We start from the raw sequence: 55,628 nt of genomic DNA, 5'->3' as shown, positions 1-55,628 counted from the left end.
CAGAAGCTGACCCGCATCGACCGCGAGTTCACGATGGCACGTTGAGGTTCACCGCTTCTCGAAGTGCTGGTAGTCGATCGGCGACCGCCACAAGCCGCCCCATTGCCACCCTCGGTCGGTGAACGCGAGCACGGCCGGGTCTCCGGGGTGCAGGAGCCCGGGGTCGATTCGGGAGCGATCCACGTACGGCCCGGCGTTGGCGGGCTCCACCCCACCGCTGCCGATGTATGGATTGAGCAAGGGGTTCACGTCGATCGCACGGCCGTACGCGTGCAGTGACCAACTGCGCGAACCGGGGATGCCACGGCAATTGAACGCCGAGGTGTTGTTGTCACGCATCGACAGTTCGTCGTCGGCGCGGGGATAGTGGTCGACGGTGCGCATCTTCTCGATCGGATAGCGCTGCTGGAGCAATTCCGCGAAGATCGTGATGACTTCGGGCACAAGGTCTTTGTGCACGACGAGCGCCCCGCGATGCGTTCGGCCGTCGAATCTGAGGTAGTCGAGTTCGACCCGCCGCAGCACCTCGGGCCCGGCCGGGCAGCCCGGTCGCCACGTCGTGCCGAGCTCGGCCACGGTGACGGGATGGACGGTTGCCGGCACCGGTTGGCGCGTCGTCGTGGTTGCCGTTGTCGTCGTTGTTGTCGTCGTAGTCGGGGATGGTGGTGGCGACACCGCTGTCGGGGGCGGTTGCGGCGGCGCGCTCGAGCACTGGACGAGCGGAAGGCACGCGACGGCGATCAGCGCCGCAGCACACCGGCGCCGCGCGGTCGGCCGGTCAGTGGTCACCCTTCCGTTGTAACCGCCACGGCCGGTCAGCTCGCGGTGAGTGTTCGCATCTCTTCGAGGGCTGCCCTGATCACCGTGCGCAGATCTGCCTCGCGGCTGCCGGCGATCCAACGTTCGAATGCCACCTTGAACACCGCGATACCGGCTTCGGCCGCGAGGTCGGCGGCGATGTCGGACACTCCTCGGTTCCGCAGCGCGTCGCCGACCCCGGCCGCCAATGAGGCGAGCTTGATGAGTTCGCGCTCCTGCAGCGCGGTGTTGGCGGCGATGACGGCTTGCCGCCGACGCGCATGGTCGTAGCGTCCCGCGAACATCTCCCCTGCCGCGTCGAGCCCGGCGGCGACCGCATCGATGGGCGAAAGCGCTTCGTCGGCACCCGCGACGGCGGTGACGAACACGTCGTGCAACACGCCCTCACCCCAGAAGAGCACCTCGCGCTTGTCGGCGAAGTACCGGAAAAAGGTGCGCTCGGTCAGCCCGGCCCGCTGCGCGATCTCGGCCACCGTCGTCTGGTCGAAGCCGCGTTCGCTGTAGAGCTCCAGCGCGGCCTGTGCGAGCCGACCCTGCGCGTCGGGTTCCCAGCGACTCATGCACTGATCCTAGGGGAATGACAGTGACTGTCATCGACGTTATGGTGATGACAGCAACTGACATCGCAATGCGATGCCAGACCGTTCAACAGGAGGTATCCATGCGAATCTTCGTCACCGGCGCGTCGGGTTTCATCGGCTCGGCCGTCGTTCCCGAGCTCGTCAACGCCGGCCATGAGGTGGTCGGCCTGGCTCGTTCGGACGCATCGGCCGATGCACTGGCCGCCCTCGGCGCCGGGGTTCATCGCGGCGACCTGACGGATCCGGACAGCCTGCGAGCCGGCGCGGCCGACGCCGACGGCGTCATCCACCTGGCGTTCGTACACGACTTCACCGACTACGAACAGGCCGGCGAAACCGATCGGGTCGCGATCGAAGCGCTCGGCGCGGCGTTGGCCGGTTCGGGCCGCCCGCTCGTCGTCACGTCCGGTCTCGCCGGATTCCCGGACGCCACCGAGGACGACGCACCGCCGCCCGGTGCACTTCGCCGATCGGAGGCCGCAGCCCAGGCACTCGTCCCCCACGGCGTGCGGGTGTCGGTGGTGAGGCTCCCACCTTCGGTGCACGGCGAAGGCGATCACGGTTTCGTGCCCCGCCTGATCTCGATCGCGCACGAGAAAGGTGTGGCGGGCTACCCCGGTGACGGATCGAACCGCTGGTCGGCGGTGCACCGACTCGACGCCGCCCGGTTGTTCCGGCTCGCCCTCGAACACGCACCCGCCGGAGCGCGACTGCAGGCGATCGCCGACGACGGGATTCCGGTTCGCGAGATCGCCGAGGCAATCGGGCGTGGCTTGAACCTTCCGGTGGCATCGATACCCGGCGACGAGGCACTCGACCACTTCGGCTGGCTCGGCGCGTTCTTCTCCCTCGATGCCGGGGCGTCGAGTGTGTTGACCCGTCAGCGGTTCGACTGGAAACCAACCCGGCCCGGTCTGCTTGCCGATCTCGCCGAGGGGCACTATTTCAGCTCGGTCACAGCCTGACGGCTGACCCCTGCACGTCCGGTCGATTCAGGGTTGACTGGAAGCCTCATCCGGGCGCGTGCACGGGGAAGGAGCGATGACCATGGTCGCTGAATCAGGTCCGGGCACATCGCCGACACCGAACCGGCATATCCGGCTGACATCGCACAGCGGTGCCGTCGACGCACTCACGATCCGGTGGGGGGCCGCGACCGCGAAGGAGCGCGGCCCCGTGATCGGCACGACGACCACCCGCGCCCACCGCAATGTGATCGGCACCCACAGCGGCTCCTACAGCGTCTACCGGGCGCTCGCGGTCGCGGCTGGCGCCCTCTCACCGGCCCATCGGGCCGACCTGACGAATACCGCGCCGACCGATGTCATCGGCCCGTATCCGCAGTGGAGCGAACCCGGCGCGATCGTGAGCCTGGATCCATGGGGCGCGATGGTGGCCGACGCCTTCACCGCCGAGTTGGCGGCGGGCTACGACATCCGTCCGACGATCGCCGTCACCAAGGCGCACGTGATGCTTCCCGAGATCACCGATGCGATCGCCCGGGGCCGACTGAACCCGGACGGACGGACCCTGCTGTCCAACGGTGCGGCGTTGGTGACCAAGGCGGCGATCGAGCCGGTCTGGTATCTGCCGGGCGTCGCCGCGAGGTTCGGCTGCAGCGAAAACGCTTTGCGCCGTGTGCTGTTCGAAGAGACCGGTGGCATGTACCCGGAGCTGGTCACGCGTGGTGATCTGGAGGTGTTCCTACCGCCCATCGGCGGGCAGACCCTCTACATCTTCGGCGACGCACGCGATCTGGCCGATCCGGCCGTCGAGCTGACCGCTCGTGTGCACGACGAATGCAACGGTTCGGACGTCTTCGGATCCGACATCTGCACCTGTCGGCCCTACCTGACCCACGCGATCGAAGAGTGCATTCAGGGCGCGCAGCGCGGCGGCGTCGGCCTGGTCGCCTACTACCGCAAGGAAGGCCGCGCACTCGGTGAGGTCACGAAATTCCTTGTGTACAACGCCCGTAAGCGTCAGGCCGGCGGCGACACCGCCGACCAGTATTTCGCCCGCACCGAATGCGTCGCCGGCGTCCAGGACATGCGCTTCCAAGAACTCATGCCCGACGTGCTGCACTGGCTCGGCATCCGCAAGATCCATCGCCTGGTGTCGATGAGCAACATGAAGTACGACGCCATCGTCGGTGCCGGAATCGAGGTCGGCGAACGGGTCAACATCCCCGACGAGTTGATCCCGGCCGACGCCCGGGTCGAGATCGACGCCAAGATGGCCGCCGGTTACTTCACCCCGGGACCGGTGCCGGATGCCGACGAGTTGAAGATCGCCAAGGGCCGCGGACTCATTTGATGACCACCATCGACACCGAGGCCGCGGCGGCGGTAGAGACCCTGCACACCACCGCCGCCATCCGCGAACGGGCACAGTTCCTCCTGCAGCGCGCCCGCGCCGGCGAATCCACGTGGTTCCACGTCGACGACGATGCGCTGCCCGTCGCGGCGGGCGAGGTGGCGACGCTGACCCGAGACCGCTATCCCGATCTCGATGTCCCCTACCACAGCCGGTGGCGGCATCTCGAAGCGGGCGGGGTCGACTGCAAGGCCGAAATCGACTGGGCATCAACCGGTTCGGACGCTGCGTCGCGCGCCCGCTCGATGATCGATCTGACCGTCGTGAGCGTGCTCCTCGACGCAGGCGCCGGGCCGGACTGGCAGTACGCCGAACCGGGCACCGGTTTACGTTTCGGGCGGTCCGAGGGTCTGGGCGTGGCAAGCTGGCACGCCTTCTGCGGTGGACTGTTCTCCAGCGACCCGGCCCAGCCGTTGCAGGTGGACGCGACGGGACTGCGCGCCCTCGACGCGGGCCGGCTTGCCGACGCGTTTCAGGTGAGGGCCGACAATCCGGTGGTCGGGCTCGACGGCCGGCTGCACCTGCTGCACCGACTCGCCGATGCGCTGGTGGCACAGCCGGAGGTGTTCGGCGTGCCGGGGCGTCCCGGTGGGCTGTTCGACGTCCTTGCCGGGCCTTCGGTCGCCGCCCACGACATCCTGACGCGCCTGTTGACGTCGCTGTCCGGGATCTGGCCTGCCGACAACACCATTGACGGCAGGCCGCTCGGGGACTGCTGGCGCCATCCGGCTGTTCCCGGCCCCGGCCTTTCCGAGGGCTGGATGCCCTTTCACAAACTCTCCCAATGGCTGACCTATTCACTGCTGGAACCGTTCGAATGGGCCGGCGTAACCGTGACCGACCTCGGCGCGTTGACCGGACTGCCCGAGTACCGCAACGGCGGGCTGCTGCTCGACAGCGGCGTGTTGCAGCTTCGGGACCCCACACTGGCCTCTCAGACGTGGGCCGTGGGCGACGAACTCGTCGTCGAGTGGCGTGCCTTGACGGTGGCGCTGCTGGACGAACTGGCAGACCTGGTCCGCGAGCGGCTCGGCGCACCGGAACTGCCGTTGGCGTGCGTGCTGGAGGGCGGCACCTGGGCGACAGGCCGTGCACTGGCACAGCGGTTGCGGGCCGGCCGCCCGCCACTGTCCATCGTCAGCGACGGCACCGTCTTCTAGGAGGACAGGATGGGCAACCTGCATCTCATCGACCACCCGTTGATCCAGCACAAGCTCACCTTGATGCGGCAGAAAGACGTGTCCACCAACGGCTTTCGCCAACTTCTTGCGGAGATCTCGATGTTGATGACCTACGAGGTGCTTCGCGACATCCCGCTGCACGAGATCGAGATCGATACGCCGCTGGAATCCACGACGGGAGCCGTCATCGACGGCAAGAAGCTGGTGTTCGTCTCCATCCTGCGGGCCGGAAGCGGGATCCTCGAGGGAATGCTCAGCGTGGTCCCGAGCGCCCGGGTCGGCCATATCGGCCTCTACCGTGATCCGAAAACACTTGTCGCGGTGGAGTATTACTTCAAGCTGCCGAGCGATCTCGCCGAACGCGATGTGGTGGTGGTCGACCCGATGCTGGCGACCGGGAACTCCGCGGTGGCCGCGATCGACCGCATCAAGGAGTACCAACCGCGTTCCATCAAGTTCGTCTGCCTGCTCACGTGCCCGGAGGGGGTCGCGGCCATGCAGGCTGCGCACCCCGAGGTGCCGATCTACACCGCGGCGCTGGACCGCCGGCTCGACGAGCACGGCTACATCGTGCCGGGCCTCGGCGACGCCGGCGATCGCATCTTCGGCACAAAGTGATGCGGCGCGCCGCCGACAAGTAGCCTCGCGGCATGAGCGCCGAGCAGGACAAGCTGAACATCGTCGCCGGCCCGCCGGTTCCGGACGAGTTCGAACCGCATGCCGCTGCGGCGTATCCGCGCCACAAGTGGGGCCTGGGCGCGTTCCTGCTCGTCGAAGCGGTCTACCTGGGCGTCTCGGCCGCATTCGCACTGCTGGCCGCCGACCGCGGCGGTGCTCCCCCGGCCTGGATGATGGCCGTCGCGATCGCCGTCCCCACCGTCGCCGCCGCCGCGCTGGCCCTGCTGATCGCCCGTGTCCGGGGCAACGGGCCGCGCATCGACTTCCAGCTGTACTGGTCGTGGCGCGGATTCGGGCTGGGCCTGGCGTTCGGGCTCGGCGGCTTGTTCGTGACGTTGCCCGCGGCGGCGATCTACCTGTCGATCGTGGGCCCGGAGGCCAACTCGGCGGTGGGACGGGTCTTTGATGGTGTCCAGGCCACCTGGCCGCTGGCGATCGCGGTGTTTCTCCTGGTCGCGTTCATCGCCCCGTTCTGCGAGGAGGTCGTTTACCGCGGGCTGTTGTGGGGAGCGCTTGAGCAGCGCTGGGGCAGATGGGTCGCCCTGGTGGTGTCGACCGTGGTGTTCGCGCTCGCGCATTTCGAGCCGACGCGGGCCCCGCTGCTGCTGATCGTCGCCATCCCAATCGCGTTGGCCCGCTTGTACTCCGGCAGTCTCATCGCCGGCGTCGTCGCCCATCAGGTGACGAACCTGCTGCCCGGCATCGTGATGATGTTCGGGCTCGTGGGCATGGTGCCCGCGGGCTGAGGCGCCCTCAGCGCTTGCGGTCGCGGACCTTGTAGGTCGAGGGCCACGACATGCGGCTCTCGTCGCCCAGCAGTGGCGTTCCGGATCCGCCGACACGAACGTCGTACGCCTCCTGGCCCGCGCCGACCTCGCGGTTGGCGTGTTCCTGAGCGAGGTAGTAGAGCTCGTCGATCGCCGCTTCGCTGTAGGCGACGAACGTCGTCTTGCGCACGATGTCGTTCATCCCGGCAGTCATCCGGTCCGGCAGGATGCGTGACGCCAGCGCGGCCAGTCCCAGCAGGGTGAACGGGATGACCCAGTAGCAGATGAATGACAGCGGCGTCTTGGTGTCGAGGATCGTCGCGTCGCCCTGCACGAGCGGCGGGATCGCCGATGAGATCGTCATCCCGGCGAACGCGGCCACCCAGATCCAGGTCAGGATCGTCACGATCCGCTTGAACAAGTCACTTTCCACGACCCCGGGTGGCTGCCCCGCCGCGGCGAACTCCTGCACGAAGGGCTTGCCGATCAAGGCTCCGACGAGGGCGACCAGGAAGATCCCGGCATTGCTCAGTGGTTGCATCCAGCGTTCCATGACGTCCTGGCTGAGCACGAGCGTCAGGACCGTCAGCACGACGAACGTCGCAAGCGCACCGATCTCGAGGGTCCGCCCCGGGTTCCCGGATATCCGGCTGATGACGAACGTCGCGATGGCCGCCACGAGCGCAACCAGCACCGCGACGAGGAACGGCACGTTCCCGACGAGTACCCAGTAGATGATCCACGGCGCGAAGCCAAACAGTATGCCCACGAGAGCACAGTCTAGGGGCTTACCGTTGGCTATACGGCAAGTCCTGCGACGGGCCGCGTGTTGTCGGGCGCGTTATCCGTCGTCGTCGCTCTTGGCGTTGCGTCGCCACTCGGAAATCTTGCGGCCCATCGAGTCTGCCGCATTCGTCGCGGCCTGACCCACGCCGTCGACGATGCCGCCGAGCCCGTCGCGGATGCCGCGGATGAGCGGATCGTTCGACTGGTCGAACCCGTCCTTGTAGTGCCGGGCGGCCGCGCCCAGGTCTTCGCTCCAACCGACTTTGTCATCGTCGGAGCGACGCGGATAGTCGCCGGCCAGGATGGCGCCGTAGCCTCCGGTATCGACCCACTGCGTGAGCGCCGCGGCGCGCAGCACCGAGAAGGGATGGGTCTGCAGCTCGAGGTTGAGCAGCTTGAGCAGCCCGTCGCGCATGTCGCCCGTGCGCTCGTACTCCCGTGCCTGTGCGAGAAACGCCTGTGAGTCGAGCTTGTCGAGCCGGCTGCCGCCCGCCAACTTGAGCTCGACCCGGATGGCCGCGTCGACGTCCTGGCCGCACAACAGCCCCGCGCGGTCACCCGAAAGCTCGGATTTCCGTTGCCATTCCATCAACGCGGCGACGATCGCACGCAACGCCCAGCCACCGATCGGGATGAAGCCGAACGTCGACGCGACCCGCAGCAGGTGCATCAGCATGGTGCGGTACACCGCGTGACCGCTCAGCGCGTGCCCGAGTTCGTGGCCGACGACGAAGCGCATCTCCTCGTGCGACATCAGGTCGTACATGCCCGAGGTGATGACGATGAACGGCTCGTCCATGCCGATCGCGTAGGCGTTGGCGATCGGCGACTGCATGACGAACATCTCGGGCCGGGCCGGGGCGTCGAGCACCTGGACACACTCGTCGAGCAGTGCGTCGAGATCGGCGAACTGACGGGGCCCGACGCGTGCCGAGTTGGCCAGGTACAACAGCCGGTGCTGGCGTTCGCGCAGCATGCCCGACAGCAGTTTGAGGATCTGGTCGAAGCCCTTGAGCCGGCGCAGGGCTGACAAGGCGGTCCGGTCGGCCGGATGTTCCCACGCGCGGGAACTGATGCCGGGGAATACGGCTCGCGACGTAGCGGGTGGCTGGTTCATCGGTGGACGCCCTTCGTTGCCTGCAGCTCAACCCTACGGAGTGCGGCGGCGGCGCGGTGACACCAGATTCGGCCACCGGCCGGGCGTCAGGCGATGATGCGTACCAGGTAGGGCGTCATGCCTTCGGTGCGGACGGGCGAGACGGTGACCGCGGGCTCGGTGCCCTGGATCATCTGCCCGTTGCCGAGGAACAGCGCGACGCTCTGGGTGCCCTCGGGCCCGTAGAAGATCAGGTCACCCGGCAGCGCCTGCGACGGCAGCACCTTCTGCCCCACTTTGTACTGCTCGCCCGACGACCGCGGCATCTTGACCCCGGCGCCGGCGAACGCGTACACGATGAGGCCGGATGCATCGAATCCAACGACGTTCGACGACGGGTCGGCCACCGTGGTGACCGCCGGGGCACCAACCGCGGGCATGGACAGACCCGGGGTGACCGGAGTGAGCCCGGGAGCGGCAACCGGCGCACCGAAGCCGGGAACGATTGCCGGGGCGGGGATTTCGCGTGCGACGCCGCGGGTGGGCCCGTTGATGTCGCCGCCGCCGTAGGCGAACGGCACGCCCCGCTGCGAAAGCGCCCGCGCGATAACGCGTTCGACGAACTGCTGATTGCCGGCCGGCCGGTCGAACGGCGCGGCATTGGCAAGTCCGGGAGCCGCCGCCACCAACAGGGCCAAGCTCACCACGAGGGCATACGTGCGTCTCATCCGAACATCAACTTCCCCGACCTCGGCGTGAAACCTGCGCATACTGGTGGTCGACGTCAGTAGCGTCAATTATTTGTACCGGGCGTTTCGCGGATTGCCCAATTTCTATGGGGCACAACGCCAATCAGATGCGATACCGTGACCGAACGGTAATCCCGGCGCGGTTGGCGCGACGGCTCGCGAATGTGCGATCCCATACCCGCGAAGCGGCGAGCCGCGGATGGGACGGCACGGTCACCGGCGGCGGCGCGGCAGCTGACAGGATGGTGGCCATGCACCCTGACGCGAATCAGCAATCCTGGTCGGCACGCCTGTGGCAGGAGACCGAGGCCACGTACGCAGCGATCGTGGCGCACCCGTTCCTGACCGGGCTCACCGACGGCACCTTGGACGAAAAGGTGTTCGCCCACTACGTCGCCCAGGATGCGCACTACCTACGCGACTACGCCCGCGCGCTGGCAATCGTGGCGGCCAAGGCACCCACGTTGGCCGACACCGCGATGTTCGCGCGCCACGCGGCTGAGGTGTTCGACGTCGAACTGGGGCTGCACAATGAGCTGCTGCCGGAGCTGGGACTCGATCCCGCGGAACTGGATTCGACGCCCGTCGCGCCCACAACCCGCGCGTACACCAGCTATCTGCTGGCGACGGCGTACGGCGGCAGTTTCGCCGACGGATTGGCCGCGGTGTTGCCCTGCTATTGGATCTACGCCCGCGTGGGGGCGGAACTGCTCGGGCGCGGCTCGACGGATCGCCGCTATCAGCGTTGGATCGACAGCTACGGCGGCGAGGAGTTCGCGGCGACGGTCGCCGAGGTTCTGGCCCTGACCGATCGGGTCGGACCGACGCTGAGCCCGTCGGAGGAAGCCGGGGCGCGCGCGCATTTCGCCGTGACGGCGCGCTACGAGTGGATGTTCTTCGATGCCGCCTACCGACTCGAAGAATGGCCGGTCTAGCCGGCCAACCCTCACCCGCGCGGCGCGCGGGTGAGGGCCGGGCAGGATTTATTTGATGGCGGCCAGCGCTGCGTCGTAGTCGGGCTCGGTGCCGATCTCGGGCACCAGCTCGGTGTAGGCGACGTTGCCGTCGGCGCCGATCACCACGACCGCACGGCCGAGCAGCCCGGCCATCGGGCCGTCGCTGATGGTGATGCCGTAGTCGTCGCCGAAGCTGTCGCGGAACGCCGACGCCGTCGTGACGTTCTCGATGCCCTCGGCGCCACAGAACCGCTTCTGCGCGAACGGCAGATCCTTCGACACGCACAGCACCGTGGCACCGCTGGCCGCGGCCCGCTCGTTGAACGTCCGCACGCTCGCGGCGCAGACCGGAGTGTCGACCGACGGGAAGATGTTCAGCAGGACGGCCTTGTCGCGGAACTGGTCGCTGGTGACCGCGCCGAGATCAGTGCCGGTCAGGGCGAAGCTGGGGGCCGGGCTTCCGACGGCGGGCAGCTCGCCGACCGTGTTGATGGGATTTCCACGCAAGGTTATCTGTGCCATGGGCACAGTCTGTCAAAACCGGCCGCGGCGCGGGCAGTCCGGGGGTGCGACGATGGGGTCGATGATCGAACTGCCCGACGCGGTGCGCGCGATGTCCGCGCGCGGGCCCCGGTGGCAGGCATGGGTCGACGGCCTCCCCAAGCTCGTGCGCGCCCAGATCGGCGAGTGGGAGCTCACCCCGGACGGCCCTCCGACACACGGCTACTGCTCGATCGTGGTGCCGGCCCGCACGCGCGACGGTGACACCGCAGTACTCAAGGTCGGGTTCCCGGACGAGGAGTCCGAGCACGAGCATCTCGCGCTGCGCAGATGGGCGGGACAGGGCGCGGTTCGGCTGTTGCGCGCCGAGCCGCACCGCCGCGCCATCCTGCTCGAACGGTTGCATTCGCGAAACCTCAACGAGCTGTGGGATATCGAGGCGTGCGAGGTCGTTGCCTCGGTCTACGCGCTAATCCACGTGCCCGCGCTGCCCCAGTTGCGCTCGCTCACCGAGTACGTCCACCGCTGGACCACTCAGTTGCAGGCGCTCCCCCGCAACGCGCCCGTGCCGCGCAGGCTCGTGGAGCAGGCGATCGGACTCGGTACGGACCTGGCTTCAGAACCGGCGAGCGCCGCGACACTCATCCATGGCGATCTGCATTACGAGAACGTGCTGGCCGCCGACCGCGCGCCTTGGCTGGCGATCGACCCGAAGCCGCTCAACGGCGATCCGCATTACGAGCTCGCGCCGATGTTGTGGAACCGGTGGGACGAGCTGACCGGATACGTCCGCGACGGGGTGCGGCGGCGGTTCTATGCGCTGGCCGAGGCTGCCGGCCTCGACGCCGACCGGGCCCGTGCGTGGGTGATCGTGCGCGTCATGCACAACGCGATGTGGGAACTGACCGAGAATGTCGAGCCCGATGCGGACTGGCTGACGACCTGCGTTGCGATCGCCAAAGCCGTCCAGGATTGATCCGTGGTTCAGATGACTTTGTAGGTGATGTCGTAGAGCGCCCCCGCACCGCGGAACTGCTGTGTCACGTCGCCGCGGCCGAGTTCGTCGGAGCGGATGAACACCGAGCCGAGATTCTGCTCCTCATCGGTTTGCGAGTCGATTTCTTTCAACACGATTTCGAGCTCGCCGTCGAACGGAAGGAGCCTGTCCAGATCCACGACGTCGCCTTGGCGCATCGACATCGACTCGAACTGAAAGCCATCAGCCCTGCTGATACTCAGTTCGTCGGTGCCATCGGCGTCTTGGGTCTTGACGGCGCGAAGCTCCGCCAGTTTGGCGAACAACGACATGTCATCCTCCGTTGGATCATGAAGTTCGAGGTTGCTGACACCGTCGATGATCGAGTTGCCCGCCGCACCGGCGCATGCGTAGTGGGCTACTCGAAACGATCAGCCCGCGGCGGCGGCCGCGCGCAACCGGTCGCGCCACCTGGCCGCCCGCGGTGGATCGCTCAACGCGTACCGCCCGAGAAGATCCGGTTGCGGAGCAGGCGGCATCGGCGCGACGGGCAGATATCCGTCGACCGCGACCAGTGAGCGCGATGCGGCGACGAGATCACCGCCGAGCAGCGGGCGGGTGCCGAGTTCGCAGGCGAACGGCAATTCCGGCAGGGCGCCGGCCAGCGCGAGCCCGGCCGCGAGCCCGATGCTGGTTTCCAGCGCCGAACTCACCACGCACGGCAGTTCCGTGGCTTCGGCCACCCGTAACGAGCGTCGAGCCCCACCGAGTGGCCCGCACGTCAGAACCACGATGTCGGCCGCGTCGCCCAGCCGCAGGCGCACCGGATCGTCGGCGTCCCGAACCGACTCGTCGACCGCGATCCGGACGTCGACCCGGCGCCTGAGGGCTTCGAGCTCGGGAAGCGTGCGACAGGGTTGTTCGACGAACTCGAGCCCGGCGGCCGCCGCGTCGAGCGCCGGGATCGCCACCGCGGCGGCATCGGGATCCCAGCGTCCTCTCGCGTCGCAGCGCAGCGTGCCCGACGCCCCGAGCGCGTCACGTACGGCCTCGACCCGCGCGATGTCCGCGGCGAGCACACCGGCGCCGACCTCCACCGAAGCCGTCCGGCAGTGCGCCTGCGTGACGATCCGATGCGCAGCCTCCGGGTCGACGGCCGGTACCGTCACGGCGATCGGAATCCGCCCGCGCATCGGATCGGGCCAGCCGACGGTGCCGGGCTCGAGCGCGGCGGTCAGCCACCGAACGGTTGCGTGATCGTCCGGATGCGGGCTGAACTCTCCCCATCCTTGTGGGCCTTCGATCAACATGCCTTCCCGCACTCCCGCGGTCCCAGCACCGTCGGCGAGCGGGATGGCGAAGATCGGCGCGTTGTCGAAGTCGATCAGGGTCTGCACAACAACGTGACGCTAGTGCACGCCGGCCGGGTCGCCGAGCGCCTACACTGCGGCTACCGAACACGGCAGGTGACATGGGCAGGAGTCGGTATGGCGAACGCGCTGCGGCGGGGCATGCTCACGATGGTGTCGGTCGCGGTTCTCGCGGCCGCTCCGATGGGTGTGGCCACGATCGCCACACCGGCGGTGAGTGCGGCCTGCCTGCCGGGCGAGACCGGCGTCACCAACGGGTGCGCTCCGTTCTGTCTACCCGGAAAACAGCTCGACACCGCGACCGGACTGTGCCTTCCGGTGCCGCCACCACCGCCCGCGCCGAACGGTAACGCGACACCGCTGTTGTAGCGGTCACGCCCAGGTCGAGGCATCCCGTCCGGCCCACTACGCTTGGCTGATGTCCACCGTCTTGACCGTCAATGTCGCTCAACCGCGCCCGAATCCGGCCAACGAGCGGATTCTCACCGGCATCGACAAGCGACCGGTCGAAGGTCCGGTCGGCGTACGTGCGCCCGGGCCGATGCACGGCGGACTCGGCAGTGGCCTCATCGGCGACACGATCGGCAATCAGCAGTTCCACGGCGGCGACGACCAGGCCGTCTACGCGTATGCGCGCGAGGATCTCGACGGGTGGCAGACGGAACTCGACCGGGAGATCGCCAACGGCGTGTTCGGCGAGAACCTCACTACTGCCGGTGTCGACGTCACCAACGCGCGGATCGGTGAACGGTGGCGGATCGGATCCGACGGGCTGGAATTGGAGGTCTCGCGGCCACGTATCCCCTGCCGAACGTTCGCGGCCTGGCTCCAGATCAACGGCTGGATGAAAACCTTTACCAGGAGCGCGATTCCGGGCGCCTACCTCCGGCTGGTGCATCCGGGAACGGTTCGCGCCGGGGACGCGATCGTCGTCACCGAGCGGCCCGACCATGACATCACGGTCGGATTCGTGTTCCGTGCGCTCACCCTGGAGTCGCACCTGTTGCCGGAGATCCTGCGCGCCGATGCGCTGCCCGACGAGCTCAAGGAACTCGCCGGCCGGCGCGTCAGTATGTGAACCGGCTATTCGGGCCAGCTGTTCTGCCGGATCACCTCGACGAAATCCTCACGCACGAACGAACTGTCGAAATGCGCGAGCACGTCGTCGTTCACCGTGCCGAAGGTCGAGTGCGGGCGTTGTCTGACCCCGTCGTTGAACGCGCGCAGGATGCGGTTCTTGAAATCGGGCCGCGGGTGCACTGCGGTCACCGCGGCCAACGCATCGGGCGTCAGATCGTCGCGGCCGATTCCCAACACGTCGGTCTCGACACCTGCGGTGACCAGTGCGATCTCCGGATCGAGGAACTCCGGCACGCCCGGGGTCGTGTGCAACGCGATGCCGAGCCACACTTTGCGCGCCGCGGCCTCGTCGACCCCACGCTGCAGGAGGAAATCACGGGCGGCGTTCGCCCCGTCCACCTCGAATCGCAGTGTCGACGACGAACGGTAGGGCTCAGTCAGTCCAAGGTCGTGAAACATCGCGCCGACGTAGAGGAGTTCGAGGTCGGGCTGTAGACCGCGGCGCATCCCCTGCAGGGCGCCGAAGAAGAACACCCGGCGGGAGTGGTGGAACAAGAGGTCGTCTTCGGCGTCACGGATGTACTCCGTGACCTCGCGGACGAGGGCGGTATCGGGTACTTCGATGCCGGCGATCGAATCGGTCATCGGAACTGTCATCATGAATCTCCTTGTCGCTCTTGATGAACGACGCCGGCGCGGAAATCGGTCACACTCCGTTTCGGCATCTGCAGACAAGTCTGCGGCGGCCGGGCTCGGATCGGATATGGCCGATGTGCCACGTATCCCACAAGAAGCGACACAATGGGCGGATGGTCGAAGGTAGCCGCCCGCGCGTCACGGTGATCGTCGTGTTCGACGGGGTGAAGCTTCTGGATGCGGCCGGTCCGGCTGAGGTGTTCGCCGAGGCCAATCAGTTCGGCGCCGACTACCTGCTCAAGATCGCCTCGGTCGACGGCCGCGATGTGACCACGTCGATCGGAACGACTTTCCCTGCGACCGAGAAGATCTCGTCCATCGATCACGCCGACACGGTTATGGTTGCCGGCGGCGACAACCTGGTGGGCCTGCCCATCGATCCCGCACTCGTCGCGGCAGTTCGGGACCTGCCCGGCCGGACTCGTCGGCTGGCCTCGATCTGTACCGGCTCGTTCATCCTCGCCAAGGCCGGTCTGCTGGACGGACGACGGGCCACCACGCATTGGCGACACGCCGGGCTCCTCGGCCGTGCCTACCCGGAGATATCGGTCGAACCGGATGCGATCTTCGTGCGCGACGGTGATATCTACACCTCGGCGGGGGTGTCGGCGGGCATCGACCTCGCCCTGGCTCTCGTCGAGATGGACTACGGCAGCGACCTGGTTCGCGACGTCGCGCGCTCATTGGTGGTCTATCTCAAGCGGGCCGGCGGCCAGTCACAGTTCTCCACGCTGGTCGAAGCCGACGCTCCCCCACAGTCCGTGCTGCGGCGCGTCACCGATGCGATCGCGGCGGATCCCGCGGCCGACCACAGCGTCCGGAGCCTGGCCAAACTCGCCTCGGTGAGCACGCGGCAACTGACCAGGCTCTTCCACACCGAACTGGGGACCACGCCGGCACGGTACGTCGAAATGGTCCGCATCGACGTCGCGCGGGCGGCGCTCGACGCCGGCCAGCCGGTGGGTGACACCGCCCGGCTGGCCGGATTCGGCAGCGCCGAAACCCTGCGGCGAGTGTTCGTCAGTCACCTCGGTGTCTCACCCAAGGCCTATCGGGATCGCTTCCGCACCACCGCTCGCGGCTGATCGGCCCGCACTCGGCTACTCGGCCACCGTCTTCGCATGCACATCGGCATAGCGGTTTCCGGAGATCCGCTCGGGCGCGAATACCTCTGCTAAATAGGCGATTTCGTCGGCGCTCACCGCGACCTCCGTCGCCGCCAGGTTCTCCCGTACGTACTCCACGCGCTTGGTACCCGGAATAGGCACGACGTCGAGCGGCTGCGCAAGCAACCAGGCAAGGGCCAATTGCCCTGGCCGGCAGCCTTTCTCGGCAGCCATGGCGATGAGCGTCGCCACGGGTCGCAGATTGACGGCCAGGTTGTCCGGCATGAACCGCGGGTTGGTGGCGCGAAAATCGCCGTGCGCGAAGGTGTCGCCGGCTTTTAGCGCACCGGTCAGCGCTGACCGGCCGAGCGGGCTGTACGGGACGAGGGTGATCCCGAGCTGCCGGCATGTCTCGGTGACCCCGTTCTCGACACCGCGTTCCCACAGCGAATACTCGCTCTGCAAGGCGGTGATGGGGTGCACGGTATGGGCACGGCGGATGAGATCGCTGCCTATTTCACTGAATCCGATGGCCCGGACCTTGCCCGCCGCGACCAGTTCACTCATGGCGCCCGCCGTCTCCTCGATCGGCACACCCTTGTCCAGCCGGTGGCAGTAATACAGGTCGATCACATCGGTCTGGAGCCGGCGCAGGCTCGCCTCACACGCGGATCTGACGTACTCGGGCCTGCCGTCGATGACGATCCCGTCGCGATTTTGGTTGAGCTTTGCGCCGAACTTCGTGGCGAGCACGACATCGTCACGCCGCCCCGCGATCGCGCGGCCGATCAACTCTTCGTTGTGACCGAATCCTCTGATGTCGACACCCCATGTCGCGTCGGAAGCGCCGTAGACGTCGGAGGTGTCGAGGAAATTCACGCCAAGGTCGAGCGCGGCACGGATCGTGTTGGCCGACTCGGAGTCGTCAGCCCTGCCGTAGAACTGCGACATTCCCATACATCCCAAGCCGATTGGCCGCACCGTCAAGTCCGAATGGCCCAGGCGGGTGCGTGCCGCACCACTGGCACTCGGCCGGGGCTCGTGAGTAATCGTTGTCATGTTTCCATCCATTCGTTTGCAACTAACTGATAGCGTAACTATCACTTAATCGGGTTTGTTCCCGGCGACGAAGGGATAGGACATGCGCAGCGACGCGTCGGCCAACCGGGACCGGCTGTTGATTGCCGCCGAACAGGTCTTCGCCGCGCAGGGCACGACGGCGACACTCGACGACGTCGCCAAGGCTGCGGGCGTCGGGCCCGCGACGCTGTATCGGCGGTTCGGCAACAAGGACGCGCTGGTCCGCGAGGTGCTCAGGGCCTTCTTCACCCGGTTGTTCGAACTCGCGCAGCAAGCCGAACGGGAACCGCCGGCCACGTGCGTCGATCGGTTTCTCGAGACAGTCGGCTACGAACTGGCCGATAAGGCCGGGCTCACCGCCAACATCTGGGGTGACCTCGCGCCGCGAGACTTGGTGGACGAGCTGAGCAGGCGGTCGGCCGCGCTGCTGGCGCGGGCGCAAGAGGCCGGCGCGATGCGCCGCGACCTCACTCCTGCCGACATCACCACCACGGTGTGGGCCATGCGCGGCGTCGTACAGGCCGGCCGGATTGCCGCCGGGCCATCAACCCGTGAGGCCTGGCGCCGACATCTCGGTTTCGTGCTCGAGAGCTTCCATCGCGGCTGATCGGTTCTCAGATCCAGCGCGGCAGCTCCGCCCCGATGAGCGGGGCGATCTTGTCGGCCATGTACGCGTGGCCGGCGTCGGTCGGATGGATGCCGTCGGCGCCGATGAGTTCCGGCCTTCCGACGAACCAGCCCTCCGCGATGGGATCGATGAACGTCGCGCCCGCGTCACGCGCCTGCCCGCGCAGGATGTCGCGGATGTGCAGCACCGTGGGAGGTACGTCTGCGGTGGGCCATGGCGGACCGATCACCAGCAGCCGCGCGGCCGGAGCTATCCGCTCGGCGGACGCCAGGGCATCGTGGCTCATCCGGGTGATGGCCGCCGGATCGGCGTCCTTGTCGTTCCGGGAGCCGAAGAACACGACGAGCGAATCGTCGGGCTGAACGGCCCTGGTCGTCAGGTCGCCGAAGATGCTCCCACGATTGCCGCGCACGACGTAGCCGGCCCCGCCTTCCGCCACGACGTCGGCGGTGACCTGAACCCCGCGCTGTGCCAATTCCTGCCACGCGATCGTGGTCCAGCCCTTCGGACCCATGCCGCCCTCGGCGGGCGTACCGGTCGTGTAGGAGTCGCCGATCACGGCGATGCGGTTGATCCGGGGGTCCAGTCCTGATGTCGTGTACCGCTGAGTCGGAACCTGCCCGAACAGTCCGACAAGCAGACCAAGCGAGACGATGAACGTGGTCAGACGACCCACTGCTACCTCCACTGCCCGTGAGACGCTGACGTCCCGCACCGCGATTCCCGATCAGACTCCCAGCCGACGATGACGCGGCGATAACGGCACCATAACAACCTGCGCGGCAGCAAGATTCGGCGTGTTCCAGGTCTACCCTGCACGGGCCGACATTGCCGGTCTGTCATCGAGGTCCCCGTCGATCCGGTGCAACTTGCTGTTCGTCTGATCCGCAGGCCTGATGTCGACCATCCTGCGCATCCATCGGCGGGCCGGCTCCTCGACGAGGTGATACAGCAGGACCGCTCCGACGACACATATCGCGAAGAGCAAGAGCAGCGTTACCTTGCCCGACAGGTTCGGGGACAGGGTGAGCTCGAACTGCTTGACCGTCCAAATCCACGCCGTGTGCACGAGCTCGTGGAACATGTACAGACCGAACGAGATCTGCCCGCCGTAGACCAGCGGCTGGATCCCCAGCAGCGCAGGCAGGCTGCCGGTGCCCACCGACAGCGCCACGACCAACGGAACGAACAGGATGTCGACGAGTCCACCTGCGTCACCGACCGTGTTCATCGGGTGCGCCTCGAAGAAATAGAGGCCGCCGATGATCACACCGGCCAGCAGGATCGACAGGTAGCCGGCGCCGCGCCGCGCGCGGTCGGTGAGCTGGAGCTTGCGTACCGCGGCACAGGCAAGGGCTCCCGCGGTGAACTGCATGACGATCCGCGGTAACCAGCTCCACGGCGTGTAGAAGTGGCCCGTCGCCATCAACAGCACCACCGGAGGCAGTGAAGCCGCGATGGCCAGCAACACCAGGCTTCTGGCCCGTGTCGCACGCGCGATCCGGAAGATCACCAGGATGAGTCCGCCGAACAGCAAGTACGCCAACCATTCCGCGCTGATCGACCACGCCGGACCGTCCCAGCTCGAGCCGTCGAAGTAAGGCTGGAACCACAGCTGAACCAGAAAGAGCTGGCGCACATAACTGACGGCGTTGTAACCGCTGGTGTCTTCCGGCGGCACGTGGCCGACGTTGAGGGAGAATATCAGCCACAGCGCAGCGAGATGCAGGGTGACCAGATACACCGGCCATACCCTCGACAACCGCAACCACAGGAAGTGCAGGGTGGCCCGGGTCGACCACGACGGGCCCATCCGGTCGAAGTAGTTCCAGGTGAGCACGAATCCGCTCAGGATGAAGAACAGGTCGACACCTTGGGCGCCGCAATCGAGTATCGGCGCGAGTGCCTCGGTGAAATCGGGCGCGGCCTGGTACAACAGCGGCCGGAAGTGGAACAGCACCACCCATACGGCTGCGACGATGCGCAGTCCCGTCAGGGCTTTGATCTCTGCGCCGCGCACAACACTCTTTCCGTATCCACCCACGCTGTTTCGCCCGCGCCATTGCCGCGGCATGCCGGGCGCATCGCCTTCCCACGACCCGGCAACCGGCAGCTCTCGCAGACTAGCAGCGTGGGTGCGGCGATCGCGCGCTCGCAATCCTGTGCGATTTCTGGACGCGGGCTGTCAATTCGGCGACCGGCAGCCGGGTTGTATTGCGTAGCAAAACGTTTGCGTGTGCCTGCCGTGGTCGCGCGGCGATGCTCGCCAGCGCCGTTACGGCGTGTCGGCAATCGCCGGGCTACCGGGCTCAGCGCCGCGCTTCGAGCTCCTGCAGAACCGTGTGGGCGGCAGTGACCCGCGCCGGAATCGGAAAGTTCTTGTTGGCCAGGATGACGATGCCGATCTGCCGGTCCGGCACGAACAAGGCGTAACTTCCGAAGCCGTCGGTCGACCCGGTCTTGTTGAACAGCGCGGGCCCGTCCGGAAGCCGACCCGGCACGATCGGCAGCGCGGGCTGTGGCTCCATCGCCATGGTGCTGGAGTTTCCGGCGAGCAGCACATCCAGTGACACCGGATAGGGGTAACGTTCCCAACCCAACCCCTGCACCATGTCCCCCACCCGGGAGTAACCGACGTGAGTGCCTTCGATCGCGCGCTGCAGCGACTGGTCGAAGCGGTGCGGCGCAATGTTGGCCTCGATGAAACCGATCAGGTCGGCGGCACTGGTCTTGACGCCGTACGCCTCGGCGTCGAAGACCCCGGGACTGACCCGGGTCGGCTCATTGGCCTTGTCGTAGCCCCATGCGTATCGGTCCATCGCGCTGTCCGGCACGTGGATGTACGTACTGGACAAGCCGAGGCGCGAGAAGACCTGCGCCTGCACGAGATCAGCGAAATCACCCCGCATCGCGCGGCTGGTCAGATGACCGAGCAGCCCGATGCTCGGATTCGAATATCGGCGGATCTCCCCCGGTGCCGCCGTCGGGGACCACTCGCGGAAGTAAGCGAGCATGCCGGCGTCATCGGTGACGGTGTCCGGGAACTGCAAGGGCAGTCCCCCTGCCGTGTAGGTGCCGAGGTCACGCAGGGTCGCGGCATCGACAGCACTGCCCCGCAATTCCGGCAGATAGGCCGACGGGTGCGCGTCGAGCGACAATGCTCCGGTGGCCTGCGCATACGACGCGAGCGTTGCGGTGAAAGCCTTGCTCACAGAGCCGATTTCGAACAGGGTGTGCCGCGACACCGCTGGGCCGCCCGGGTTCGCGGCCAAACCGTAGTCGACGAAGTAGCGACGGCCGTCGACCGTGACGGCGACCGCCATTCCGGGAACGTCGTACTGCTCGAGCAACGGACGAAAAGCCCGGTCGACGGCAGCCTGGACGGCGTCCGGGCTGCCCGCTGCCTGGGACGCCGTCGAAACGAGCGCGATCGCGGCAACCAGTACCACCCCGACGACGCGCAGCAGTGCCCCCATCACGCCCCGACTCCCTCGGCGGAAGACGCTGCCGCGGTTAGGCTCGAAAGAGGCGATCTCTCGAGGAGGTTCGAGATGACGAACATCGTTCGCCGACTCGCCGCAGGCGTCGGCGTGGCGTTGGCGCCGCTGGCCACGTTGGCCGCCGTCACGGTCGCGGCACCGGCGATCAGCTCAGCGCAGTGCGAGGGCGGCGCGTGGTGGGACCCGGTGGCCAACACCTGCCGGCCGCCCGTCGTGCCGTTGCGATGCGAGAACGGCTGGTGGTGGGACCCGGCCGGGAACACCTGCCGACCGCCCGTGGTGCCACCGCCTCCGATGTGCGACAACGGCTGGTGGTGGGACCCCGTCGGCAATGCCTGCCGGCCCCCGCTGATCCCCCCGGCCTGACGCATCAGGGCAGTGGAACCTGCGATCCGTCGAACTGACGGGCGTTGTTGTTCAACGAGTTCAGCCACGCCCACAGTTTGGCCTTCGCGACGAGCGCCGGGATGTCTCCGGTGGCGGGCGGACCGGCAGCGACCGCATCCGTCTTCTGCCACGCCTGGCATCCGCTGGTCTTGAAAGCCTTGTCGGTGGCGTCGATCTGCACGGCCTGCGGCTTCTTGCTGATCGCGTTGTCGATGATGTCGCCACCGTGCAGATCGGCCATGCGCTTCCAATAGCAGGTGCCGTCCTCGACGGGTCCGGCCGACGCATAGGTGCCGGGCTCGATGTCGGTGCCGACGATGAATATGCCGTCGTGATCCATCGTCGTCGCCGGGACGGCCGGCGCAGCAGGTGCCGCAACGCCGGGGGGCGGTGCCGCAACACCGGGAGGCGGTGCCGCAACACCGGGGGGCGGTGGAGCGGGAGCCGGGGTCGTGGGATCGGCGCTCGCGATCCCGCTGAACGTGCCGCCCCCAACGATCGCCACCGCGGCAGCGAGGGCCACTGCTTTGATCGGCTTCATAAATGGTCAGCGTACCGGTTCCGCCAGGAACATCCCCACCGTTGCCCAGGCCTGCACGTGTGACTTCTGTGGCAGGCTCACCACGTGGATGCGCCTCAACCCGACCGCACACTGCACCACCTTGCCGATGTGGTTCCGTCTGTGCTGGCCGCGATGGGCGCGGCGGGATTCGAGGCGCGCATCGATCTGCCCACCCCGGTCCGCGGCGCATGCGTGTTGCTGATCGACGGGCTCGGGGCGGAGCTGCTGGATGCGCACGCCGCCGATGCGCCGGTGCTGGCGGGTCTGCGTGGGCAGACGTTGCAGGTCGGTTTCCCGTCCACCACAGCCGCCGGGCTCGCCGCCATCGGCACGGGCTGCCGCTCCGGTGAGCACGGCCTGGTCGGCTATTCGTTCCGGGTGCCCGACGCCGGTGTCATCAACGCCCTGCGCTGGCGTCCGCATCCGTGGGGCGACGATCTCCGCGACACCGTCCGGCCCGAGGCCGTCCAGCCGCTGCCCACCACATTCGAACGGGCCGTCGACGCCGGCTTCGCCGTCAGTGTCGTATCGGGCGCCGAGTTCGCCAGATCCGGGCTCACCCGCGCCGTGCTGCGCGGCGGCGACTACATCGGTGTGCACGCGACGGGTGAGCTGGCCGCCGCCGTCTCGGGCTGCATCGCCGCCGGTGGATTCTGCTATGGCTATCACGCCGATCTCGACCTGGTCGGTCATCTGCACGGGCCGGGCTCGACCGCGTGGCGCATGCAGTTGCGTCAGGTCGATCGGCTGGTCGAGTCCGTGGTGGAGACCCTGCCTGCGGATGGACTGCTCGCCGTGGTCGCCGACCACGGCATGGTCGCCGTCGACCCGACCGAAGTGGTCGACCTCGACACCACCCCGGCGCTGCAGACCGGCGTGGCCGCAGTCGGCGGCGAAGCGCGTGCGCGCCACGTCTACACCGCTATGGGCGCGGCCGACGACGTGCTGGCGGCCTGGCGGGAAACCCTCGCCGACACCGCATGGGTGTTGTCGCGCGACGAAGCGATCGCCGCGGGTTGGTTCGGCGGGCGGGTCCGCGATGACGTGTTGCCGCGCATCGGAGACGTCGTCGCCGCCGCGCGTGGTTCGGCGGCGCTGATACGGCGCACCGCCGAACCGCTGGAATCCGCGCTTGTCGGCCACCACGGGTCGTTGACCAGCGCCGAGCAGCGAATCCCGCTACTGATTGCGACGGGTTTTCCGGGCAGCCTGCCATCATCGAGTTAGATGCACTAAGATTCCCCGCATGAAGCTTGCAGGGCTGGCAGTACTCGGCGCCGCCGCGGCCATCGCGTTCGCAGCGCCGGCACATGCCGAAATCGACACGGACTTCGCCAACGAGCTGCACACGTACGGCATCTACGGGCCGCGTGACTACAACGCCTGGATCGGCAAGCTCACGTGCAAGCGGCTGCACAACGCGGTGGACCACAACGCCAACGACTCCGTGGCGTTCCTGAGCAAGAACCTCGACAAGGACAGCACCACGGCGCAGCACTGGCAGTTCTTGGGCACAGCCATCAACTACTACTGCCCCGACCTCCGACATGTCATGGAGCAGGCCGCGGCCGACTCGGCCAGATAGCTTTTCGCCGCCTCCCGAGAACTTGGAGCGATATGTTGAACCACATGCGTCCTACAAACCTCATCCGCATGGGAGTCGCCGCATGCGCCGTGGCCGGAACGCTGGCCGCAGCACCGGGCTTGGCCGCCGCCGATGCCACCGATGACTACCCGATCCCGAACCGCATCCTCAAGACGCAGTGCGATGCCGAGCAGATCATGGCCGCGGCCCGCGATGTCGAGCCGATCTACTACGAGCGGTACATGATCGACTACAACAACAAGCCACCGGCCGACCAGCAGGGGGCGCGCGACCGCATCCACTGGTTCTTCTCGCTGGACTACGCCGGCCGCCGGCAGTACTCGGAGAACACCGCGACCAATGCGTTCTACGAGCAGATGTCGTGGCGGTGGCCGAACTGGGCCAAGCTGTTCTTCAACAACAAGGGCGTGGCCGCGAACACCACCGATATCTGCATGAACTACCCCCGCGGCGACATGTCGCTGTGGAACTGGGCAGCTGACTGACCTATCGCAGTGTCGACGCCCCCGCGTTCTCGCGGGGGCGTTTGCATGGGGCCGTATGACAGAGCCGGCTGACCGTGTTACCGCGTCACTCTCGGCCCCGCGCACATGGGCAGACAACCCGCCGACTTGCGCGTGAGCGCCGGGGTGACCACTTGTTACGGGTCGTGGCCACGTATCGTCGCGTGAGCACGCCAAACGTGACGGCTGCGCCCCTCCGGCACGCGGCCGGTCAACGTTTTGCAACTCTGTTAAATCAGCTAATATCTCGCAGTACTTAGTCAACTGGCTAACTGGCAGACAGACGGCGAGGCGTATCGAGGTGCACATGGCACAGAGCAGCTACGACAACCGCGGTCTCATCGACCGCGCGACAGGATTGCGTGCCGTGGTCTCGAAACAGATCCGTCTGACGGGTGTCGTCGCCTGATGGCCAAGGCTACGAAACGCTCACGGGGGAAACAGTTTTCACTGACCGGCCTGGCGCGGCGGTTCTGGATTCCGCTGCTCATCATGGTCGTGGTGGTCGTCGGGGCGTTCACCGTCATGCGGGTACGTACATTTTTCGGCGCCGGTGACGGCAGCGGCATCTCCAGCGCGAAGGTCGACGACACCAAGCCGTTCGATCCCAAAGTCGTCGTCTACGAGATCTACGGAGTACCGGGCGCGACCGCCGACATCAATTACCTCGACCTCGACGCTCAGCCTCAGCGCATCGACGGCGTCACGTTGCCATGGTCGCTGCGGCTCGAGTCCACCGCCCCTTCGGTGTTCCCGAACATCGTCGCGCAGGGCAACGGTGACACCATCACCTGCCGTATCACCGTCGACGATGAACTCAAAGACGAGAGAACCTCCAACGGCGTCAATGCCCAGACCTTCTGCTTGGTGAAATCTGCATGAGCAACCACGACGCCCCCACTGACGCCTTCCCGGCCGCCGGCCCTCCACCTGCACGCCACGGCGGGATCGCAAAGTGGATCCGGCGGCTGGCGATCCCGATCATCCTGGTCTGGATTGCGATCATCGCGATACTGAACACCGCCGTGCCGCAGCTCGAAAAGGTCGGCGAGATGCGGTCGGTGTCGATGACGCCGGACGACGCGCCGTCGATGATCGCGATGAAGCGCGTCGGCGAGGTGTTCCAGGAGTTCAAGTCCAACAGCTCGGTGATGATCGTGCTCGAGGGCGACGAGCCCTTGGGCGACGACGCGCACAAGTTCTACGACGAGATCGTCGACAAGCTCGAGGCCGACGACAAGCACGTCGAGCATGTCCAGGATTTCTGGGGCGACCCGCTGACCGCGTCGGGCGCCCAGAGCTCCGACGGTAAGTCCTCGTACGTCCAGGTCTACACCGCGGGCAACCAGGGCGAGGCGCTGGCCAACGAATCGGTCGAGGCAGTCCAGGACATCGTCAACAGCGTGCAGGCCCCGCCGGGCGTCAAGGCCTATGTGACGGGCCCGGCGGCACTGTCGGCCGATCAGCAGATCGCCGGTGACCGCAGCATGCGGATGATCGAAATGCTGACCTTCACGGTCATCATCATCATGCTGCTGCTCGTCTACCGCTCGATCATCACCGTGATCCTGACGCTCGTGATGGTCGTGCTCGGGCTGGCATCGGCGCGCGGTGTCGTGGCGTTCCTCGGCTATTACGAGATCATCGGGCTGTCGACGTTCGCCACGAACCTGTTGGTGACGCTGGCGATCGCCGCGGCGACCGACTACGCGATCTTCCTGATCGGCCGATATCAGGAGGCTCGCAGTGTCGGTGAAGACCGGGAACAGGCCTACTACACCATGTTCCACGGCACGGCCCACGTGGTGCTGGGCTCGGGTCTGACGATTGCCGGCGCCACACTGTGCCTGCACTTCACCCGGCTGCCGTACTTCCAGTCGCTCGGTATCCCGCTGGCCATCGGCATGACCGTGGTGGTGTTCGCCGCGCTGACCCTGGGTTCGGCGATCATCACGGTGGCGAGCCGGTTCGGCAAGGTGCTCGAGCCCAAACGCGCGATGCGCACCCGTGGGTGGCGCAAAGTCGGTGCGGCCGTGGTGCGTTGGCCCGGGCCGATCCTCATCGCCACCATCGCGCTGTCGCTGATCGGTCTGTTGACCCTGCCGGGGTACCGGACCAACTACAACGACCGCAACTATCTGCCACAGGACCTGCCCGCCAACACGGGGTACGCGGCCGCGGACCGGCATTTCTCACAAGCCCGGATGAACCCCGAGTTGCTGTTGATCGAAAGCGATCACGATCTGCGCAACTCGGCCGACTTCCTGGTCGTCGACCGGATCGCGAAGCGAATCTTCCAGGTACCCGGCATCTCCCGGGTCCAGGCCATCACGCGCCCGCAGGGCACGCCGATCGAGCACACCTCGATCCCGTTCCAGATCAGCATGCAGGGCACCACGCAGATGATGAACATGAAGTACATGCAGGACCGCATGGCCGACATGTTGGTGATGGCCGACGAGATGCAGAAGACCATCAACACGATGGAGGACATGCTCGGGCTCGTCAAGCAGATGTCGGACACCACGCACAGCATGGTGACGAAGATGCACGGGATGGTCGTGGACGTGGCCCAACTACGGGACCACATCGCCGATTTCGACGATTTCTTCCGGCCGATCCGCAACTACTTCTACTGGGAACCGCACTGCTACGACATCCCGGTCTGTCACTCTCTGCGTTCGATCTTCGACACCCTCGACGGCATCGACACCATGACCGACGACATCCAGAAACTGATGCCGGACATGGATCGCCTCGATCAACTCATGCCGCAGATGCTCACGATCATGCCGCCCATGATCGAGACGATGAAGACGATGAAGACCATGATGCTGACGATGCAGGCCACCATGGGTGGTTTGCAGGATCAGATGGAAGCGATGATGGAGAACCAGACGGCCATGGGCCAGGCGTTCGACGCTTCCAAGAACGACGATTCGTTCTATCTCCCGCCGGAGACGTTCGACAATCCGGACTTCAAGCGCGGCATGAAGATGTTCCTGTCCCCCGACGGGCATGCGGTGCGGTTCATCATCAGCCATGAGGGCGATCCGATGAGCCCCGAAGGCATTTCGCACATCGAGGCGATCAAGCAGGCCGCGAAGGAAGCCATCAAGGGCACGCCGCTCGAAGGCTCCAAGATCTACCTGGGCGGTACCGCGGCCACCTTCAAGGACATGCAGGAAGGCTCCAACTACGACCTTTTGATCGCCGGAATCGCCTCGCTGTGCCTGATTTTCATCATCATGCTGATCATCACCCGCAGCGTGGTGGCCGCCGCGGTCATCGTCGGCACCGTGGTACTCAGCCTCGGCGCGTCCTTCGGCCTCTCGGTGCTCATCTGGCAGCACCTCATCGGCCTGGAACTGCACTGGATGGTGTTGGCGATGTCGGTCATCATCCTGTTGGCCGTCGGCGCCGACTACAACCTGCTACTGGTATCCCGGTTCAAAGAAGAGATACATGCCGGCCTCAACACCGGCATCATCCGCGCGATGGGCGGGACCGGGTCCGTGGTGACCTCGGCGGGTCTGGTGTTCGCGTTCACGATGATGTCCATGGCGGTCAGCGAACTCGCGGTCATCGGCCAGGTCGGCACCACGATCGGCCTGGGTCTGCTGTTCGACACCCTGGTCATCCGGTCCTTCATGACGCCGTCGATCGCGGCGCTGCTCGGCAAGTGGTTCTGGTGGCCGCAGCAGGTGCGCCAGCGGCCGCTGCCCGCGCCGTGGCCCACACCCATCCAGAAGGATCCGCAGGACGCGCTGACCTGATCGGCGGCTGTCACTGCGGCACGCCGGCCCGCTCAAGACCCGATTTCAGCTTGGACAACTTGAGCGGCCAGGCGCGTGAAACAAGCTGGCGGACAGGATTTTTCGGGCCGAACCCGCCATGGACCACGGTCAGCTCGACCTGATCCTCGACCAGTTCGATGTCGAAGGACACCCGTGAGCGGGTGTCCGGTGCGACGGTGTGGAAGGTATATGCGAGCCGCCCGTACGGATCGGATTCGAGGATCAGTTGGTCCGGGTGCTCGACGCGCCCATCGCCGTCGATCCAGACGTACGTGGCGCCCTTCTGCCAGTCCGACTCGATGCCGTGACCCATATACCGAAGCGAGAATTCCGGGTTCGTGATCGCCTGCCACAGCCGCTCGGGCGTTGTGTGGATATAGGTGGTGTACGCGAACTCCGTGGGTGCGACGTCGAGTGCTGACGCGTCGTCCGCGTGCGCGTGCACGTCGGCCCCACCGAAACGGTTGATCCATTGGTCGGCGACCGCGCTGATGGGCTCGGCGTTGAGGTAATGCAGCTTCTCGCGCCCCTGGCGCACGACCGTCACCAGATTGGCCGCCTCCAGTACCGCCAGATGCTTACTGACCGACTGGCGTGCCATCAACAGACCCGCACACAGTTCCCGCAGACTCTGACCGTCGCGGTCGTTGAGGCTTTCGAGCAGCATCCGCCGATTCGGGTCAGCCACTGCCTTCAAAACGTCGTCCACGCCCGCCCATTCCGTTCATGTGCGTGCCTGCGCCCGCCAGACCGAATTATGCAGCCAGTTGGCTGCATGTCAACTTCGGAACAGGACTCCGCCACCCGTCGACTCCTGCCGCCTGAGCCTGTCAGCCGGACCGGTGAAAGTTCGCCAGAACCGCACTCCCCGGTGCGGCGGCGGTGTCGATGACACCCCAGTACGCAGGACGCCATGGCGACGTCGGGCGACAGTGCCCCACAACGCAGACCGTCGATACGGCCAGCCGAATTTTGTTACACACAAGCGCATTTCGAGTCGAAACAGCGTTTCGACCTTCGGATCAGCCGTGACGGAAGTGGCACAGAGCCACTGCGGCAACCACATTGGACGGATCCGTCACACTCCGAGTAATCACGCAAAAATGCCGCTTAACCGACTGCGAAATACCGTCATTGGCAGTCCCACCAAATCCCAAGGGCCGTGAGATAACCGATTTATATGTCTCCTTGTGAACGGAGTCACATATTTTGGCGACCATTTTCAGCTCTGTTAATGTCCCGCCGCATGTTTGCTATCGCGACGCTGATGGCGCTTGTCCAGCAGGTATCGGGCACGCCGTACATCTCCGGTGGGGACAGTCCGGCCGGAACCGACTGCTCCGGTCTCGCCTCCTGGGTCAGCAATGTGGCCACCGGCCGGCCCGCCTTCGGTGACCGGTTCAACACCGGAAACCAGGAGCGTGCCCTGCTGGCCCGTGGCTTCAAGCACGGCACCCAGCCCGGTGCCCTCGTGATCGGCTGGAACAGCGGCCACACCGCCGTCACGCTGCCCGACGGCACGCCCGTCTCCTCCGGCGAAGGTGGCGGCGTGAAGATCGGCGGCGGAGGTGCCTACCAGCCGCAGTTCACCCACCACATGTATCTGCCAGTACAAGCCGAACCCGCCGCACCGCCGCCACCGCCTGCCCCGCTGCCGTTCGGCGTGCCACCGCCACCCGAGGCGCCGCTGCCCCCGGTCCCGCCACCGCCGCCGCCCGCTCCGATGGCAGCGCCCGCGCCGGTCGATCCCTTCGCGCCACCGCCACCGCCGCCTGCCGACCCCATGGCAGTACCGGCGTCGTTCGTGCTGAACGTTCCGCCGCCACCCGGCCCGCCCGCTCCCGAGCTTCCTCCGCCGCCCGGAATGCCGGTCTGACCCGGCTGGGATCACATCGGTCAGATCACCGGACACCAGGACCGCTCCGCTAACGTCTCGGTGTGATCGTGCTCCTGCCACCCTCGGAGACCAAGCGCGCAGGCGGGGACGGCCCGCCATTGCGTCTGGACAGTTTGAGCTCGCCCGCGCTCAGCCCGCTGCGGGAGACGCTGGTCGACGAGTTGGTCGGACTGGCCGCCGACCCGCCGGCGTGCCGCAAGGCCCTCGGGCTCTCCGCGGCCCAGGACGCCGAGATCGAGCGCAACGCCGGCCTGCGGCAGGCACCGACGATGCCGGCGATCAACCGCTACACCGGCGTGCTGTACGACGCGCTCGACGTCGAATCGTTGCGCGGAGCGGCCGCGGCCCGGGCACGCGCCCGGCTCGCGGTCGGCTCGGCGTTGTTCGGTCTGCTGCGTGCCGACGATCTGGTACCGGCCTACCGGCTGTCTGCGTCCGCGAAACTGCCGGGCCGGCCAGGCTTGAGTACCCGGTGGCGTCCGTTACTCGAGCCGGTGCTGGCCGAACTCGCCGAGAGTGAACTCATCGTGGATCTGCGGTCGGGTTCCTACGCCGCGCTCGGGCGAGTGCCCGGAGCGGTGCGGGTGCAGGTGCTCGCCGAACACCCCGATGGACACCGCACGGTGGTCAGTCACTTCAACAAGGCGCACAAGGGCCACCTGGCCCGGGCGCTGGTGAGCTCGAGGGCCGAGCCCAACGACGCCGCCGCAGTGGCCGCTGTCGCCCGCCGAGCCGGTATGCGTGTCGAACGCCACGGCGACGAGCTGACGATCGTGGTGCCGGCCTGATCTCCTGCCGCGGAGCGGCTCGCGTCAGATGGCGTCGAACGGTTCGCCATCGAGGGCGGTGGAAGGCTGCCCGTCGGGTCCCTTCGGCACGTCGCCAACCAATGTCACCCGGTACAGCCGGCGGTCGTGGTCGAGTGTCAGGTCTGAGGGCGCCAGATGCACGGTCGATCGGTTGTCCCAGAACGCGATACTGCCCGGTTCCCACTTGAACCGGACCGTGTACTCGGGCCGGGTGAGCTCGTCGTAGAACAAGCCGAGCAGCCGTCGGCTCTCGTGCGGCGAGACGCCGACGATGTGGCTGGTGAAACCGGGGTTCACGTAGAGCGCCTTCTCCCCCGTCTCGGGGTGTACGCGCACGACCGGATGTTCGGTGAGCAGGGGCCTTCGCTGCACGCGGCGCTGATAATCGTCTGTCGCGGTGGTGCCGTCGGGAGGCGCGAACCGGTGCACCGCCCGCAAGCGGTCGGCGAGCTTCTGCAGCGGGGCCGACAAACCGGCATATGCCGCAACGGTATTGGACCACTGCGTATCACCGCCGTACGGCGGAATCTCCTCGGCCCGCAATATCGACGCGAAGGGCGGGTTGACTGCCGCGGTGACGTCGGCGTGCCAGTTCGGTTTGTCGAATCCGCGCGAGGTGCCGTAGCGCGTCTTGAACCGGTCCCGGAAGATCGGGTAGATCGTCGGGTAGTCCGGGTCGGGAATCGAATCGAACAACGGATGCGCGGGTGTCGGCGCGCCGAACGCGGCGGCGAACCGCAGATGGTCGTCGTGGCCGATGAACTGGTCACGAAAGAACACGACCTTCCACTTCAGCAGTGCCGCACGGATCTCGGCGACATGCTCATCGAGCAGCGGTGCGGTCAAATCGATTCCGCTGATTTCGGCACCGGTCCAGCCCGACTGCGGTCGGATGTTCAATGCGGACGCGAGCTGAGTCATTGCTGTTCCCATCTGTTGTTCAGGACTTGAGTGATCTGGGCGTGACGTTGTCGAGGCGGTTCTGCGCGTTGACGATGTCGTTGTAGCGGCCGTCGACATATTGAGTGACATCGACGTGCGTCTTGGTCGTTCCCGTCTCGTAGAGTCCGTCGGCGACGTTCTGGAACAGCGCCGTGGAATCGGCGTCGATCGGGTAGTAGGAGGCGATGCCGTCCTCGTCGTACAACTTCTTTCCCTGATCGAACGTGATGCCCTGCTGCTTGACGTAGTACTCGTTGATCCACTCTTCGGAGTGGGTGTCCTTCCAGTTGTTGGCCGCGACCGCCCGGCCGACGTAATCACCGATGGCGGCTACCTTCGCCGGGTCGCCGAGAACGTCCTTATGCACGATCAGGCTCTGGATCCCGGTGTTGATGCCCTTGCCGTCGCCCAGGATCGGGGGTTCGCCGAGCTGGTAGTACTGGTTGCCGAGGACGATGGCGGCGTCGACCGCACCGGCGGCGAAGGTCGGAACCACCTCGGCGCCGGCCAGCTCCACGGGTTGGACATCGGTCTTGAGGTCGAGGCCGTGCTGCTTGAGCAGCGCCGCGGTGATCATGTGCCGGCCAGATCCCGGCGGATAGGCAACCCGTTTGCCGCCCAGTTGCTCGATCGTCGTGACCCCGCTGTCGGGGCGCGCGACAAGGTAGTAACCCCCACTGGTCCCCGGATTGGCCTGAAGGCCGATCGTCACCAGATCGGTGACCCCGCTGTCGACCGCGATGGGTACCGGTGCCTCACCGATCGATCCGACGTCGGCCGCGCCGGATCGCAACGCTTCGATCACCGCTGCCCCGCCGCTGAAGTCGGCGAATTCAACCTCGTAGGGCGCGCCTTGGCCGGCGTCGGCCAGGTTCCACGGCAGGGACTGCGTAGCGTTCTGTTCTGCGACCACGATCTTCGTCCCGGCAGGCACATCGCTTGTGGTCGCGATCTTCACGGAATCGATTGCGGGCCCGGCCTCTTCGCCCGAGAGCCCGCATGCGCTCGCAAGCAAGGCGACCAACAGGATCGCGGTGCTGCGCCACCGCCGAAGAACATTGGGATACACGGTCATTCCTTATCTCGGGGTGCGGGTCAGGACTGGTCGTCCGCCACGCCCAGTTCGGCGAGCAGACGCCTTCTGAGCGTGACGAATTCGTGGGAGTCGCGGGCTCGGGGCTTGTCCACCGAAACCGCGACGTCGAGCGATATGACGCCGTCGGTCAGCACGATCACCCGGTCGGCCAGCACGATTGCCTCATCGACATCGTGGGTGACGAGCAACACCGCCGGTGTGTGGCGCCGGTACAGATCCATCAACAGGCCGTGCATCTTGATGCGCGTCAGCGCGTCGAATGGCTCGTCCAGGAGCAGCAATTGGGGTTCGCGCACCAAGGCCCGCGCCAACGCCACCCGCTGCGCTTCCCCGCCCGACAATGTGCGCGGCCAAACTTTGGCCTTGGTGGCCAGGTTCACCTCGGCGAGGGCATCGCGCGCACGTTGCTGCACCGCCGCGGTTGTCGGCAGTCCGATCGTCACGTTGGACAGTACGCGTTGCCACGGCAGCAGCCGAGGATCCTGAAACACGATCGCGCGCCGCTCCGGTACGCGCAGATAGCCGTCGACATCGCTGTCCAGCGCTCCGAGGGCCCGCAGGAATGTGCTTTTCCCCGATCCGCTGCGGCCCAACAACGCAACGAACTCGCCCGCGCGGATCTCCAGCTCGAGCCCGTCGATCACGACGTTGTCGCCGAAGCGCTTTCGCACATCTCGTGCGATCACCACGGCATCGGTGTCCACGCCTGCGTACCGGGCGTCAGTCTCCGTCATATGCCCGCCTCCAGGTCAGCAGCCGAGCTTCCAGAAAGCGCACGACCAGGATCGAGACCAGGCCAAGGATTGCGTACACCGCGATCAGGACGAACACCACATCGATCTGGAAGTACTCACGGGCGTCGGTCATCATTCGCCCCAGACCCTTCTTCGCGTTGATGGTTTCGGCGAATATCAACGACAGCCAGGACGCGGTGAGGGCAAGCCGTAGGCCCACGAGGAAGCCGGGCAGCGAGCCCGGGACGATGACGCGGTAGATCAGCTCCGCGCGACCGGCCCCGAACGAGCGCGCCGCCTCCACCAGTGCGGCATCGACGCTGCGGATCGCGCTGAAGGTGTTGATGTATATCGCGACCGCGACGGCAAGTGTGATCAGCAGGATCTTGGGCACCTCGCTGATCCCGAACCACACGATCAGCAACGGGACCAGCGCGAAGTTCGGAACCGCCCGAAGGACTTCCATGTTGGCGTCGACGAAGTTCTCCCCCACCCGCGACAGACCGGAGATCAATGCCAACGCCAGGCCCAGCACGATGCCGAAGGCCAGGCCGTACCCGACCCGCAGCAGACTGGCGACCAGATGCTCCTGGAATGTGCCGTCGGCGATCAGCGTCCACGCGGCGCGCAGCACGCGCGTGGGCGGCGGCACCGTACGCTCGTCGAAAATTCCGGTGGTCGAAAGAACCTGCCACCCGACGACCAACAGAACCGGACCGAGCAGGCGCTGCAATGCCCGCGGCACGACAGGCCTCCGCTGAGCCTTTCGGATCGCCGCCCGCGGGTCGACAAGACCGGCCGCATCGCCGCTTCCGGCGATCCGGCCGGGCCTCGACAGCACCGTCGACATCTCAGGCAGCCCCGAAGTAGTCACCCGAAATCGATTCCGAGGCAATGCCATCCGGACCAACCGGGATGTCACCCACGAGAGTTATGCGGTGCAGGATCCGGTCGCCCTCGACGTGTTCGAAATCCCTGGGTGCCAGGTGCAGCGCGGCCCGGTTGTCCCAGAAGGCCACGCTGCCGGGCTCCCACTTGAACCGGACCGAGTACTCCGGGCGCGCAATCTCCTCGAACAGCAGATCCAGCACGTGTCGGCTCTCGCGCGGTGCGAGGTTGACGATCTCACGAGTGAACGACGGATTGACGTACACCACCTTCTCGGCGGTCTCGGGATGGATGCGTACAACCGGATGGATCGAGGCCAGTGGATTGCCGCGGACGAGATCACCGATCTTCTCGGTGCTGCGCTCGGCGGAGACCGACGAACCGAACCGGTGCTCGGCCCGCAACTCGTCGATGAACGACTGCACCGGCTCGGACAGCCCGGCATAGACCGCCGCAACATTCGTGAATTGCGTATCACCGCCGTACGCGGGCACCTGCTCGGCCCGCAGGATCGAATGCGACGGCGGGTTGATCAACGGCGTGACGTCGGCATGCCAGCCGGGGCCATTGGGACTCTGGCGCTTGCGGTATTTCGTCCCGTAACGATGGTCGTAGGCGGCTGGGGACACGGTGTGGATCTGCGGGAACCCGGGTGGCGCGGAGTCACCTTCGTAGGGGTGCCCCGGTGTCACGGCGCCGAACTGCGCACCGAAGGCGATCTGCGTCGCGTGGTCGAGGTCCTGGTCGCGGAAGAACACGACTTTCCATTTGTTCAGCGCGGCCCGGATCTCGGCTATTTGGTGTTCGGTCAACGGTGCCGACAAATCGACGCCCTCGATCAAGGCACCGGTCCAACCGGATAACGGTGTCACCTCGATATTGGTTTCGGCGGCTGCATTTGCGTCCGTTGCCGTGGTCGCGGCTGTTGTCACTGCCGTGCTCCCCTCGAAAGTCCTGCAGGTATCGACCACTGGGACGCTAATGACGATCGAATTCGGGGTTACCGGTTTGAATCGGCGTGACGAGAATGCCGGTGTCGGCAACGATCCCGAATTCTCGCGGCAGCCCTTTCCATGAATTCGACGAATTCCCCCGGTATCCGATTGTTCGGGCCGGTATGAGCAAGCCGGCTGCCCCGCCGCCGGGATCGACGCGGCCCCGCGCCCGAGCCAGATATTCTGGCAACGCCGCGACCCCCGCGCCGCGCCGCCTCCACGACGTTGCCCGCAGATATTGACATGCCGGTCAGAACAGGCCCCGGCCTGGGCATGACGGGGCTGGTGTCTCACAACCGGGGCCAATCCTCATGTTGCGGAGCAACATTCACGCGGGCCGGGCACATGGCGCGACAGCCAACTCTGCGTCGAACCGGGGATTTCCCGTTTTCGGGTGTTTCCCACGATCGCCGGTCGGGTCGTGCACAATATGAGGTCGCGTCAGCGAGCTTGTTTGTGAAACCTCACCAGAACGCCGTCACGGGAGCGAGCTTGGTCACCCACCCAGCGTCCACCTCATATCCGCCGCGCACCGGTGGAAGGCATCGAAAACCACCCGAGCGCCGTTGGCTTCCCATCGGTATAGGCGTGGCGGCGACCGCCCTCGTCAGTTCACTGCTCACCGCCTTCGTCGTCATCACCACCCTTGCCAAACTTTCATCACGTGACTCCACGTACGCAGTGGGTGCGAAAATGCTGGCGGTCAACCCCGATCGGTCACCCCGGCAGACGGCGACCGCACAACCCAGCGCAGCAGCCGTCACACCGTTCGCCTTCGACCAGTCGGGATTCATCGGCTCCGGCGCACGCTGCCGAGACACCCAGACGGCTCGGGCGATCGGGCGCACCGAGGGTTCCCTCGTGGTGATCTGCCTCGACCGCGCCGGCCGGTTCGAATACCACGGCGTGCGGTTGACCGACGAGGCCGCGCTGGCCGCCACGGCACAGAAATCTCCTGATCGAAAGTTCGTGGCCCGCAACTACAGCGTGAGCTATGCCGTCTCCCCCACCGAACTGCTTGTCACGTCCGGAAATACGGTCATCAAACGCGAGCCGATGGTGGAGTACCGCGAAATCCTCTCGACCCCGGTCGTTGTCGCGCCGCGCTGACCGCGGGCGCGTGTGCCAGGCGGTGCCCTGCGCCCGCCGGTTAATGTGATGCAGATGGATTCGAAGTTTGCGTTCGAGCTCGCCGGCGTCGACGCGATCGGCCAAGCCCGCCTGGCTGCGGCCGGTGACGTGACCGCCACCGAACTTCTCGACGCAGCGATCGTCCGCCTCGAGGCGGCGCGGTCCCTCAATGCGGTGATCACCGATCTCTTCGACCGCGGACGTACCCAGGCGACTGCGCTCGACGCCTCAGGCGTGCTTCGCAACGGGCGGGCCGGACCGCTTGCCGGTGTGCCGTTCCTGCTCAAGGATCTCGGTGCCGCTCTCGCCGGAGCGCCCGAAGCGATGGGATCCCGGGCGTTACGGGACCATGTGGCAACGGATTCCGCTTGGACGGTGCAGCGGTATCTCGAGGCCGGCCTGGTGGTGTTAGGAAAGACCAACACCCCGGAGTGGGGCAATCACTGCACGACCGAACCCGTGTTGTTCGGTCCCACGGCCAATCCCTGGTCATCATCGGTGACACCGGGAGGTTCGAGTGGCGGGTCGGCTGCCGCGGTGGCCGCGGGCGTCGTACCGGCGGCCTCCGGCGGTGACGGTACCGGTTCGATCCGCGTCCCGGCATCGTGTTGCGGTTTGGTCGGACTGAAGCCGCGCCGCGGCCGGGCCTCGTTCGCACCGGACGGCGGGCACGGTTTGGAAGGGCTCGTGAACAACCATGCGCTCACGCGGACAGTGCGTGACTGCGCGGCCCTGCTCGACGTGATCGCGGGCAGCGTCACCGGTGATCCTTACTCCGCCCCGGCGCCGGATGAGCCGTTCCTGCAAGCGGTTTCGCGGGATCCGCAGCCTCGACGGGTGCTGATGTCGACCTCATCGCCGTTTCCGACCGAGCGGATCGACCCCGCAGTCGTCGCGGCGGTCGAACAGACCGGGCGGTTGCTGGAGAGCCTCGGTCATCGGGTCCAGGCGGGCGGTCCGTCGATCGACCCGGACGCGGTCGCCGACGCGGTTGCGGTGCTGCACAACGTGAGTAACGCACAACTGCACGCGTTCGCCACCGGACACCTCGGCCGCGAACCCCTCGACGACGAGTTCGAGCCGAGCACATGGGTGATGATCCGCGAGGGGTTCACCACGACCGGCATGGCCTACGCCGACGCCATCGCCGCCGTTCACGCGCAGACGCGCAGGTTCGCCGCCGGGATGGCCGGGCACGATGTGCTGCTCGTGCCTACTCTGCTGACCGGCCCACCGCCGTATGCGCTGCTGAATCAACCGCGCGGCACCACGCGCGCGTTCTTCGACGTGGAGTTCGCCACGACCGGCTGGACGGCACTCGCCAATGTCACCGGCTGGGCGGCGATTTCACTGCCGCTCGGCACGACCGACGACGGTCTGCCGATCGGGGTACAGCTCATGGCCCCCGACGAGGCGGTATTGCTCGGCCTCGCCGCTCAGCTCGAGCAGGCCGCACCGTGGGCAGCGCGCAAGCCCGCAAGTTGGGTCGCAAACGACGGCACTCCCTGACCCGCTGCCCGTAGGGTCGGCGCCATGGCGCATATCCGTCCCGATCGCACCGCCGCACTGCATACCGCGGCTTCGCACGCCGAGGCGTTCCTCAACGGCCTCGACGACCGCCCGGTCGCCGCGCGCACCGATGCGTCGGCCATCCGGCAGACCCTCGGCGGTCGGCTTCCCGACCACGGCGAAGATCCCGCGGCCGTCGTCGCGGCCCTCGCCGCCGGAGCCGATCCGGGTCTGGTGGCGAGCGCGGGCCCGCGGCACTTCGGCTTTGTGATCGGTGGCGCCTTGCCCGCGGCACTCGGCGCCGACTGGCTCGTGTCGGCGTGGGACCAGTGCGCCGCCTTCCATTCGCTGTCGCCGGCCGCCGCGGCCATCGAGGAGATCGCCGCGGGCTGGGTGCTCGACCTGCTGGACCTGCCCCCGAGTGCGAGTGTCGGATTCGTGACCGGCGCGCAAGCCGCCAACACCACGGGCCTGGCCGCCGCACGGCACGCGGTGTTGGCCCGTGCCGGTTGGGACGTGAGCCGCGACGGGCTGATCGGCGCTCCACGAGTGCGGGTGCTGTGCGGCGAGCAGGCACACGTCACGATCTACGCCGCGTTGCGCTTGCTCGGGTTCGGCGAGGCCGCGGCCGTGAGGGTGGCAGCCGACAGGCAGGGCAGGATGCGGCCCGAAGCGCTGCGCGCCGAGCTCGCCGCCGACGACGGTCCCGTCATCGTGTGCGCGCAGGCCGGCAACGTGTCCACGGGCGCGTTCGACGACCTCGAGGCGATCGCCGACCTGTGTGCAGCGCACGACGCCTGGCTGCACGTGGACGGCGCGTTCGGGCTGTGGGCCGCCGCCGCGCCCGCCACCCGACATCTCACCGCGGGAGCCGCGCGGGCGGACTCGTGGGCGGTGGACGCCCACAAGTGGCTCAACGTGCCGTACGACTCGGCGATGGCGATCGTCGCCGATCCCGACGCGCACGTGGCGGCGACGAGCCTGGCCGGACCGTATCTGGTGGCCGATCCGGGCCAGCGGGACAACACGAACTTCGTTCCCGAGAGTTCGCGCCGCGCACGGTCCGTACCGGTGTATGCGGCGTTGCGGTCGTTGGGCCGCGCCGGGGTGAGCGACCTCGTGGAGCGCAACTGCGCTCAGGCACAGCGGATGGCGCGGCTGCTGACCGAGCGCATCCAGGGCGCCGAAGTGCTCAACGACGTCGTCTTGAACCAGGTGCTCGTCCGGTTGCCCGGAGGCGAAGCGGCAAACCGGGCGGCCGTGGCGGCGATACAGGCCGACGGCACCTGTTGGCTTGGCGGCACGACGTGGAACGGCGAGTACGTGCTGCGGGTCTCGTTCTCGAATTGGGCTACCGCCGACGACGATGTGGACCGGTCGGCGGCCGCGATCGCCGCCTCGGTGAACACCCCGCTGAGCGCACCGGACTGAGGTGGGGTCCGGAGGCCGATGGCCGCCGAATATCCTCTGAGGGCGAATAGGCTGCACCGGCGCTGTCCGGGAAGCCAGAATCAGCAGGACACCGTCTTCAAAGGAGTGGACACCCCGTCATGACGAACCAGGTGAACCAGCAGCAGGCCGACAAGATGACATCGGGCAAGGGCTTCGTCGCCGCGCTCGACCAGAGTGGCGGATCGACCCCGAAGGCGCTGCGGCTGTACGGGGTGGAGGAAAGCGCCTACTCGTCCGAGGACGAGATGTTCGACCTGATCCACCAGATGCGCTCGCGCATCATCACCTCGCCTGCGTTCACCGGTGAGCGGGTGCTGGCCGCCATCCTGTTCGAGCAGACCATGGATCGCTCGATCGAGGGCAAGCCGTCGGCGACCTTCCTCTGGGAGGACAAGGGTGTCGTGCCGCTTCTCAAGATCGACAAGGGCCTGGCCGAAGCGGCCGACGGGGTGCAGCTGATGAAGCCGATGCCCGCGCTCGACGACCTGCTGGCCCGCGGGGTGAAGAACGGCATCTTCGGCACCAAGGAACGCTCGGTCATCGGTGCCGCCAACCCGACCGGTGTCGCCGCTGCGGTCGCCCAGCAGTTCGAGGTGGCCAAGCAGGTGCTGTCGCACGGGCTGATCCCGATCATCGAGCCCGAGGTGACGATCTCGATCTCCGACAAGGCCGAGGCCGAGGACTTGCTGAAGGCCGAGATCGCCAAGAACCTCGACGCGCTGCCCGACGGCCAGCAGGTCATGTTGAAGCTGACCCTTCCGACCGTCGCCAACCACTACAAGTCGCTGGTCGATCATCCGAAGGTCATGCGGGTCGTCGCACTGTCCGGCGGCTACTCGCGTGACGAGGCCAATGCCCTGCTCGCACAGAACAGCGGTGTGATCGCGAGCTTCAGCCGCGCGCTGACCGAGGGCCTGTCCGCACAGCAGAGCGACGACGAGTTCAATTCGACGTTGGACAAGTCGATCCAGTCGATCTACGACGCGTCGATTGCCGGCTAGGCAGGGAACGCGGCGAGGCGCACGCAGATGGTCATGCCCATCGATCGCCCCAAACTTGAGGGCAACGTCGCCGTAGGCGACGGCCGCCAACTGGGATTCGCCGAATTCGGCGATCCGCAGGGGCGGGCCATCTTCTGGCTGCACGGCACCCCTGGTGCGCGGCGTCAGATCCCCACCGAAGCCCGGGTTTACGCCGAGCAGAACCATATTCGGCTGATCGGCGTGGACCGGCCCGGTATCGGGTCGTCCACGCCGCATCAATACGAGTCGGTGCTGGACTTCGCGACGGATCTGCGCACGATCGCCGACACGCTGGGGATCGACAAGCTCGCCGTCGTCGGGCTGTCCGGCGGGGGGCCGTACACGCTGGCGTGTGCGGCGGCCATGCCCGACCGTGTGGTCGCCGCAGGCGTGCTCGGCGGTGTCGCACCGACGGTCGGGCCCGACGCCATCAGCAGTCGGCTCATGCAACTGGGCGCGGTGGTCGCACCGGTGATCCAGGTGGCCGGGGCACCGATCCGATTGGCCGCGTCGGGCCTGATCCGGCTCATCCGCCCGGTGGCCTCCCCGGCCCTGGAGATCTATGCGCGGCTGTCGCCGGAAGGCGACCGGCGGATGCTCGCCCGGCCGGAGTTCAAGGCGATGTTCCTCGACGACCTGCTCAACGGCAGCCGCAAACAGCTCGCCGCGCCGTTCTACGACATCGTGGTGTTCGAGCGGGACTGGGGCTTCCGGCTCGACGAGGTCAAGGTTCCGGTGCGCTGGTGGCACGGCGACCACGACCACATCGTCCCGTTCACGCACGGCCAGCACGTCGTGTCGCGGCTGCCCGAAGCCAGACTGACCGAGTTGCCGTACGAGAGTCACCTCGGCGGGCTGGGCTGCGCGCAGGAGATCATGGGCACGATGATCGACATCTGGGACGCCGGCAAGCTGGTGTGACGGTCGAGGGTTGACCTCAACCATTGTTGAGGGTGAAGGCTGCGGTCATGACGACAACAACGATGACCCAAATCGCGTCGGACCTCTGGGAAACCCGCACCGATACCCCGTTTCCCGGGCTGACCACGCATGCGTATCTGTGGACTCCCGGCCAAACCGGTTCCAACGCCTTGTTCTACTGCCCGGCCACCGATGCCGACTTCGCCGCGATCGACTCACTCGGCGGTGTCGACAACCACTATCTGTCTCATCAGGATGAGGCCGGGCCGATGTTGGCCCGCATCGCCGACCATTTCGGGGCGCGGTTGCACGCGCCGGCCGCCGAGTCCGAGACCATCGGCAAGCACTCCCCCATCCATGTGCCGCTGGCCACCCGCAACCGCGACGGCAACGGCGTCGAGGTCATTCCCACGCCGGGGCATACCCCGGGCAGCACAAGCTATTTGGTCGACGGTGCCGACGGCCGCTACCTGTTCACCGGAGACACCATCTTCGTCGGCGACGACGGTCGTTGGTCGACATTCGTGATTCCCGGCGTCGGCGATGCCGCCGCCATGGCCGAGAGCCTGCGGCTGCTGGCGACGCTGCAACCCGACGTGGTGATTTCCAGTGCCTACGTCGCCCGCGCGGTCACGGTGCTCGGCGACCTCGATTGGTCTGAGTGCGTGGCCGAGGCCTTGCAGTCGATACCCGCCAACCGCTGACCGACGATCACACCGAAGATCAGGACGCGGCGCTGAGGGCCCGCCGCAACAGGTGCATGGCCACCGTGGTCGACCGCTCCCGGATGTCGGACCGGTCGCCGGGCAAGCGCAGCGTGCGCGTCAGCGTGACGCCTTCGGCCCGTACCGAGAAGCACACCGTGCCGACCGGCTTCTCCGCGCTGCCGCCGCCGGGGCCCGCGATACCCGTGATGCCCACTGCCACATCGGCGCCGAAGTGGTGCAGTGCGCCGGCGGCCATCGCCTCGGCCACCGGTTCGGAGACCGCGCCGTGCTCGGCGATCAGCACCGGATCCACGTTCAACAGTTCGGCCTTGGCCTCGTTGGCGTAGGCGACCACCCCACCGGCCAGATACTCCGACGACCCGGGCCGGTCGGTCAGCCGGGCCGCCAGTAGCCCACCCGTGCAGGATTCGGCCGTCGCGATCCGCCGGCCGGATAGGAGCGCGGCAACCTGCTCGTCGACCGTCGCACCGTCCTCGGAGAACATCGCGTCTCCGTGGCGATCACGCAGCAGCGCAAGCAGATCACCGTAGGTACCGGCGGCCTGCGGTTCATAGCGCGTGACGATCTCGAGCTCGCCGCGCCGCAGGCAGGTGGTGATCTCGAGCGCGTCGAATCCGGCGATGGACCCCTCGGCCTCCCGCAAGGTCTCGGCCAGACCGGATTCGGGCAGGCCGAACATCCGCACCGTGTCCTGCCGGTACACCGTCCGGCCCGAGATGGCCTGCTGCACAGCGTCGGTCGCGACCGCGCGTGACCACATCGGCTGCAGCTCACGCGGCGGGCCGGGCAACACCACCACCGTGGGGCTGCCCGGCACGACGACGCCGGGTGCCGTGCCGACCGGTTCGAGCACTTCGGCACCGACCGGCACCAGGGCCTGCTTGCGGTTCGCTGCGCGCACCGCGTCGAAGTCGACGCCGGGGCGCCCGCTCATCAGCTTGCGCAGGATTTCGGCGATCCGCTCTTCCAGCGCCGCGTCCAGAACGAGTTCACGTCCGCAGAACTCGGCCACCGTCGCGACCGTGAGATCGTCTGCGGTCGGCCCCAGCCCGCCGGAGGTGAGAATCAGATCCACCCCTTCGGCGGCCAGGAACCGCAACTGAGCCGTGATGTCGCGGGGACGGTCACCGCAAATCGTGATGTGCGCCAGTTCGACGCCGAGCTCAAGTAGCTGATCTGCCAGCCACGGACCGTTGCGGTCCTGGACCCGGCCGGTCAGAACCTCTGTTCCGGTCACCACGATGCCTGCGCGTGCACTCACGGTTTGCACCTTACGCATCGATACCGGCCGGGCCGGGACCCGCACTCAGAAGCCGAACCCCAATTCGGCGGGCACGGCGCTGACGAAGGCCGCGCTGATCCGCTGCACCAATTCAGAATCCTTGGTACGCAACCGGTTCGCGGATGCAAAGCCGTCGGCTCGATGGCCACCCAGATACAGGCTGCCCAGGACGTCGAGATCGAGTTCGACGTCGGCAGGTTCGTCGGTCGGCGTGCATTGCGCGCGTCCGTCCCTGATCTGCAGGGCGAATCGTCCGCCGTCACTGCGGAAGCCGTCGGCGACCTCCAGCACGGTGTCGAGGTCGGACGAATATTGCCTGGCCTGGAGTGCGGCCGGAATGTCCATGATCCGCAACCACAGATCGTCGGCGCTGGAGGTGACGCGGGCCAGCCTCGGGTTGGTGAGCAGATAGGGCAACGCGTCGCCCGGATGCGTCCAAGTCGTGACCTTCTCCATCAGGTCCAGGCCCAACAGCGCCCGCCACAACGCCGCGTGAGCCTCGGGTGTGGCGGCGGTGAACTCTACGACGCGCACGACCTTCGGGCCGTCGCCGTGCAACCGGTACAGCGCGTAACCGTCGCGGTGCAGGAAGGCGAACCATTCCGTGCCGCCGCCGCGGGCCTTCTCCCGGTCGGCCAGCAGGTCGTCCCACAGGCCCGCCGGACGTACCAACCCGCCCGGGGTCTGTCGTCGCCACCGGTCGTAGATGTCGACCAACTCGTCACGATGGTCAGCCGGCTTGACCATGCGTACGCCACCCGGATCAGGCGCCGCGGCATGGAATTCGGCGAACCGGCGGTCGATCGACACTTCCTGCTCGATGGTCGCAGGCCCGTAGCCGAAGCGGCCGTAGATTCCGCCCTCGCTCGCCGTCAGTGCCGCGATCGGATAGCCGGCGTCGGCGATCCGATCGTGCAGTTGGGTGTACATGGCGCGCAGAAGGCCCCGCCGCCGATGGGTGGGCGCAACCGCGACGAAGCTCAGGCCCGCCACGGGAAGTTCGGCGCCACCGGGCACGGTCAGCGTGAGGTCGAGGTAGAGGGACTGACCGACGATGTCGGCGTCGCGCACCACCACCGCCCCACCGCCGGGCACGAGCGTCCGCCACACGGCCATCGTCTCGGGATCTTCGAGTTCTCCGAAAGCGGTACTGCCGAGGAGTGCCATCCCGGCCCAGTCGGCGTCGGTGATGTCGTGCAGGATTTGCGGAGTCAGTTCGGTCGCAGTGTCGATCACAGGATTCGACGGTGCCACAGACGGCCGGGCCACCGCGACCGATTTTCGGGGTTGGTCAGGCTTTTCGGCGCCGTGTCAGCGCTTCAGCCAACCGTTCACCGCGGCGAGGTCACGGGTGTAGGTGGTCATGATGTCGTCGTGGTACAGCGTTGCACCGCTGATTGCGCTCGACCCCTGCCACACCACGCGGATCCGGGTGGTGCCGCGCTGGTAGACGTCGACGCGGTCGAGATCGCGGTGCTGCCATCCGCCGGACTCGGCCAGTTGACCGAGTTCATGCCGCTCGTCGGTTGTGGTCATGGGCCGATCCTATCGCCGGGCCCGCTGGTCGATTGCCACGACCACCGGCGCGGTGTTGTAACCGGCTACCCGGACCCAGTTCGGGGCCGGCTCTGACGGGTCGATCCGGCCGGTCAGCTCGACGGTCTCGCCGGGATACACCGTGACGTAGTTATCGGAGTATTCGATCGGCAGGATCTCGTCACCTTCGCGACTTGAGGTGATCTCGACCCGCTCGAAGAACGCGATCTGATGGGTCGGGTTGTGCAGGCGGATCGTCACGGTCGTGCCCTCGTCGGCTTCGGCCGACCGCTGGGCCGTCACCCGCAGCGGAACCCGCGGCATCGTGTTGAGCGGCGTCATGTCGGCCCAGCTCATCTGCCGTAGGTCGAACGCCCGGTCGTTGGCCGGGCTTCCGAGGTCGTCGCGCTGCTGGGACTGCCAGTACGTGTTGTCGGCGACGACCGAGCCTGCGGCGTCGAGCAACTCGCACCGCACGAAGTACACCTCCGAGATCCGCGCGGGGCGCGGCAGCGTCAAGGCCTGAGTGGCGCCGCCGGACGGCGCGCTGACCGGACCGCTGGTGCGGTCGTCGCGCACCCGGCCGGTCAGGTCGTAGGTGCGTACCCGCACGCGCAGTCCGGATTGCTCGGCGGGCGATTGGTTGACGACCGCGATGTGGGCCGTGTCGTGGTCGCCGGTGGCGAACGAGTCGAACACCACCGACAGCGGCCGCAGGCCCTTCTTGGCGCCGAAGTACGCCCCTCCGGGCCGCAGGTAATAGTCGAAGAGGTGACCGAAGAACGATGGCCAGTGGTTGTTGAGCATCCAGTAGATGGTCATCTTGTGGGTGGCCCAGCCGAGCGCCGCGAACGCCTCGAATTGGGCCCGGGTCGACTCGTAGTGGGCGACCTGTGCCTTGCGCGCGAACTCCTCGGCGCTGCGTGACGACCCGTACCGCTGCATGACAGCAGTGCGGATGCTGTTCAGGTTGGCGTTGCCGGGGTCGGCCCCGGCGTGGAAGTACCAGGCGTCGTTGATCGGCCACAGTTTGTCTGGCGGGAGGAACTTCTTGAGGCTCGCGAACGGCGGGATGTGTTCGTTGTCGCCCTGTTCGGCATTCGCACCCCGGGTCGCCTGGTAGCGGCCACTGAACCAGTAGGTAGGCGGACGCCAGGTGTAGGGCCCGGCCATATGGATGCCGTCCCAGACGACCTCCCCGGCATCGTCATGGGCGAGCGAGGACACCGTGTCGACAACGGCGTTGGGCCAATGCAACTCGCGCAGGATGTCGTGGTAGCCGTCCAGCACGAGTTGCGGCGGCTTGCCGTCACTGCCGTTGGCCCACAGGAACGCCGACGCATGACCGCGGAGCGACAACATCTGCGACCGCAGACTGTCATCGGCGACACGGCGATCCTCGTCGTCCCACTGCCACCATTTCTCCCACTGGTTGCAGCACATCCACCCGTACATCAGCGGGATGCCGAGTTCGTCGGCGCGCTCGATGATGTTGTCGCCCGGGAACTTTCCCTCCAGCCGCAGCATGTTGAGGCCCATGTCGCGGACATAGCCCAGGATCGCGTTCTCGCGCTGCGGGTCGTACCGGTACAGCAGATCGGGTGTGTAGGCCGCGCCACGCACCAGAAAGTCGCGGCCGTTGACGGTGAGGTAGAAGCTGCCGCCCCGCCCGAGAGCCGGGAACTGCTCGTCGTCGTCGCGGTGCTGCTGAACCGTGCGGATACCGAACCGCGACTGGTCGGTGTCGGTGACGCGCCCGTACTGTACGAACTCCACCCGCAGGTCGTACAGGTTGGGCTCGCCCATCGTGTACGGCCACCACAGATCGGGATCCCGTAGGGTCAGCGCGGCGAAAGTCTCGGGGTCGAACCGGATTTCCCTGGTTTCGCCTGGTGCCAGACGGACCGCCTGATCGACCTCGACGTCGGGCTTACCGGGGCGGCTGATCGTGGCTCGCACCACGCCACGCACCGGGCTTTCGGTGGTGTTGCGGACATCGGTGTACACCGTGAGCCGGGCCCGGTCGGTGGCAGGCAGCGGCAATTCGGTGGTCACCATCGGGTCGCTGAGCACGACCGGTCCCGAGAAGCTGAGGTAGACCGGCTTGAAGATCCCGGCATTGCGGTCGGGCACAAAGGAATTCCCGCGCACCGGATCCTTGCCCGGCCCCTGGTAGCCGATGCGGTTCCAGTTGATCCAGTCCCACCAGCTGTCGGCGAGTTCCACCCCGTCGATGTCCTGTAACGCACGCTCGGGCGTGATCTTTACCGCCAAGGTGTTGGCGGCTCCGCGATTGATCCACGGCGCCACGTCCAGCTCGTGCGCGGCGTGCATACCGACCACGACCGAGTTGTCCGCGATCAGTTTCCCGTTGAGCCAGACCTCGGCTCGGTAGTTGATGCCCGGGAATTCCAGCCGGTAACTGGAGCTTCCGGCCGGCGCGTCGAACGTCGTTCGATACCACCAGTCTTGACGCCACAGGTCGTCGGGAACCGCGGCCAGATTCTCGCCGAAGTACAGATTCGGATAGGTGCCGTCGTCCTGTAGCGCCTGCAGGACGGTCGCGGGCATGGTCTTGACGGTGTGCCATTCGCCTGCGATGTCCCCCGGCGTCGACAGCGCCGCGCCGTCGGCCCGCACACTGCGAGCCGAGGCCAATTGCCAGCCCTGCGCGAGTTCGATGCGTCCCGACGGCGGCTCGGGCCGGGCGAAGGACGGCAGGTCGGCAACGCACAGCGACGACACCAACATGGTGACGAGGGCGGCCACCAGGAGACGAGCGCGTCGGGCGGAAATGGGCAGCTCCTCGAAGACCGGTGCGGCACCGCCTACCGGGCGTGATGCGGTGTCCGGTCATTCTGCCGCCGCGCGCCACGTGCCGCCGCGCCGGATGCCGTCAGAGCTTGTGCGGGACGTCGTTGACCAGGCCGCCGTCCATCACGAACTCCGCGCCGGTCGCGTAGCGGGATTCGTCACTGGCCAAGAAGACGACGAAGCTCGACACCTCGTCGGGTTGCCCGGGCCGCCCCAGTGGGATGGTCAGCATGTCCTCCGGGAAGTGTTCGGTCATCGGCGTGCGGATGAAACCCGGGTGGATCGAGTTGACCCGGATCTGTTTGGACCCGAGTTCGAGCGCAGCCGACTTCGTCAGACCACGCACGGCCCATTTGGACGCCACATACGGGTGCACCATCGCGGCGCCGCGCAGTCCCTCGATCGACGAGACGTTGATGATCGAGCCGCCGCCCGCGGCTTTCATCGCCTTGACCGACGCCTGCATGCCGAGGAACGTCCCGGTCAGGTTGACGTCGATGACCTTCTGCCACTGGGCCATGTCGAATTTGCCGATCTGGCCGAGCGCGACGATGCCCGCGTTGTTGACCAGGACGTTGAGCAGACCGAAGTCCGAGGTCGCGGTCGCGACCGCGGCGTCCCACTGGTCGGCGTCGGTCACGTCGAGGTGGACATAACGGGCCGCATCGCCGAGCGCGGCGGCAAGTGCTTTGCCCTCGTCGTCGAGGATGTCGCCGATCACCACCTTGGCGCCCTCGGCCACGAGCGCGCGGGCGTGTTCGGCGCCCATGCCGCGTGCGCCACCACTGATCAGTGCAACTTTTCCGTCAACCCGTCCCATGACGCGTGAGGCTACCGCAGGCACGGCACAAATTAGAACCTGTTCCAATTTTCCTGCCGAGTGGGCATACTTCGTTCCCATGGTCTTTCGCGTCGCCCACATCGGAACTGGAAACGTCGGCCGCCTGGCACTGACCGGACTGCTGACCAATCCGGCCTACGAGCTGACGACGCTGTGCGTCTCGACCGAATCCAAGGTCGGCAAGGACGCGGGCGAGCTTGCCGGACTTGACCTTTCGACCGGCGTCACGGCGGTCGCCGACCTCGATGCGGTGATCGCCGCCAAACCGGACTGCGCGGTGTACTGCGCGATGGGTGACACCCGCGGACCGGAGGCGATCGCCGACGTGGTGCGGCTGCTGGCGGCCGGCATCAACGTCGTCGGCTCGGCCCCGGTGAGCCTGCAGTTTCCCTGGAAGCTGATGCCGGGCAAGTACATCGCGGGCATCGAGGAAGCCGCACAGGCCGGCAACGCGAGCCTGTTCATCACGGGCGTCGACCCCGGCTTCGCCAACGACCTGATCCCGTTCGCCCTCGCAGGCACGTGCCAGAGCATCGAGCAGGTCAGGTGCATGGAGATCGCCGACTATGCGACCTACGACGGCGTGACCGTGATGTTCGACGTGATGGGCTTCGGCAAACCACTCGACGAGACGCCGATCCTGTTCCAGCCGGGGGTGCTGAGCATCGCGTGGGGTACGTCGATCCGGCAGTTGGCGGCCGGGTTGGGCATCGAGATCGACGACATCACCGAGGTGTGCGAGAAGGAACCGGCGCCCGAGGCGTTCGACATCGCCGCGGGCCATGTCGCGAAAGGCACGGTTGCCGCGCTGCGGTTCGAGATCCGGGGCATGGTCAAGGGCGAGCCGGTGATCGTGATCGAACACGTCACCCGGCTGCGTGGCGATCTTCGCCCGGACTGGGCCCAGCCGGCGCAGCCCGGCGGTTCCTACCGCGTCGAGATCGTCGGCGAACCGTCCTATGCCGTCGACATCTGCCCGACGAGCCGCAAGGGCGACCACAACCATGCCGCGATCGTGGCGGCGGCCGGGCGCATCGTGAACGCGATTCCCGATGTGGTCGCGGCCGCGCCCGGCATCCGGACGACGCTCGACATGCCGCTGGTCACCGGCAAGGGTCTCTACGGCTTGGGTTGACGCGCGTCGGTCCGCGGTTGTGCGACCTCATCCGCCGAACCCGGCGATTCGCGGATGAATCCGCACGATCGCCGAACGTGGGCGCCGCTCGGCGAGTATTGGGCCTAGCGCCGCCGTGCCACCGGACGATCCAGGGTCAGCACCGGCCAGCCGTTGTTCGCTGCGGCCGTCGCCAATCCCGGCCGCGGATTGACCGGCCGCGGATGGCCTACCACCTGCATCAGCGCGCTGTCCTCGGGACCGTCGGCATAGAAGTAACTATGTTGCAGGTCAACGTCATTGGCCGCGCAGAAGGCCTGAACCGCGTCGGCCTTGCGCGCACCCCAGATGACGGGTTTGACGATGCCTCCGGTCAGTCGGCCGTTCTCGTCGGTCTCGAAGTGGTTACACAGCACGTGGTCGATGCCGAGGTGGCGGGCAACCGGTTCGGCGTGGATGGTCAGGGCCGACGAACTCATCACGACGGTGTGGCCACGGTCCTGATGCCGGCGCACGACATCGCGCATGTGCGGGTAGACCCGGTGGGCGAAGCGCTCGGCGAACAGCAGCTCGCCGAGGTCGTCGAGTTCGGCGAGCGATTCACCGCTCAGATACCCGGCCGCTCGGACCAGGAGCCGCTCGAACGGCATCCTGCCGATTCGATAGCGGATCGAGGCCTCGATGATGCCGAGGATCTCGCCGAACGCGGCCTGCCGCTGCCGGATCCGGTGCCGCGCGTGTGCAGTCGCGGTGAACCCATCCACGAGGGTGCCGTCGAGGTCGAAGAAGGCTCCCACCTGCGCGCCACCCGGACCCGAGCCGATTTCATCGAGCGATTCCGGTGGCGACAAGGTCAGTCCCATACGGCAAGTACACCAAGGGTCTGGGCCGAGGGGCCAATCCAGACTAGAAATGGTCTATGGCTGAGCAGCTGAAGGACGTCGTCATCAACGACATCGCCGCCGTGGTCGCCACCAGCCGATTCGGCGAGTCGCTGGCTTGGTACTCGCGCATCATGGGCCGCGATCCCGACCTGCAACCGGTCGACGGCGTCGCCGAATGGCAGTTGACTTCCACCGCCTGGCTACAGCTCGTCACCGATGAGGCCGCGGCGGGCCGGACCGCGGTGCGGTTCGGCGTGTCCGATCTCGCCGCGACCATGACGGCTCTCGTCGACTACGACGTCGAGGTCGGTGAACCGCAGGTCATCGCCGATATGGTGGCCATCCTCGACGTCGCCGATCCGGATGGCAACGAAGTCTCCTTCGTCCAGGAACTTGCCTGATTCGTCGGGGTCCGGCCCCGCGCGGCACCGGTGGAGTACTAAACTAGAACACGTTTCAATTCGTGAACTTGTACATCCACCGCCCACAAGGAGCAGGTATGCACACCGCCCTCTGCGACGAGCTCGGCATCGAGTTCCCGATCTTCGCGTTCACCCACTGTCGTGACGTCGTGGTCGCCGTCAGCAAGGCCGGCGGCTTCGGCGTGCTCGGCGCGGTCGGCTTCACCCCCGAGCAACTCGAGATCGAGCTGAACTGGATCGACGAGCACATCGGCGACCATCCGTACGGCGTCGACATCGTGATCCCCAACAAGTACGAGGGCATGGACGCCAACATGTCCGCCGACGAACTCAAGGGCATGTTGCAGTCGCTCGTACCGCAGGAGCATCTGGACTTCGCGAAGAAGATCCTCGCCGACCACGGCGTGCCGGTCGACGACAGCGACGACAACGCGCTGCAGCTGCTCGGCTGGACCGAGGCCACCGCGACTCCTCAGGTCGAGATCGCGTTGCGGCACCCGAAGATGACGCTGATCGCCAACGCCCTCGGAACCCCACCGGCCGACATGATCAAGAACATCCACGCGCAGGGCCGCAAGGTCGCCGCGCTGTGCGGTTCGCCGTCGCAGGCCCGCAAGCACGCCGATGCCGGCGTCGACATCATCATCGCGCAGGGCGGTGAGGCGGGCGGCCACAGTGGCGAGGTGGGCTCGATCGTGCTGTGGCCCCAGGTGGTCAAGGAGGTGGCGCCGGTTCCGGTCCTCGCCGCAGGCGGTATCGGCAGCGGCCAGCAGATCGCCGCGGCGCTGGCTCTCGGCGCGGCGGGCGCCTGGACCGGGTCGCAGTGGCTGATGGTCGAGGAGGCCGAGAACACCCCGGTTCAACAGGCCGCGTACGCCAAGGCCAGCAGCCGCGACACGGTTCGCAGCCGCTCGTTCACCGGCAAGCCGGCGCGCATGCTGCGCAATGACTGGACGGAAGCCTGGGAGCAGCCGGAGAATCCCAAGCCGCTCGGCATGCCGTTGCAGTACATGGTTTCCGGCATGGCCGTCGCGGCCACGCACAAGTACCCCAACGAGACCGTCGACGTGGCGTTCAACCCGGTCGGCCAGGTGGTCGGGCAGTTCGAGAAGGTCGAGAAGACCTCGGCCGTCATCGAGCGGTGGGTGCAGGAATACCTCGACGCCACCGCGACGCTCAACAACCTCAACGAGGCCGCAGGCGTGTAGGCAACGCGTCGAATTCAGCGAAAGGGCTGCGGGAACTCCGGTTCCGCAGCCCTTTCGTCGTTCTCGCAACAGGTCTGGTCTGCGCCGCCCGCGTTATGTATGGTTACATACATAGCCGACGAAGGGTGGAACATGGCCGGCCCGCGTGAACGCATGGTCGTCTCCGCAGCGCTGCTGATCCGGGAGCGCGGCGCACACCCGACCGCGATTGCCGACGTCCTCGCCCACAGTGGCGCACCCCGCGGCTCGGCATACCACTACTTCCCCGGTGGCCGAACCCAACTTCTCTGCGAGGCAATCGATTACGCGAGCGACCAGGTGGCCGCTCGACTCGGCAAGGCGCCGAGCGCGCTCACCCTCCTCGACGGCCTCATCGCCGGATTCCGTAAACAGCTGCTCGACACCGACTTTCGCGCCGGATGCCCCGTCGTCGCCGTCGCGGTGGAGGCCGGCGACCCGGACCAGGCCGACACCGCGGTCGTCGAACGCGCGGGCGCGGCGTTCGTCCGGTGGACACAGCTGGTCACCCAGCGCCTCGAGGCCGACGGTGTCGACGCCGCGCGTGCCGAGGAACTCGCCATGCTGATCACCACTTCGATCGAGGGGGCGGTCGTCGTCGCGCGCGCCACGCGCGACGTCAAGCCGCTCGACCTGATCCACCGCCAGCTGCGCGAACAACTGACAACGACGAATGGGGAACCGCGGTGACCGTCGACGAATGGCAGCACACGGCTTGCATCCTGTGCGAATGCAACTGCGGCATCGTGGTGCAAGTCCAGGACCGCACACTGGCCAAGATCCGCGGCGACAAACAACACCCCGCCTCTCGCGGCTATGCCTGCAACAAGGCGCTGAGGCTCGATCACTACCAGAACAACGCCAACCGCCTGACCTCCCCCATGCGGCGACGCGATGACGGCAGCTACGAGGAAATCGACTGGGACACCGCGATCGCCGAAGTGGCCGAGGGTTTTCAGCGGATCGCGAAAACGTATGGCGGTGAACGGATCTTCTACTACGGCGGCGGCGGGCAAGGCAACCACCTCGGCGGCGCCTACAGCTCGGCATTCCTCAAGACGCTCGGCTCGCGGTACCGCTCCAATGCCCTGGCCCAGGAGAAAACCGGCGAGGCATGGGTGGATGCCCACCTGTACGGCGGGCACACCCGAGGCGAGTTCGAGCACGCCGAGGTCGCGGTGTTCGTCGGGAAGAACCCGTGGATGTCGCAGAGTTTTCCGCGGGCACGGGTGGTGTTGAACGAGATCGCCAACGATCCGGCCCGCTCGATGGTCGTGATCGATCCCGTCGTCACCGACACCGCCCGGATGGCCGACTATCACCTACGCGTCCGGCCGGGCACCGACGCCTGGTGCCTGGCCGCACTGGCCGCCGTCCTGGTGCAGGAAAATCTCTGCGACGAAACGTTTCTCGCCGAGCACGTCACCGGGGTGGACGCGGTTCGAGCCGTGCTCGGCGATGTCGACGTCGCCGATTACGCCCGCCGCTGCGGAGTCGACGAGCAACTGATCCGGGCCGCCTCGCGCCGCATCGCCGGGGCCGGCAGCGTCGCGGTGTTCGAGGACCTCGGTGTCCAGCAGTCACCCAACTCGACGCTGTGCTCGTACCTCAACAAACTGCTGTGGATCCTGACCGGAAACTTCGCCAAACGTGGTGCGCAACATTTGCATTCGGCGTTCGCACCGTTGTTCAGCAAGGCCGGGGTCGGACGCACGCCGGTCACCGGCGCCCCGGTCATCGCCGGGCTGGTCCCGAGCAATGTCGTGCCACAGGAGATCCTGACCGATCACCCCGACCGGTTCCGGGCGATGATCGTCGAGAGCAGCAATCCCGCACATTCGATCGCCGATTCGGCTGCGGTACGCGCTGCGCTCGCCGAGCTCGAGTTCCTGGTGGTGATCGATGTCGCGATGACCGAGACCGCCCGCCAGGCCCACTACGTGCTGCCCGCCGCCAGCCAGTTCGAGAAACCCGAGGCGACGTTCTTCAATCTGGAATTCCCGCACAACACATTTCATCTGCGCCACCGGCTGTTCGAACCGCTCGCGGGCACCTTGCCCGAGCCGGAGATCTGGGCGCGGTTGGTGCGGGCACTCGCAGTCGTCGACGACGCCGAGCTACGTCCGCTGCGTAAGGCCGCGGCTGACGGTCTCGCCGCGTTCACCGCGGAGTTTCTCGCCACTGTGTCCTCGAACCCCGCGCTGACGAAGGTGCTTCCGTACGTGCTCTACGAAACCCTGGGCGCGGCGCTGCCCGACGGCCTCGCCGGTGCGGCCGCGTTGTGGGGCCTGGCCCAGAAGGCCGCGATGACCTACCCGGACGCCGTGCGCCGCGCCGGACATGCCGACGGCAACGCACTGTTCGAGGCGATTCTCACGCAGCGGTCCGGCGTGACGTTCACCGTTCACGAATACGCCGATGACTTCAGCCTGATCGGTCATCCCGACCACAAGATCGCGCTGGCCATGCCCGAGATGCTCGACGAGATCCGGGCACTGCGCGCCGATCGGCCGCCACTGACCAGCCGCGAGTTCCCGATCGTGCTGTCGGCCGGCGAACGTCGCGCATACACCGCCAACGACATCATCCGGGACCCGGCGTGGCGCAAACGCGATACCGACGGGGCCTTGCGGGTGAGCGTCGAGGATGCCGACGCGCTCGGCCTCGTGGACGGCGGCCGTGCCCTCGTCATTACGGCGGCCGGCAGCGCCGAGGCCAGTGTCGAGGTCAGCGACACGATGCTGCCCGGCCACGCCTCGTTGCCCAACGGCTACGGCCTCGACTATTCCGACGGCGGGAAGGTGACGGTGCCGGGCGTGGCCCCCAACGCACTCACCTCCACCGAATGGCGCGACGCCTTCGCCGGAACACCGTGGCACAAGCACGTTCCGGCCCGTATCGAGCGGGTGTAGCCACTAGGCGGGCGGCGGCTGCGGGGGTTGCGGACCGGGCGCGACGCCGGGTGGAGGCGGCGCCGCCGGATCGAGGGGCCGCTGAGTCAGCAGGAAAAGCGCTTCGTTGAAGCTGACGTCCTGTGTCTGCATGGCATGCCAGATGTCACGCAGATACGACACCCCGCGACCCTGTTGCCCGCCGACCGGGACATCAGTCGTCCCCGGCGGCAGGTTCTGCAGGCTCGGCAGATGCGGCGTGCCTTCCGCCGTGCTCGCGAGGTCCGCAGCCGGTGGCTCGACGATCGCCGGTGCCGGTGGTGGCGGCGGTGCCGGGTCGGCTGCCGCCGATGACGCCGTCACGACGGCGGCCAGGCTCGCGCCACAGCAGATGACGACGCCAACTGCGCTTCTGATAATCCTGCTGTGCACCGCGATCCCCCTTCGTCCAGGCTTTTCTGTTCTTTCCCCGGACCCAGCCGGAGTGTTACAGCTGTGGCGGATGTTCTCTTGAGTTATCCAGTGGAACACGTTTCAGAACAACGCACCCGGAGTTTCGAAGAGTTTGAGAAACCTCCGGCGAACACGCCGTTCCTTGGTGTAGCTATTGATCACGTGAACTAGACGCCGTACCAAGGAGAACCCCTGTGGTCATGAGCGAACCTGCCCTTCACCTGCCTGCCGGCTTCGACTTCACCGATCCCGACATCTAC

General features: G+C 66.9%; 59 protein-coding genes (2 of these 59 running past the window's edge). 32 read left to right on the top strand and 27 right to left on the bottom strand.

The window, feature by feature from the left end; translation table 11 throughout:
• Positions 1-45, top strand: partial view of an RNA polymerase sigma-70 factor gene (locus tag ACOI2T_RS16990; RefSeq protein ID WP_409505765.1) — the end only. Its footprint begins 852 nt before the window's first position; only the last 45 of its 897 coding nucleotides appear in the window; the start codon falls outside the window, past its left edge; the stop codon is at positions 43-45.
• Positions 46-48: 3 nt separating this feature from the next.
• On the opposite strand, the gene ACOI2T_RS16985 is transcribed toward ACOI2T_RS16990, so the two are convergent.
• Positions 49-789, bottom strand: coding sequence for a M15 family metallopeptidase (locus ACOI2T_RS16985; RefSeq protein WP_409505764.1), 741 nt, complete (start codon positions 787-789; stop codon positions 49-51).
• A gap of 26 nt (positions 790-815) precedes the next feature.
• Entirely contained in the window at positions 816-1,379 is a 564-nt protein-coding gene (locus tag ACOI2T_RS16980) for a TetR family transcriptional regulator (protein ID WP_409505763.1), read from the bottom strand.
• A gap of 101 nt (positions 1,380-1,480) precedes the next feature.
• Between ACOI2T_RS16980 and ACOI2T_RS16975 the strand changes: the two genes are divergently transcribed.
• From ACOI2T_RS16975 to ACOI2T_RS16955, 5 genes are all read left to right on the top strand, one after another.
• On the top strand, positions 1,481-2,365 hold the full coding sequence (locus ACOI2T_RS16975) for an SDR family oxidoreductase (RefSeq protein WP_409505762.1): 885 nt from the start codon (positions 1,481-1,483) through the stop codon (positions 2,363-2,365).
• A gap of 82 nt (positions 2,366-2,447) precedes the next feature.
• Positions 2,448-3,716 carry a GTP cyclohydrolase II gene (locus ACOI2T_RS16970; RefSeq protein WP_409505761.1) on the top strand — a complete coding sequence of 423 codons (1,269 nt, stop codon included), beginning with the start codon at positions 2,448-2,450 and terminating at the stop codon, positions 3,714-3,716.
• Positions 3,716-4,936: a URC4/urg3 family protein gene (locus tag ACOI2T_RS16965; protein ID WP_409505760.1), complete on the top strand. Its 1,221-nt coding sequence runs from the start codon at positions 3,716-3,718 to the stop codon at positions 4,934-4,936. The genes ACOI2T_RS16970 and ACOI2T_RS16965 overlap by 1 nt, the downstream gene beginning before the upstream one ends.
• Before the next feature lie 9 nt (positions 4,937-4,945).
• Complete coding sequence (gene upp, locus ACOI2T_RS16960) at positions 4,946-5,575, top strand: uracil phosphoribosyltransferase (RefSeq protein WP_409505759.1); 630 nt, start codon at positions 4,946-4,948, stop codon at positions 5,573-5,575.
• Between the two features lie 32 nt (positions 5,576-5,607).
• Positions 5,608-6,381 (top strand): CPBP family intramembrane glutamic endopeptidase, encoded by a 774-nt coding sequence (locus ACOI2T_RS16955; RefSeq protein ID WP_409505758.1) that lies wholly within the window; start codon positions 5,608-5,610, stop codon positions 6,379-6,381.
• A 7-nt stretch (positions 6,382-6,388) separates the two neighbouring features.
• Here ACOI2T_RS16955 and ACOI2T_RS16950 read toward each other — a convergent pair whose 3' ends face one another.
• The 3 genes from ACOI2T_RS16950 to ripD form a co-directional block, all read right to left on the bottom strand.
• On the bottom strand, positions 6,389-7,171 hold the full coding sequence (locus ACOI2T_RS16950; RefSeq protein ID WP_409505757.1) for a hypothetical protein: 783 nt from the start codon (positions 7,169-7,171) through the stop codon (positions 6,389-6,391).
• Positions 7,172-7,243: 72 nt separating this feature from the next.
• Complete coding sequence (locus tag ACOI2T_RS16945) at positions 7,244-8,305, bottom strand: M48 family metallopeptidase (protein WP_409505756.1); 1,062 nt, start codon at positions 8,303-8,305, stop codon at positions 7,244-7,246.
• 86 nt (positions 8,306-8,391) lie between these two features.
• Positions 8,392-9,012, bottom strand: coding sequence for an NlpC/P60 family peptidoglycan-binding protein RipD (ripD, locus tag ACOI2T_RS16940; protein ID WP_085150647.1), 621 nt, complete (start codon positions 9,010-9,012; stop codon positions 8,392-8,394).
• A gap of 272 nt (positions 9,013-9,284) precedes the next feature.
• Here ripD and tenA point away from each other — a divergent pair, with 272 nt between their 5' ends.
• Positions 9,285-9,968 carry a thiaminase II gene (gene tenA, locus ACOI2T_RS16935; RefSeq protein ID WP_067856004.1) on the top strand — a complete coding sequence of 228 codons (684 nt, stop codon included), beginning with the start codon at positions 9,285-9,287 and terminating at the stop codon, positions 9,966-9,968.
• Between the two features lie 48 nt (positions 9,969-10,016).
• On the opposite strand, the gene tpx is transcribed toward tenA, so the two are convergent.
• The gene (gene tpx, locus ACOI2T_RS16930; RefSeq protein ID WP_085150421.1) at positions 10,017-10,511 is read right to left on the bottom strand and encodes a thiol peroxidase; all 495 of its coding nucleotides are present in this window, start codon (positions 10,509-10,511) and stop codon (positions 10,017-10,019) included.
• A gap of 61 nt (positions 10,512-10,572) precedes the next feature.
• Here tpx and ACOI2T_RS16925 point away from each other — a divergent pair, with 61 nt between their 5' ends.
• Positions 10,573-11,466, top strand: a complete 894-nt coding sequence (locus ACOI2T_RS16925; protein WP_409505755.1) for an aminoglycoside phosphotransferase family protein — start codon at positions 10,573-10,575, stop codon at positions 11,464-11,466.
• 8 nt (positions 11,467-11,474) lie between these two features.
• Here ACOI2T_RS16925 and ACOI2T_RS16920 read toward each other — a convergent pair whose 3' ends face one another.
• Both ACOI2T_RS16920 and ACOI2T_RS16915 read right to left on the bottom strand, forming a co-directional pair.
• Entirely contained in the window at positions 11,475-11,798 is a 324-nt protein-coding gene (locus tag ACOI2T_RS16920) for a hypothetical protein (RefSeq protein WP_067855778.1), read from the bottom strand.
• Positions 11,799-11,897: 99 nt separating this feature from the next.
• Positions 11,898-12,863: an o-succinylbenzoate synthase gene (locus ACOI2T_RS16915; RefSeq protein WP_409505754.1), complete on the bottom strand. Its 966-nt coding sequence runs from the start codon at positions 12,861-12,863 to the stop codon at positions 11,898-11,900.
• A 90-nt stretch (positions 12,864-12,953) separates the two neighbouring features.
• On the opposite strand from ACOI2T_RS16915, the gene ACOI2T_RS16910 reads away from it, so the two are divergent.
• Together ACOI2T_RS16910 and ACOI2T_RS16905 are read left to right on the top strand one after the other, a co-directional pair.
• Positions 12,954-13,205 (top strand): hypothetical protein, encoded by a 252-nt coding sequence (locus ACOI2T_RS16910; protein WP_067855785.1) that lies wholly within the window; start codon positions 12,954-12,956, stop codon positions 13,203-13,205.
• A 49-nt stretch (positions 13,206-13,254) separates the two neighbouring features.
• Positions 13,255-13,914, top strand: a complete 660-nt coding sequence (locus ACOI2T_RS16905; protein ID WP_409505753.1) for an MOSC domain-containing protein — start codon at positions 13,255-13,257, stop codon at positions 13,912-13,914.
• A 5-nt stretch (positions 13,915-13,919) separates the two neighbouring features.
• Here the strand turns inward: ACOI2T_RS16905 and ACOI2T_RS16900 are convergent, their stop codons facing one another.
• The gene (locus tag ACOI2T_RS16900) at positions 13,920-14,576 is read right to left on the bottom strand and encodes an HD domain-containing protein (protein WP_409505752.1); all 657 of its coding nucleotides are present in this window, start codon (positions 14,574-14,576) and stop codon (positions 13,920-13,922) included.
• A 149-nt stretch (positions 14,577-14,725) separates the two neighbouring features.
• Between ACOI2T_RS16900 and ACOI2T_RS16895 the strand changes: the two genes are divergently transcribed.
• Entirely contained in the window at positions 14,726-15,697 is a 972-nt protein-coding gene (locus ACOI2T_RS16895) for a GlxA family transcriptional regulator (RefSeq protein ID WP_409505751.1), read from the top strand.
• A gap of 15 nt (positions 15,698-15,712) precedes the next feature.
• On the opposite strand, the gene ACOI2T_RS16890 is transcribed toward ACOI2T_RS16895, so the two are convergent.
• Entirely contained in the window at positions 15,713-16,675 is a 963-nt protein-coding gene (locus ACOI2T_RS16890; RefSeq protein ID WP_409505819.1) for an aldo/keto reductase, read from the bottom strand.
• A gap of 184 nt (positions 16,676-16,859) precedes the next feature.
• On the opposite strand from ACOI2T_RS16890, the gene ACOI2T_RS16885 reads away from it, so the two are divergent.
• Positions 16,860-17,405: a TetR/AcrR family transcriptional regulator gene (locus tag ACOI2T_RS16885; RefSeq protein ID WP_409505750.1), complete on the top strand. Its 546-nt coding sequence runs from the start codon at positions 16,860-16,862 to the stop codon at positions 17,403-17,405.
• Positions 17,406-17,412: 7 nt separating this feature from the next.
• Here ACOI2T_RS16885 and ACOI2T_RS16880 read toward each other — a convergent pair whose 3' ends face one another.
• From ACOI2T_RS16880 to ampC, 3 genes are all read right to left on the bottom strand, one after another.
• Positions 17,413-18,102, bottom strand: coding sequence for an Rv0518 family GDSL lipase (locus ACOI2T_RS16880; RefSeq protein WP_409505749.1), 690 nt, complete (start codon positions 18,100-18,102; stop codon positions 17,413-17,415).
• A gap of 132 nt (positions 18,103-18,234) precedes the next feature.
• Positions 18,235-19,500, bottom strand: a complete 1,266-nt coding sequence (locus ACOI2T_RS16875) for an acyltransferase family protein (protein WP_409505748.1) — start codon at positions 19,498-19,500, stop codon at positions 18,235-18,237.
• A gap of 235 nt (positions 19,501-19,735) precedes the next feature.
• A complete protein-coding gene (ampC, locus tag ACOI2T_RS16870; RefSeq protein WP_409505818.1) occupies positions 19,736-20,902 on the bottom strand; it encodes a class C beta-lactamase in 1,167 nt (388 codons plus the stop codon).
• Positions 20,903-20,977: 75 nt separating this feature from the next.
• On the opposite strand from ampC, the gene ACOI2T_RS16865 reads away from it, so the two are divergent.
• On the top strand, positions 20,978-21,292 hold the full coding sequence (locus tag ACOI2T_RS16865) for a hypothetical protein (RefSeq protein ID WP_085150430.1): 315 nt from the start codon (positions 20,978-20,980) through the stop codon (positions 21,290-21,292).
• A gap of 4 nt (positions 21,293-21,296) precedes the next feature.
• Here the strand turns inward: ACOI2T_RS16865 and ACOI2T_RS16860 are convergent, their stop codons facing one another.
• Positions 21,297-21,854, bottom strand: a complete 558-nt coding sequence (locus ACOI2T_RS16860; protein ID WP_409505747.1) for an Rv1352/Rv1906c domain-containing protein — start codon at positions 21,852-21,854, stop codon at positions 21,297-21,299.
• 84 nt (positions 21,855-21,938) lie between these two features.
• Between ACOI2T_RS16860 and ACOI2T_RS16855 the strand changes: the two genes are divergently transcribed.
• From ACOI2T_RS16855 to ACOI2T_RS16835, 5 genes are all read left to right on the top strand, one after another.
• The gene (locus ACOI2T_RS16855) at positions 21,939-23,102 is read left to right on the top strand and encodes an alkaline phosphatase family protein (protein ID WP_409505746.1); all 1,164 of its coding nucleotides are present in this window, start codon (positions 21,939-21,941) and stop codon (positions 23,100-23,102) included.
• Between the two features lie 19 nt (positions 23,103-23,121).
• Entirely contained in the window at positions 23,122-23,460 is a 339-nt protein-coding gene (locus tag ACOI2T_RS16850) for a DUF732 domain-containing protein (protein WP_067855814.1), read from the top strand.
• A gap of 44 nt (positions 23,461-23,504) precedes the next feature.
• The gene (locus ACOI2T_RS16845; protein WP_085150657.1) at positions 23,505-23,966 is read left to right on the top strand and encodes a DUF5078 domain-containing protein; all 462 of its coding nucleotides are present in this window, start codon (positions 23,505-23,507) and stop codon (positions 23,964-23,966) included.
• A 426-nt stretch (positions 23,967-24,392) separates the two neighbouring features.
• Positions 24,393-24,866, top strand: coding sequence for an MmpS family transport accessory protein (locus tag ACOI2T_RS16840; RefSeq protein ID WP_409505745.1), 474 nt, complete (start codon positions 24,393-24,395; stop codon positions 24,864-24,866).
• Entirely contained in the window at positions 24,863-27,760 is a 2,898-nt protein-coding gene (locus tag ACOI2T_RS16835) for an MMPL/RND family transporter (protein ID WP_085150436.1), read from the top strand. Before ACOI2T_RS16840 ends, ACOI2T_RS16835 begins: the two co-directional genes overlap by 4 nt.
• Positions 27,761-27,770: 10 nt before the next feature.
• Here ACOI2T_RS16835 and ACOI2T_RS16830 read toward each other — a convergent pair whose 3' ends face one another.
• Positions 27,771-28,490 carry an ArsR/SmtB family transcription factor gene (locus ACOI2T_RS16830; RefSeq protein WP_409505744.1) on the bottom strand — a complete coding sequence of 240 codons (720 nt, stop codon included), beginning with the start codon at positions 28,488-28,490 and terminating at the stop codon, positions 27,771-27,773.
• A gap of 537 nt (positions 28,491-29,027) precedes the next feature.
• Here ACOI2T_RS16830 and ACOI2T_RS16825 point away from each other — a divergent pair.
• Positions 29,028-29,657, top strand: coding sequence for a C40 family peptidase (locus tag ACOI2T_RS16825; RefSeq protein ID WP_409505743.1), 630 nt, complete (start codon positions 29,028-29,030; stop codon positions 29,655-29,657).
• A 62-nt stretch (positions 29,658-29,719) separates the two neighbouring features.
• Positions 29,720-30,466, top strand: a complete 747-nt coding sequence (gene yaaA / locus ACOI2T_RS16820) for a peroxide stress protein YaaA (RefSeq protein WP_409505742.1) — start codon at positions 29,720-29,722, stop codon at positions 30,464-30,466.
• Positions 30,467-30,490: 24 nt separating this feature from the next.
• Here yaaA and ACOI2T_RS16815 read toward each other — a convergent pair whose 3' ends face one another.
• Genes ACOI2T_RS16815 through ACOI2T_RS16795 form a run of 5 tightly spaced genes read right to left on the bottom strand, consistent with a single transcriptional unit; the run spans position 30,491 to position 35,079 of the window.
• Positions 30,491-31,408, bottom strand: coding sequence for a TauD/TfdA dioxygenase family protein (locus ACOI2T_RS16815; protein ID WP_409505741.1), 918 nt, complete (start codon positions 31,406-31,408; stop codon positions 30,491-30,493).
• Positions 31,409-31,427: 19 nt separating this feature from the next.
• On the bottom strand, positions 31,428-32,498 hold the full coding sequence (locus ACOI2T_RS16810) for a PhnD/SsuA/transferrin family substrate-binding protein (RefSeq protein WP_409505740.1): 1,071 nt from the start codon (positions 32,496-32,498) through the stop codon (positions 31,428-31,430).
• A gap of 26 nt (positions 32,499-32,524) precedes the next feature.
• Positions 32,525-33,259, bottom strand: coding sequence for an ABC transporter ATP-binding protein (locus ACOI2T_RS16805; RefSeq protein ID WP_409505739.1), 735 nt, complete (start codon positions 33,257-33,259; stop codon positions 32,525-32,527).
• On the bottom strand, positions 33,246-34,133 hold the full coding sequence (locus ACOI2T_RS16800) for an ABC transporter permease (protein ID WP_234817118.1): 888 nt from the start codon (positions 34,131-34,133) through the stop codon (positions 33,246-33,248). Before ACOI2T_RS16800 ends, ACOI2T_RS16805 begins: the two co-directional genes overlap by 14 nt.
• Complete coding sequence (locus ACOI2T_RS16795; RefSeq protein ID WP_409505738.1) at positions 34,111-35,079, bottom strand: TauD/TfdA dioxygenase family protein; 969 nt, start codon at positions 35,077-35,079, stop codon at positions 34,111-34,113. Before ACOI2T_RS16795 ends, ACOI2T_RS16800 begins: the two co-directional genes overlap by 23 nt.
• Positions 35,080-35,730: 651 nt before the next feature.
• Between ACOI2T_RS16795 and ACOI2T_RS16790 the strand changes: the two genes are divergently transcribed.
• From ACOI2T_RS16790 to ACOI2T_RS16765, 6 genes are all read left to right on the top strand, one after another.
• Positions 35,731-36,252 carry a hypothetical protein gene (locus ACOI2T_RS16790; RefSeq protein WP_067855829.1) on the top strand — a complete coding sequence of 174 codons (522 nt, stop codon included), beginning with the start codon at positions 35,731-35,733 and terminating at the stop codon, positions 36,250-36,252.
• Between the two features lie 54 nt (positions 36,253-36,306).
• A complete protein-coding gene (locus tag ACOI2T_RS16785) occupies positions 36,307-37,782 on the top strand; it encodes an amidase (RefSeq protein WP_409505737.1) in 1,476 nt (491 codons plus the stop codon).
• A 24-nt stretch (positions 37,783-37,806) separates the two neighbouring features.
• A complete protein-coding gene (locus ACOI2T_RS16780) occupies positions 37,807-39,213 on the top strand; it encodes a pyridoxal phosphate-dependent decarboxylase family protein (RefSeq protein ID WP_409505736.1) in 1,407 nt (468 codons plus the stop codon).
• A gap of 119 nt (positions 39,214-39,332) precedes the next feature.
• A complete protein-coding gene (locus ACOI2T_RS16775) occupies positions 39,333-40,235 on the top strand; it encodes a fructose bisphosphate aldolase (protein WP_067855838.1) in 903 nt (300 codons plus the stop codon).
• Between the two features lie 27 nt (positions 40,236-40,262).
• Positions 40,263-41,177: an alpha/beta fold hydrolase gene (locus ACOI2T_RS16770; protein WP_067855841.1), complete on the top strand. Its 915-nt coding sequence runs from the start codon at positions 40,263-40,265 to the stop codon at positions 41,175-41,177.
• Positions 41,178-41,224: 47 nt separating this feature from the next.
• Complete coding sequence (locus ACOI2T_RS16765; protein ID WP_067855844.1) at positions 41,225-41,881, top strand: MBL fold metallo-hydrolase; 657 nt, start codon at positions 41,225-41,227, stop codon at positions 41,879-41,881.
• Between the two features lie 19 nt (positions 41,882-41,900).
• Here ACOI2T_RS16765 and ACOI2T_RS16760 read toward each other — a convergent pair whose 3' ends face one another.
• From ACOI2T_RS16760 to ACOI2T_RS16740, 5 genes are all read right to left on the bottom strand, one after another.
• Positions 41,901-43,166: a competence/damage-inducible protein A gene (locus tag ACOI2T_RS16760; RefSeq protein WP_409505735.1), complete on the bottom strand. Its 1,266-nt coding sequence runs from the start codon at positions 43,164-43,166 to the stop codon at positions 41,901-41,903.
• A 45-nt stretch (positions 43,167-43,211) separates the two neighbouring features.
• Positions 43,212-44,354: an enhanced intracellular survival protein Eis gene (locus ACOI2T_RS16755; protein WP_421877330.1), complete on the bottom strand. Its 1,143-nt coding sequence runs from the start codon at positions 44,352-44,354 to the stop codon at positions 43,212-43,214.
• 144 nt (positions 44,355-44,498) lie between these two features.
• On the bottom strand, positions 44,499-44,723 hold the full coding sequence (locus ACOI2T_RS16750) for a hypothetical protein (RefSeq protein ID WP_085150463.1): 225 nt from the start codon (positions 44,721-44,723) through the stop codon (positions 44,499-44,501).
• 9 nt (positions 44,724-44,732) lie between these two features.
• Entirely contained in the window at positions 44,733-47,474 is a 2,742-nt protein-coding gene (locus ACOI2T_RS16745) for a glycoside hydrolase family 2 protein (RefSeq protein WP_409505817.1), read from the bottom strand.
• A 145-nt stretch (positions 47,475-47,619) separates the two neighbouring features.
• Entirely contained in the window at positions 47,620-48,357 is a 738-nt protein-coding gene (locus tag ACOI2T_RS16740) for a glucose 1-dehydrogenase (protein ID WP_085150465.1), read from the bottom strand.
• Between the two features lie 79 nt (positions 48,358-48,436).
• Between ACOI2T_RS16740 and ACOI2T_RS16735 the strand changes: the two genes are divergently transcribed.
• Positions 48,437-49,513, top strand: coding sequence for an NAD(P)H-dependent amine dehydrogenase family protein (locus tag ACOI2T_RS16735; protein ID WP_067855853.1), 1,077 nt, complete (start codon positions 48,437-48,439; stop codon positions 49,511-49,513).
• A 104-nt stretch (positions 49,514-49,617) separates the two neighbouring features.
• Here the strand turns inward: ACOI2T_RS16735 and ACOI2T_RS16730 are convergent, their stop codons facing one another.
• Positions 49,618-50,355: an HAD family hydrolase gene (locus ACOI2T_RS16730; RefSeq protein WP_409505733.1), complete on the bottom strand. Its 738-nt coding sequence runs from the start codon at positions 50,353-50,355 to the stop codon at positions 49,618-49,620.
• Positions 50,356-50,411: 56 nt separating this feature from the next.
• On the opposite strand from ACOI2T_RS16730, the gene ACOI2T_RS16725 reads away from it, so the two are divergent.
• The 4 genes from ACOI2T_RS16725 (at position 50,412) to ACOI2T_RS16710 (ending at position 54,936) form a co-directional block, all read left to right on the top strand.
• On the top strand, positions 50,412-50,777 hold the full coding sequence (locus ACOI2T_RS16725) for a VOC family protein (protein ID WP_409505732.1): 366 nt from the start codon (positions 50,412-50,414) through the stop codon (positions 50,775-50,777).
• Between the two features lie 98 nt (positions 50,778-50,875).
• Positions 50,876-52,006, top strand: a complete 1,131-nt coding sequence (locus ACOI2T_RS16720) for a nitronate monooxygenase (protein ID WP_409505731.1) — start codon at positions 50,876-50,878, stop codon at positions 52,004-52,006.
• Positions 52,007-52,138: 132 nt separating this feature from the next.
• A complete protein-coding gene (locus tag ACOI2T_RS16715; protein ID WP_409505730.1) occupies positions 52,139-52,714 on the top strand; it encodes a TetR/AcrR family transcriptional regulator in 576 nt (191 codons plus the stop codon).
• Complete coding sequence (locus ACOI2T_RS16710) at positions 52,711-54,936, top strand: molybdopterin-dependent oxidoreductase (protein WP_409505729.1); 2,226 nt, start codon at positions 52,711-52,713, stop codon at positions 54,934-54,936. Before ACOI2T_RS16715 ends, ACOI2T_RS16710 begins: the two co-directional genes overlap by 4 nt.
• Before the next feature lie 3 nt (positions 54,937-54,939).
• Here ACOI2T_RS16710 and ACOI2T_RS16705 read toward each other — a convergent pair whose 3' ends face one another.
• Entirely contained in the window at positions 54,940-55,347 is a 408-nt protein-coding gene (locus tag ACOI2T_RS16705; RefSeq protein ID WP_409505728.1) for a dopamine receptor D4, read from the bottom strand.
• 221 nt (positions 55,348-55,568) lie between these two features.
• On the opposite strand from ACOI2T_RS16705, the gene ACOI2T_RS16700 reads away from it, so the two are divergent.
• Positions 55,569-55,628, top strand: partial view of a cytochrome P450 gene (locus ACOI2T_RS16700; protein WP_409505727.1) — the 5' portion only. It continues 1,209 nt past the right edge of the window; the window shows 60 of its 1,269 coding nt (coding positions 1-60); it begins with the start codon at positions 55,569-55,571; its stop codon lies off the right edge, out of view.

The organism is Mycolicibacterium wolinskyi str. Jessa 2025 (assembly GCF_049241375.1).
GTDB lineage: Bacteria > Actinomycetota > Actinomycetes > Mycobacteriales > Mycobacteriaceae > Mycobacterium > Mycobacterium wolinskyi.
This window is presented reverse-complemented; position numbering and strand designations above follow the sequence as displayed.

Excerpts from the sequence above, each read along its gene's own strand:
- ACOI2T_RS16840 (WP_409505745.1), top strand. The coding sequence starts at position 24,393 with ATGGCCAAGGCTACGAAACGCTCACGGGGGAAACAGTTTTCACTGACC.
- ACOI2T_RS16920 (WP_067855778.1), bottom strand. The coding sequence starts at position 11,798 with ATGTCGTTGTTCGCCAAACTGGCGGAGCTTCGCGCCGTCAAGACCCAA.
- ACOI2T_RS16900 (WP_409505752.1), bottom strand. The coding sequence starts at position 14,576 with ATGATGACAGTTCCGATGACCGATTCGATCGCCGGCATCGAAGTACCC.
- ACOI2T_RS16875 (WP_409505748.1), bottom strand. The coding sequence starts at position 19,500 with ATGCCGCGGCAATGGCGCGGGCGAAACAGCGTGGGTGGATACGGAAAG.
- ACOI2T_RS16865 (WP_085150430.1), top strand. The coding sequence starts at position 20,978 with ATGACGAACATCGTTCGCCGACTCGCCGCAGGCGTCGGCGTGGCGTTG.
- ACOI2T_RS16885 (WP_409505750.1), top strand. The coding sequence starts at position 16,860 with ATGCGCAGCGACGCGTCGGCCAACCGGGACCGGCTGTTGATTGCCGCC.
- ACOI2T_RS16945 (WP_409505756.1), bottom strand. The coding sequence starts at position 8,305 with ATGAACCAGCCACCCGCTACGTCGCGAGCCGTATTCCCCGGCATCAGT.
- ACOI2T_RS16745 (WP_409505817.1), bottom strand. The coding sequence starts at position 47,474 with ATGTTGGTGTCGTCGCTGTGCGTTGCCGACCTGCCGTCCTTCGCCCGG.
- ACOI2T_RS16725 (WP_409505732.1), top strand. The coding sequence starts at position 50,412 with ATGGCTGAGCAGCTGAAGGACGTCGTCATCAACGACATCGCCGCCGTG.
- ACOI2T_RS16825 (WP_409505743.1), top strand. The coding sequence starts at position 29,028 with ATGTTTGCTATCGCGACGCTGATGGCGCTTGTCCAGCAGGTATCGGGC.
- ACOI2T_RS16715 (WP_409505730.1), top strand. The coding sequence starts at position 52,139 with ATGGCCGGCCCGCGTGAACGCATGGTCGTCTCCGCAGCGCTGCTGATC.
- ACOI2T_RS16770 (WP_067855841.1), top strand. The coding sequence starts at position 40,263 with ATGGTCATGCCCATCGATCGCCCCAAACTTGAGGGCAACGTCGCCGTA.
- ACOI2T_RS16720 (WP_409505731.1), top strand. The coding sequence starts at position 50,876 with ATGCACACCGCCCTCTGCGACGAGCTCGGCATCGAGTTCCCGATCTTC.
- upp (WP_409505759.1), top strand. The coding sequence starts at position 4,946 with ATGGGCAACCTGCATCTCATCGACCACCCGTTGATCCAGCACAAGCTC.
- ACOI2T_RS16905 (WP_409505753.1), top strand. The coding sequence starts at position 13,255 with ATGTCCACCGTCTTGACCGTCAATGTCGCTCAACCGCGCCCGAATCCG.
- ACOI2T_RS16975 (WP_409505762.1), top strand. The coding sequence starts at position 1,481 with ATGCGAATCTTCGTCACCGGCGCGTCGGGTTTCATCGGCTCGGCCGTC.
- ACOI2T_RS16890 (WP_409505819.1), bottom strand. The coding sequence starts at position 16,675 with ATGGGAATGTCGCAGTTCTACGGCAGGGCTGACGACTCCGAGTCGGCC.
- ACOI2T_RS16815 (WP_409505741.1), bottom strand. The coding sequence starts at position 31,408 with ATGACTCAGCTCGCGTCCGCATTGAACATCCGACCGCAGTCGGGCTGG.
- ACOI2T_RS16775 (WP_067855838.1), top strand. The coding sequence starts at position 39,333 with ATGACGAACCAGGTGAACCAGCAGCAGGCCGACAAGATGACATCGGGC.
- ACOI2T_RS16860 (WP_409505747.1), bottom strand. The coding sequence starts at position 21,854 with ATGAAGCCGATCAAAGCAGTGGCCCTCGCTGCCGCGGTGGCGATCGTT.
- ACOI2T_RS16785 (WP_409505737.1), top strand. The coding sequence starts at position 36,307 with ATGGATTCGAAGTTTGCGTTCGAGCTCGCCGGCGTCGACGCGATCGGC.
- ACOI2T_RS16735 (WP_067855853.1), top strand. The coding sequence starts at position 48,437 with ATGGTCTTTCGCGTCGCCCACATCGGAACTGGAAACGTCGGCCGCCTG.
- ripD (WP_085150647.1), bottom strand. The coding sequence starts at position 9,012 with ATGAGACGCACGTATGCCCTCGTGGTGAGCTTGGCCCTGTTGGTGGCG.
- ampC (WP_409505818.1), bottom strand. The coding sequence starts at position 20,902 with ATGGGGGCACTGCTGCGCGTCGTCGGGGTGGTACTGGTTGCCGCGATC.
- ACOI2T_RS16765 (WP_067855844.1), top strand. The coding sequence starts at position 41,225 with ATGACGACAACAACGATGACCCAAATCGCGTCGGACCTCTGGGAAACC.
- ACOI2T_RS16845 (WP_085150657.1), top strand. The coding sequence starts at position 23,505 with ATGCGTCCTACAAACCTCATCCGCATGGGAGTCGCCGCATGCGCCGTG.
- ACOI2T_RS16970 (WP_409505761.1), top strand. The coding sequence starts at position 2,448 with ATGGTCGCTGAATCAGGTCCGGGCACATCGCCGACACCGAACCGGCAT.
- ACOI2T_RS16780 (WP_409505736.1), top strand. The coding sequence starts at position 37,807 with ATGGCGCATATCCGTCCCGATCGCACCGCCGCACTGCATACCGCGGCT.
- ACOI2T_RS16850 (WP_067855814.1), top strand. The coding sequence starts at position 23,122 with ATGAAGCTTGCAGGGCTGGCAGTACTCGGCGCCGCCGCGGCCATCGCG.
- ACOI2T_RS16740 (WP_085150465.1), bottom strand. The coding sequence starts at position 48,357 with ATGGGACGGGTTGACGGAAAAGTTGCACTGATCAGTGGTGGCGCACGC.
- ACOI2T_RS16805 (WP_409505739.1), bottom strand. The coding sequence starts at position 33,259 with ATGACGGAGACTGACGCCCGGTACGCAGGCGTGGACACCGATGCCGTG.
- ACOI2T_RS16755 (WP_421877330.1), bottom strand. The coding sequence starts at position 44,354 with ATGGCACTCCTCGGCAGTACCGCTTTCGGAGAACTCGAAGATCCCGAG.
- ACOI2T_RS16925 (WP_409505755.1), top strand. The coding sequence starts at position 10,573 with ATGATCGAACTGCCCGACGCGGTGCGCGCGATGTCCGCGCGCGGGCCC.
- ACOI2T_RS16895 (WP_409505751.1), top strand. The coding sequence starts at position 14,726 with ATGGTCGAAGGTAGCCGCCCGCGCGTCACGGTGATCGTCGTGTTCGAC.
- ACOI2T_RS16955 (WP_409505758.1), top strand. The coding sequence starts at position 5,608 with ATGAGCGCCGAGCAGGACAAGCTGAACATCGTCGCCGGCCCGCCGGTT.
- ACOI2T_RS16980 (WP_409505763.1), bottom strand. The coding sequence starts at position 1,379 with ATGAGTCGCTGGGAACCCGACGCGCAGGGTCGGCTCGCACAGGCCGCG.
- ACOI2T_RS16835 (WP_085150436.1), top strand. The coding sequence starts at position 24,863 with ATGAGCAACCACGACGCCCCCACTGACGCCTTCCCGGCCGCCGGCCCT.
- ACOI2T_RS16750 (WP_085150463.1), bottom strand. The coding sequence starts at position 44,723 with ATGACCACAACCGACGAGCGGCATGAACTCGGTCAACTGGCCGAGTCC.
- tpx (WP_085150421.1), bottom strand. The coding sequence starts at position 10,511 with ATGGCACAGATAACCTTGCGTGGAAATCCCATCAACACGGTCGGCGAG.
- ACOI2T_RS16910 (WP_067855785.1), top strand. The coding sequence starts at position 12,954 with ATGGCGAACGCGCTGCGGCGGGGCATGCTCACGATGGTGTCGGTCGCG.
- ACOI2T_RS16730 (WP_409505733.1), bottom strand. The coding sequence starts at position 50,355 with ATGGGACTGACCTTGTCGCCACCGGAATCGCTCGATGAAATCGGCTCG.
- ACOI2T_RS16965 (WP_409505760.1), top strand. The coding sequence starts at position 3,716 with ATGACCACCATCGACACCGAGGCCGCGGCGGCGGTAGAGACCCTGCAC.
- tenA (WP_067856004.1), top strand. The coding sequence starts at position 9,285 with ATGCACCCTGACGCGAATCAGCAATCCTGGTCGGCACGCCTGTGGCAG.